This window comes from Streptomyces sp. NPDC048255, from assembly GCF_040652415.1.
In the GTDB taxonomy this organism is placed as follows: Bacteria; Actinomycetota; Actinomycetes; order Streptomycetales; family Streptomycetaceae; genus Streptomyces.
The window spans coordinates 1-55,508 of sequence record NZ_JBEZMA010000050.1; the positions used below are offsets into that span (position 1 = coordinate 1).

Sequence of the window (55,508 nt, forward strand, 5' to 3'; positions counted from 1 at the left end):
GCCACGTGTTTGACCAGGCCGAGGAGGTTGGTCCCGGTCGCTGTCAAAGGTCGGCGGGCGTCGTATTCGGACAAGCCGTCGAGTTTCCAGAGCAGAGCCTTGCGGTCCCGCCGCAGTCTGCCGTGCAGGTTGTCTTTCGCGAATTCATCGATCATGCGGCACGAGCCTGCCATGGGCTGCTCGTGGTCTCAAGATCCCGTACGTGGTCCGCAACGACTGGCAGAGCCGAGGCCTGGCCATGGCCGCCGCCCTGACCCGCTACAAGAAGCTCGCGAAACTCGCCACGTGAGACAACCTCTGAGCGGATCAACCGTCGCGACGTGCCTGCTAGAGCCAGTCGCGCTTCTTGAAGATGACGTAGAGGCTGACGCAGACCACTGCCATCAGCAGGATCGCGAAGGCGTAGCCGCCTGCCCACTTCAACTCCGGCATGTCCTCGAAGTTCATGCCGTAGATGGTGCCCACCAGGGTGGGGGCGAAGAGGATGGCGGCCCACGAGGAGATCTTCTTGAAGCCGTCACCTGCACGCCGCTGACCTGCGGAAATCGACTGTACGGGCAGGCCGACCTGTGGTGATCCGCCTTCCGACCCTTTCACCGTGTTGCTCATGACTACAGCCGATTCCCCCCAGCCGCCCCCCAACGGGGCTCCATTCCCCCCCAGATTCCCCCCAGCAGAGGCTGTTTCTGGCTCGCGGAGGCCAGCGGCGATGCTGGCGTGGCCTGCGGTGCGGAGGGTGTTGACCGCCAGGTTCCGCAGAGTGGCCATGTTCTCCGGACCGTGGCCGGTGCGGATCTTCGAGGCGTCCTCGGCGAACACGGTGTGTCCCTGACATGGTGGCTCCGGTTTTCGATCACCCATTGCGACCGAGCCAGCCGGCCGATCCGTTGAGGTGATGCCTGGCGGTGACTTTTCCGGTCTTGAGGTCGGTGCGGTGCCGCAGGATCTTCCGTCTTGTGCGGGACCCGCAGCTGGGTGACGGTGCGGCCGGTCCCGGTGACGGCGGGCAGCAGGTGCGCGGCTGCGGTGTCGTGAGTGCGCGAGCCCCGGGCGCTCTTGCCGTCGACCGCCAGACTTTCGGTTCCGGACGGGCGATGGCCAAGCAGGTCGGCCAGGCCGCCGGGGCAGACACTCAGCAGGACGCGGCGGATGGTGGAGGCGCTCGGGGCGGTGCGCACGCCCAGGGCGCCGGTGCAGCGGACATCGAGGCGGGACAGGGTGTCTTGCGGGGCGGCGCGGGCCCACTGGGCGATGGCAAGGCAGGAGCGGGCGCCGGCCAGGACCGCGCAGGCCGCGACCAGCAGTACCGAGGTCAGGGCGTGACGGCGTCCCCGCCGGGCACGGGGTCGGGAAGCGTCTGGAGGCGGTCCGCCGCCTGCGTGATTGCGCGGTGCTGACGCGAGGGTGACTTGGTCAGGCAGACGGTGGAAGACTGGCGGCACATCGAAGCTCCGGATGTTCAGGGCGACTTGCGAGGTCACCCCGAAAACCGGAGCTTCGTCGCGTGCGTGACGGCTCCGCCGCAGATCGTCATCCTGCCGTGACCAGCGACGCCACATGATCACCCGGACTGTGAATCAGCCCTGCGTGATCAACCCGGACAGATTCCGATCATGCAATGACCCTTCCCGACCAATGGCGCGGCCTGGCCACTCGATACGACAAGACCGCCACCATCTACCTCGCCGGACCCCACCTCGCCGCCATCTTCATCTGGTCCGCGAGATGATCCGACATCGGTGACGCCTTCGACCACAACCTGACCGCCGGCTCCCTCCGGCCACATACTGCACCAATACCTCGAGCGCACCCCGCAGCTGCCGCTCGGCCTCGGCTTCCACAGCGACGCCCCGCCCGAGCCGAACCACGCCCGGCTACAGCCCGGGGACCGCGTCCTCCTCTACAGCGATGGGGTCACGGAAGCCCGCTCCCCCGACGGCGGCCTCTTCGGCGAACAGCGCCTGGGCGACGCCGTCATCCGCTCGCTGGCGGCCGGGAACAACGCCCCCGAGGCCCTGCGCCGCCTGGTCCAGGACGTGCTCACCCACCAGCACCACCGGCTGAGCGGCGACGCCACCATCCTCCTCGCCGAATGGCACCCCTCCTGAGCCCTGCCGTGCGGCACGGCAGGGCCCCGGACGCCGCGGGCGGCATCGCGGGGGCGGTGCCCTCCGCGATCGGGCGGTCAGTTGCCGCCCAGGGCCCCGAGGTCGTGCGCGTAGCGGCCGGCCGCGTCGGCGATGACGTCGATGTTGACGTCGAAGGAACGCATGTCGATGTTGGCGAGGTCGTCGCCGGGCTGGTGGTGGTTCACGTCGTACGCGGTGCCCGCCTGGCCGCCGAACCTGGCCGCCTGGGCCTCGGTCTTGAGGCCGTCGGAGCCGGTGAAGGTGCCTCCCGAGGGGATGCCTGCCGCGAGGAAGGGCGCGTAGTCCGACAGGCCGATGAAGTCGGTGCCCTCGTGCGGGACGCCCTTCGCGTCGAGGAAGTCGGTGATGCCCTTCTCGAGCTGGGCGGAGCCCTCCGGGCCGGAGCCCGCGCCGACGCGGTCGGAGTCGTCCCCGTCGCTGACGAAGAACGCGCCGTTCGGCGAGGCGATCGTCTCGAAGTTGAGGTAGAGCCGGATCTGCGCGCGCTGCTCCGGCGTCAGGGCGGAGAGGTACGCCTGCGAGCCCGCGACGCCGAACTCCTGCGCCGACCACCAGGCGAACCGCACCTTGTTGCCCACCTTGTCCTGGGACTTGGCGAGTTTCAGCGCGACCTGGAGGAGCCCGGCCGAGCCGGAGCCGTTGCTGTTGATGCCGGGGGTGCCGTGCTGCGAGTCGAGGTAGGAGCCGAGGAGGACCGTGTTGGCGGCGTCCCCGCCGCGGGTCTCCGCGACCACGTTGAAGCTCCGGCGGTTCTCGCGCAGTTCGTGGATGTCGAGGGTGACCGTCACCGGCCCGGCGGCGGCTTCCGCGGTCAGCGCCGCGCCGTCCTCCTGGCTGATCCCTCCGGTGGGGATGCGGGCGAGGGTGGAGTCCCCGATGGTCCCGTTGATCTTGCCGGAGGTGTTGTTGTAGACGATCGCGCCGAGCGCGCCCGCCGCGTGGGCGTTGCCCTGCTTGACGGCGAAGGAGCAGCCGCCGCGCTTGACCAGGGCGATCCTGCCGGTGAACGCGCCCGCAGCGAAGTCGCCCGGCTCGCAGCCGTGGGTGTGGTCGGCGTCGACGGGGACCACGGCCAGCTCCCCGGTGACCCCGCCCTCGGGGCTGCGGGCGGTGAACGCCATGAGCTGGACGGTGACCTCGCGCGGGGTGGGCGAGTCGACGGTGAGGGATTCGGCGAGGTCCTCGGTGTAGACGAAGCCGAACTCCTGGCGGGAGGTCCGGTAGCCGGCGTTGCGCAGCACCCCCTCCACGTACGCGGCCGAGGCCTCGTGGCCTTTCGCACTCGCGACCCTGTTGCCTCCGTTGTAGTCCGCGGCCGACTGGAACGCCCGCAGGTGCCGGAAGGCGTCCTTGGCCGTGGACTCCCGGACGAGTTGCGCCGCCAGGGCCGCGCCGCGGTCGGCGGCGGCCCGGCCCGAGTCTTCGGCGCCCGCGGCGGCGGGGCCGGCGAGGAGCAGCGGGGAGACGAGTGCGGCGGCGGCCAGGGTGGCGGTCGCCGCGACGGTACGACGTGCGGACATGGCTGGGTGCCCTCTCACGGCAGGTCGAACGGACCGGTCGGCAGGGCCGTGGTCGGCGGTCGACGATCGGGAAGAACGTGCGTGTCGGGAGGAGATCGAGGCACGCTAACCCTGCGGCGGGCCCCTGCCAAGGAGAAGATCCGAGCCGGGCCGGGCGCCCCGGTTATTGGCCGAGATGCGGCGGGCATACGGCTGAGGACGGCTGCCGGTTTACAACTCATCTATTTTTAGCGGAAGTTGTCTGGTTCGCGCCCCTGACACCCTCACGCGTGATCCCGTATCCATTGTCGTGAGCGCCGGTGAGCCCCACCGCGTGCCGACAGGACAGTGCGCCCGAGGGCGCCGGTAGCGCGGGGGTGGCAGACCAGTGCTGGCCAGAACCGAAAGATCCTCGTCAGATCCCGTCCACGGTCCTCCGGCGGACCCCGACTTACCCGGTTGTCCCGGGCCCGCCCCAGACCTGACCGGCGGGGGCGGGCCGGCCGACGGGCCGACGTACCGGATCCTGGGGCCCCTGGAGGTCCGCCGGGGCGGGGTGCCGTGCACGCCCAGCTCCCTGAAGCGGCGCGCCCTGCTCACGCTGCTGCTGCTGCACGCCAACCGCCGCTTCCCGATCTGCTCCCTGATCGGCGAGTTGTGGGACGACCGGCCGCCGCGCTCGGCCGTGGCGACCGTGCAGATGTACGTGTCCGGGCTGCGGCGTGTGCTCGCCCCCGAGCACAGCCGCGGGGGCGGCGACCCCCGCAGGCACCCGCTGCTGCTCACCTCCGGCAACGGCTACCTGCTGCGCGTACAGCAGGGGGAGCTGGACCTCGACCGGTTCCGCACGCTGGCCGCGCGCGGCCGGGAACTGCGGGCCGCGGGCCACTGCACCACCGCGGCAGAATCGTTTCACCGGGCCCTGGCCCTCTGGCGGGGCACCCCCTTCGGGGACCTCGGACCGGCCTGCCTGCCCGCGCACTACACCGTCCGGCTCGAAGAGGAGCGGCTCGCCCTCGTCCACGACCGGATCGGCGCCGACATCTGCAGCGGCTGGGCCCGCGAGGTTGTCGGTGAGCTGGAGGAGCTGTGCGCGCGCCACCCGCTGCGCGAGGACTTCCACGAGCAGCTGATGCTCGCCCTGGCCGCCGCGGGCCGCCGCGCCGAGGCCCTGCACGCCTACACCCGGGCCCGGCGCGCCGTGGTGGAGGACACCGGAATCGAACCGGGACCGGGCCTGCGCGCGGCCCAGCAGGCCCTGCTCAGCGGGGCCCGGCCCGACAACACCCGGCACGACGGCTGCCGCCCGGCGGGCGCACTCCACCCCGCGGCGCTCGGCGGCTGAGGGCCGCACGGCCGCGCATCCGCAGGGCCACGGGTACGTACGGCTGCGGGTTCGCACGACCGTACCCGCACGCAGCCGTACACCAGCTCGCGCAGACAGCAGTACGCCGGTACGCGCGCTCCGCGTACCGGCGTACTCACCCTGCTGACCCGCCTACCCCGCTCAGCCCCCGAGGCTCCAGTCGAGCCGCCGCCGGAAGTACACGAGGGGGTCGTCCTCCGCCACCGCGCAGCCGACCACCTCGCCCACCACGATCACGTGGTCGCCGTGCGGGAGCACCGCCCCCGCACGGCACTTCGCGTACACCGGGACGCCCGCCAGCCGCGGCACCGTCCCGTCCCAGTCCCAGAGCACGTCGGCGAACTTGTCCCCGGAGCTGCCCGCGAAGGTCTTCGCCAGCGCCGCGTGGCTGCGGGCCAGCAGGTGGACGCCGAAGTACGCGTCCGGCCCCGCCGTGATCTCCCGGCAGGTCCGGGAGGTGCGCGCCAGCGCGACGAGCACCGACGGCGGGTCCGCGCTGTACGAGCAGACGGAGGAGACGAGCAGCCCCGAGGGCCGGCCGTCGCCCCGCCGGGCGGAGACCACCGCCACCCCCGTGACCAGCCGCGACATGGCCTCGGTGAACGCGGCCCCGGACACGGCCCCGCCGGTCCCGCGCTCCCGCTGCATCTCCCGCTGGCGCTCCTGCTGCTTCTCCTGCTGATGGAGGTCCATCCCGGCCCCTACGGGTGCGCCCGCTCGGCCACGCGCAGGCAGGTCTCCCGGCGGCTGCGGGCCTCTTCGTCGTCGGTGACGGCGAGGACCGCGTCGAAGTCGGCCACCGCCTGGACCAGGCTGCCCGCCGCCTCGTGGACCACGCCCCGGTTAAACCGGAACTCGGGCCGGGCCTCCAGCTCCACCGCCCGGTTGAAATCGGCCAGTGCGGCGGTCAGGTCGCCTTCCACATAGGCGAGTCCGCCCTTGATCGCCCAGGCCTCGGCCAGCTCCGGATCGTGGCGCAGGGCCGCGTCGAGGGAGTCGCGGGCCTCGGCCGTACGGCCCTCCTCCCCCCACAACCGGCCCTGGAGGCAGAGCAGATGGGGGTGCTCGGCGTCGACCAGTAGCCCGGCCTCGACATCGGCCAGGGCCGCCTTGGCCTCGCCCTGGTCGGCCAGCAGGCCCGCGCGGGCGAGGAGGGCCTCCAGGTTGCCCGGCTCCAGTTCGAGGGCCCGGTCGAAGTCGGCCAGCGCGCCGTCGAGGTCGCCGAGTTCGAGCCGGGCCTCGCCGCGGTTGTAGTGCACCTCGGGGAAGGGTGATTCCAGGGTGATGGCCCGCTCGTAGTCGGCGATGGCCTCCTCGATGCGGCCGAGCCGGCGGAGCATGCTTCCGCGGTTGAAGTAGTGGTCGGCGAAGTCGTGGTCCAGATCCATGATGGAGGCGTAGTCCTCCAGGGCATCCTCCAGCCGGCCACTCATGCCGTTGACCTGGGCGCGGTTGTAGCGCAGGCCGACTCGGTGCCAGGTGCGCTCGCCGATGCCGAGCTCTCGGTCGAGCCGCTCGATGCCCTCGTCCAGCAGCCGCAGGGCCTCGTCGGGGCGGCCGGCGCGGACCTCGACCAGGGCGAGGCCGTTGCGGTTGAACACGGAGAAGAAGGCGCGTTCCTTCAGGTCCGGCAGCAGGTCCGAGATCGCGATGGCCTGGTTGACGTACGCGCGGGCCCTGCGCTCGTCGCGCAGCTCCGGCGGGAAGTGGCGGGCGTACAGCATGCCCGTCTCGTAGGCGAGGCTCATGTGGTGCTTGGGCATGGTGGTCTGCGAGCGCGCCTCCTCCTGGACGGCGGCGGACTCCTCCGGCCGTCCGGCGGCGGCCAGGCACACGCCCGTCTCGCGGGTGAAAGGCCACCACAGGTCGGGCCGGACGTCGGGGCCTGTACGGTGGCGGCCCTCCTCGCCCATCTCGGCCGCCGCGTGATAGAGGCCCAGGTACTTGCAGCGGAGCTGGGCCCAGCGCAGGGCGTCGAGTCCGGCGCCGTCGCCGTCGCTGCCGCGCAGCAGGTGGTAGGGAAGGGTGCCCAGCCGGAGCGAGGGCTCCTCCTCGGCGCGGGCGGCGACCTCCTCGGCCCGGCGGTCGTGCAGGGCAGCGCGCTCGGGGCCGGTGAGGGCCTCGTACGCGGCGCGCAGTGCGGGCTCGTCGCTGATGCAGTCGCCGGCCACGTACCGGGCGGCGGCCTCGGCCGGGCTGCCGGACCCGGCGCCGTCGGGGGCCGGCCCGTCGGGCTCGGCGCCCGCGGGGGCCCCGGGGTGGTGGACGCGGGTGGTGCGCACGGCGAGTTCCGCGGGCAGGGACACGGAGACCATGCCCGGCGGATCTTCGAGCTCCGCGGTGTCGGTGGCGACGACCAGGGTCAGGAGCTCGGCGGGGATCCGGCGCAGGGCGGCGGCGAGGAACTCGTGGTCGGTGACGTCAGCGTGCTGCACGTTCTCCACGACGAGGGTGCGCGGGCCGTCCCCGGATCCGGGGAGGGCCGCGAGCAGGAAGTCCACGATCCCGTGCGAGACGCGCAGCGAGTGCAGCCGGGCCGGGTAGCGGCTGGCCTCGCCGGGGGCATTGGCTATCTTCTCCAGGGCGCGGATCCTCTGCGGTACGAGGGGCGCCAGTTCCGGGGTGCTCTCCTGGAGCTCGATGTAGTGGCGGGCGGCCAGTTCGGGCATGCGGCGCAGCGCCTCGGGGGCGACCTGGCGCAGCAGGGCGCCCGCCGCGGAGTAGGGGCCGCGCAGCCGCCGGTGCGCGTCGACCACGGCCAGGGGGGCGGGCAGGCCGAGTCCGGCCCGCAGACGGTCGCGTTCGCGGCGCAGGGGCGCCGCGATCCAGTAGTGGCCGGTCATCAGGACTCCTTCGTGGATACCGCGGCCTTCGGGCCGGGGAGGATACGGAGCTCCCGCGTTGCGGGACAGGGGGAGCCGGTTCGCCTGCTGGGCGGAGCGGCGTTGTCAGTGGCGGCCGGTAGCCTGCCTGTGCGCATTTGCGGTACTCGTTCCGGATCGATCCCACGCCGGGTCAGCGCATCGCGCCGGCCCGTACGTTCGGCTGCACACGGGTGGTCTACAACGACGCGCGCTGGCCGCCCGGAAGGCGGACCGGTCGAGGATCGCGGCCGGAGTCTTGGCGAAGCGGGTGGTCACCGACGCGAAGCGAATGCCCGGGCGGGCGTGGCTCGTCGAGGTGGGGGGCCGAGCCGACGGGGGGCGTCCGTCAGCCGATGACGTGGTGGGTGCGGGAGGTGCGGGCGCGCAGGCGCTCCCGGGCGGCGATCCAGATCGTGAGGGCGGTCTGCCAGAAGGCCATGATGAGGAAGGCCGAGGAGTCCAGCAGCTCGACCCAGCTGGAGCCCTCGCCGCCGAAGCGGCTGACGGCTCCGGAGACCATCTCCACGAAGACGGGGGCGAGGGCCAGCAGGAAGGTGCTGAGGCTGAAGGTGTAGCCGGCCACGATCAGCCAGGAGTACCAGCGGGCGGCCCGGCGGTCGACGGGGTGCCACAGGGATTCGTCCGCCAGCCCCTCGGTGCGCCCGCGCAGCCGCAGGAAGCGGTTGCGCAGCAGGCGTACGGACGTGGTGTGCAGGTCCACGCAGCCGAGCATGGTGGTGATCAGCACGTACACGTCGGTGCGCAGGTAGAGGAAGAACTGCCACAGCACCCGCAGCACGGCGGCGAAGGCCACCGCGAGGCAGACGCGGCTGGCGGTGGTTTCGGCACCGCCGGGGCCGCGGGCGGCGTCGGCGACGGTGATGAGGAGGGAGACGAGGACGACGTCGACGACCATCCCGGCGACGATCGGCAGGTAGCGCTTGCGGCGTTCCACGGCGACGAGCCCGTCCAGGGCCGTTTCGACCACGAGGAAGTAGAAGCGGTGCGACAGCCTGGTCTTGGAGCCGATGCCCAGACGCCGGGCGGCCAAGGCGTGGAAGGCCTCGTGGATGGCGATCAGGGGTACCGCGGCGACCAGCATGACCAGGCTGATGACGGCGTAGTACTCGCTGAACAGCATGTCTTCCGCGGCCGGTACGAGGTCCGGGGAGCGGATCATGCGCCAGAGCGCCCAGGCGCTGATCAGCCCGTAGCAGATCCAGGCGGGCGGGGAGAACAGGGCGCGGCCGAGCCGCTGCCAGCGCACCGGGCCCGTCTGCGCGGGCTCCTCGCCCTCCTCGCGGACGAAGCCGAGTTCGCGCAGGGCGCCGATGATGTCGTCGATGTCGACCTGTTCGCCGTACTCGGCGGAGTACCAGTCGGCGGCCTGCGACGGGGTGGCGCCGGCCTCGAGGCGGCGCACGAGGTGGGCGCCGTCGACCGGGAAGATCCCGTAGGAGTCCGTGTCGGGCCGCCCGATGGTGACCTCTTCGCCGTCCTCCAGGTAGACCAGCGGGTGGAACGACAGGGGCGTGTCTGCCTCACTGCGGATGCCGTGCTCCGGCATGGGGCCTCCCTCGGCTTGCGGTCCGGACCGGCTGCGGGCGGGGCCCGCCGCCCGGGAGGCGCCGTCGTGCCGACGGACGGCCCGAGTCGCCTCGGGCGGTCCGGGGCACGACGGCGCCGGGCCCCGGCCGATCAGGTGCCGGGGCTCAACTCAGCCAGGATCAGCTCGGGTTGGTGTAGACGTCGCACGCCGAGGAGGTCAGACGGACCGGACCGGCCTTGCGGACCTGGATCTTCTTCATGGGAATCTCCTTCACATCAGTGGGTGATGCGGACGTGTCCATCCTGGCGAGGGCCGCCATCGTTTCCCCAAATCTCCGCCAAACGCTTCACGGGGCGCGCACGAGGCGGCCGACCGGGAGCGGGAGCGGATCGACTCCGTGTACGGGCTCCTGGCCCGGATGCTGGGCGGGCGCCCGGACGACATCGCCCTGCCCGACAACTCCACCCACGCCTGGAACTCCGCCTTCTGGTCGCCGGCAGTGTCTCGTGGTCCCGGGCCAGACGGCGGGAGTTCATCAGCCACGCGAACGTGCGCTCTACCACCCAGCGCCTCGGCAGCACCACGAATCCCTCCATGGCGTCGGTGCGTTTGACGATCTCCAAGGTCAGGGCGAGCTTCTGACGGCACCAGTCGACGATGGGGCAGGTGTAGCCGCCGTCGGCCCAGACAAGGGTGATGTCGCGGTGCAGGCGACGCAGTCGCGAAAGCAGGCCCACGGCAGCGTCCCGGTCGCCGATGTTCGCGGCCGTGACCGCGACGGCCAGGAGCAGACCGAGCGTGTTGGTCACGATGTGCCGCTTGCGGCCCGGCATCTTTCTCCCGCCGTCGTAGCCGCGTGAGGCGGACGGCACCGAGGCCGCTGCCCATACCGACTGCGCGTCGATGATCCCCCGTGCGTAGGTGCCAGGGCAGGTGGTCTCGCCGATCGGGGGTTGATGCTGGCGAGCTGGTGAGGGTCTCGTCGGGTCGGGGACGGCGAGGCGTCACCAGGGTGCTCGACCACGTGACCAGCCGGGCGGGTTGCTTGGGTCGGGCTGCATCAGATGTGGGGAACGGCGGGTGACGGTGAAGTGGCCTGCTCCCCAGCGGAGTGGATTCCCCCCAGATTCCCCCCAGGCCCTTGGAAGTGGTCTTTTAGGTCGTTCGCGAATGTAAAGTTGATCAACGGAGTGGAGCTACTGTCTACAGCCAGTCGCGCTTCTTGAAGATTACGTACAGGCTGACGCAGACCACTGCCATCAGCAGGATCGCGAAGGGGTAGCCGGCGGCCCAGCGGAGTTCCGGCATGGTCTCGAAGTTCATGCCGTAGATGGTTCCCACGAGTGTGGGTGCGAAGAGGATGGCGGCCCAGGAGGAGATCTTCTTGAAGTCGTCACCCTCGGGGCACTGACCTGCGAGAATCGGCCGGAGAGGCGCTCTGACCTGCGACGACCCGGCTTTCCGGCCCTTTCACCGTACTGCCGATCGATGCGGTCGATCCTCCCCAGCCGCTCCCCAAGGGGCTTCATTCTCCCCAGATTCTCCCCAGCGGCTGTTGGCACTCCGGGGTGGGCACGCCCCGTGCCGTACGTTAAGTCGGACGACCCTGCGACGGTGACCTCGCACCCGCCCGCATCAGCGCCCACCCATACTCGCGTCGCACGGACGTGTGAGGGATCACGACCAGACTGGCGACCGCGCGCTCTCGGCAGGGACCCTGAGACATCACCTGCTGTACGGTGCGAGTCCCTCGTTTCCGGCGACGACCAAGGAGTCGACGAGCATCTGCCACTCGTCCAACCTGCCGAGTTCCTCGGCCGTTCTGCGCACGTCCTTGAGCCAAATGTTCGAGAGATGTGACTTCGGGACCGTCACACGTCCATCTTGAATGCACAGGTCGGAGACCCAGTGCACACCGCGGGTGGCCTGGACTTCCTCCGGGAGCCTCCGTAGGAGGCCGATGAGCGCGTCGACGGACTTGACCTCCCCTCGAGCGATCGGCAGCCAATCGTCGATCGGCTCAAGGAGGTCTTCAGCACGGACCCAATCGATGACCTGACCGACGACCTCGTTGTGCATGCCTTCCGCCCACGTACGAGGATCCGGTAGCAGGGCGGCGGCGGCCCAGTCGCCCCAGTGATGGTCGAGGTATGGGTTCGTGTCGTCGCTTAGATAGCCAACAGCGTGGCGCAGCAAGATCGGCCAGGCACCTCGGGCCGCGTCTGCAAGCCGCTCGTTCTCTGCACCTGCTGCGGCAAGACCGTGGAGGAAGTTCGACATCAGTCCTGCATCCACGCGAAGGGCGTCGAGGTGTTCGAGCAGTGATCCGGCGTCGCCGTTCTTCGCGAAGCCTTCGAGTAGGGCCCGTGCGGCGACGAGGGTGTGGATGCCGCGGTCATCCGCGGTCCAGCCCGCCTTCTCGTGTGCGAGCATGGCGCGTCGCTGGATGTCGAGGAATGAGGCCAGGAGCGCGGCTGCTTCCTCTGTGCAACAGTGGTCCCTCGACGCGGCTGCGCCGAGTCCGCGAAGGGCCGCGTCGAGAGTCGCGATGTCGACAGAGTCACCCGGGAGCACCTGAAGGCGTTTGGCAATGTCGCCGGTGATCTGTACTTCCCGCCGTTGCTGGCCTTCCTGGTCCCACGGACCGATTTCTGCGAAACGTGCGGTCTCGAGGGCCCAGTTCAAAGCGGTCCGGTGGATGCAAGGGGCGAAGTGGCACGGGACCGTCCAGACGGCATCACATCCACGCGTCAGGTGTAGCCGCGTCTCCGAGGACGCCCTGCCTGCCATCGCAAGACCGGCTTCGGAGACGACTTCAGTCGAACTACCGGCCGCTTTGAGTGGTGCTGCCAGTGCGGGCGTGAGGAACGCCGGCAGGGTCGCGGCCACGGCTCGGTCGGCACCGAGGTCGAAGTACTGGCCCTCGTGACGTTGATCCTCGGCGTCCTTGAACGACAGCGCGATGCTGATGACGAACTCAGTTGCGAAGTGAGCTTCGGGACCGAGCGCCTTCATATCCCCGGCGGCGGCTCGTGTGACGGCTGCTCGGACCACGTGGGCCACGACGTCAACAGGCCGAGTCGGCAGTTGCTCCCCATCGGACTCGAGCAAGGCACGGCCTGCTACCAGGTCTGTGGCAATCTCGTCCGACAGGGGCGGCACGTAATCCGGCTTGTGTCTGGACGAGCCCCAGTACCGATTCTGCAGCCGCAGGGCGGTCTGCACGACTTCTTGGTGAGCCGCATGCTTCTCCTGCGCGGCTTGCATCTCAGGCGGAGATTCGACCTCGATGTGGAACTCATCACCGTGGTGCTTGATTCGGTATCGCTCCGAGTCCAGGCTGGCGGCCCAGTTCTTCGTGCGCTCCCGACTGATCCCGAGCCGATCACCGTTCTCGACAAGTTGGTTGGCGACCTTCTTCAAAGCGTCGGCGCGCTTCTCCCCGCCGTGGATCATCAGCCACATGGCGACCTCACGCGGTGTCCATCGGCGACGTTCGAGGTTCGCGAGCCCTTCGGTCGTTGCACGCAGCCCTACGTACTCACTCGCGTGGCGGCCGAACTCTAGCTCCCAGACGACTGGTTCGGCGAGGAATGGGTCGAGCTCGGCGTCGACGTTCTCGATGTGGCGCACGAGCAGACCGAACAGCATCCCAGGAATCGCCAGGTTCTCGCAGCCGTCCAGGAGGGCCGCGACAACCTTCCCCGGAGGCGCACCCTGGCTCAGCCATGAGTCGGCGAGGCGTTCCATCGCCTGAAGCGCGCTCATGGCCGAGTAGGGCCCGACTGATGTGCCCCGGTACCAGCACCACACGTGACTGTCGCCGTCATACGAGCGGGCGGTGCCGTCGAGGTTCAGGACCATACCGCGGTCTCCGCCCTCTCCCTTCTTCGGCGTGCCGTCCGCTTCCTCGTCCCGGACGTCGACGGACCGAGCCAGACCTCCGGGCGAACCAAGCCGCGACAGTGTTGCCACGCGTGCCCGCGCACCGCTGTTCAGAACGCTATTGAGCACCCGCACCGAGGTCCGCAACGGCGCTGTCTGGAACAGCTGCCAGAACCCACCGAAGTAGTACTGGAAGAACGGCGGTCCGAAACTGGTCCATCGGCCTTGATGCCGCCGGACACCCTCCTGTCGGTGCCAGCTTTGGTCGTCGTCGATGTAGTAGGCCGCCATCAGCGTCGCCAACAGCTCCGGGTCCTTCTGCGCCAAGGCTCGGGCGCTCAACGGCGAGTCCGCAGCGGGAGCAAGGAACGCTGGTGCGTCGTCCGCGATGGTCCGGAGGCACGCTTCGACGGCATCGTCGATGTCCGGTCCGAGCAGCGCCAACGTTTCGACGAACTCCTCCTTGGTCAGGTGGTAGTCCAAATTGCGTTGCGAACGACGATGCTGTGACATCCGCCCGTGCAGTCGGTCCCCGCTGGCTTCGCGCCGAGGGAACGAATCCCAATAGGAGAGGAGACGGTCCCGCAAGCGAATGCGTAGCCCGTTGCCAGCCGGTACCTGCGCCAGCGACAGGGCCTGCAGCCAGTCCGCGAGCAGTTCGAACGATTGCTCCGACACGTCCCACGGTGTTTCGCTATCGAGGAGAACCCGTACCACGGGGCCCGAGATCAGGCGGTCGACCAGCCCCTTGGCTTTGTGCCTCTGCTGGACGACTCGAACCGCATCGCCGAGCGTCAGGTCGGCAGACTGATCTGTGAATGCCGATTTGAGGCACTCGTACGCGAACGGCGTCTCCAGGACCGCCTCCACCGGGACGTCGGTCCACCTGGGCCCGTGCGCTGCCGCGAACGCCTGGAATTGCGAGAGCAGTCCGATGAACTTCCGAACGGGTCGAGTGTCCGGTGCTTTCAACAGTCCCTTGCACGCAAGCGTGGCGGCCGACAGCGCCCACCGGGGCGCCTGGACCACCTCCAGCAGTTCGGTCGGGCTCTGGCCACGAACGAGAAGGATGGCGGTTGCGTACCGCCGGACTTCGTCGTGCGCGAACTCCGGCTGATCCCGATACGGGCTCGCTGGCGCGAGCAGATGGCCCCGACGCAGCATATCGACTGCTGCGGCATCCACGCCTGCGTCAGGCCGACGGCTTTCGGGCAGCTTCATCGTCGCAGCGGCCACCGCCAGCATGGTCCGTTCGCGTGCCTCCGCCGAACCGACCCCGGGACGTCCGTCGCCCCGGACAACCTTGCTCCACACCAGCTGAAGGCACTCCCACTCGCCCAGTGAGCTCTCGGGCTCCGCCCCTGTCCGGGCCAGAAGGTCCAGCACAACGGGCCTGCGGAGCAGCGAGTTCGTGGGCAGGTCCCGCAGAACCGCGCGCAGCAGCGGAAAGTGATCTGAGACGACCGAGATGTCCTCGTCGCCCAGTGGCCGCATTGTGAACGATGGAATGGGCTTCGCGAAGGCGAGCTCCAACTGCTCCCGTACGAAATCCGATGCCACGTCAGAGGTTACTGCCACGAGCCCTACGCCCGCCTCAGCCGCTGCCGACGCCAGGTCACTCAACAGGCCGGCAGACCGCTCCAGAGCAGCATCGGCCGCATCGATGACAAGGACGCGCTCAGGTGCCGACAGTTCCGCGAGCGCGTCCTCCATCGCCATCCCGAGTGCAGCACGCAGCTCCATGCTCGACTGCGGCAGGCTGCGGAAGTTCACCACCACCCCCTGAAACTGGGTGGGATCCGCGGCTTCCAACGCGGCGATCGCCGACAGCGTCAACGCGCTCTTACCGATGCCCGACTCGCCGGATACCAACAGACCCGATGCATGGCCGCCAGCCTCGCGTAGGGCCTCGGCGAGTTGCTTGCGGCGGTCGGCGAACGAGATCTTGACCGCGCCGCCGGATGACTCATCACCGATGGTGCTTCGCACTCCGGAGACGGCAAGCTTGCGTTGTTCAGCAAGCACCGACCACGCGTGTCGGCTTCTAGTTGCGGCCGAGCCCAAAACCAGGTGCATGTCACGGCGAAGTATCTTGAGGTCCACCACGGCACCGGTTGCATCGTAGCGGGTTGCCTCAACCTCGAGCCGGTCCCGGACCGCCACTCCGTCTGTGTTTGCCGACGCCACGCCGTCCAGCGAAGTCGCGACCGCCGCGCGGTCACCTTCGTCCGGGCTCTGTACTGCGAAGCCGAGGATGTGTAGCCGGCCAAGCAGCCGCCATGCCAGCCGTAGGACTTCTCCCGGTGTGGTGTCGTCGTCGACGGCCTTCTCGACCATCCTCAGGAAATGCTGCTGGCGCTCACGTACCGGCTTCGACCAGCGGCCATCGACGTCCATGGCCGCTTGGAACGACTCCGGGTCGGCGTGGGCACGCGCGACGCCGCAGAGCGTCGCGAGCTGATCCCACTGGTCGGACCGACCGGCTGCCGCGACAGCCACCCGGTGAGTGTCGATGTCGAACTTCTCGATCTCGGCGAGCAGTGACCCGACGAGTTTCACCGTGTCGGCATGGCTCTGGACGAAGTTTGGCGTTGCTCGACATGCCACGGCGAGGATGACCTCAGCGGCCCCATCGCCGCACTGAACAAGGAGGTCGTCCACCGGGTGCTCCGGCCCGGTTTGAAACGACACCCGCCGAACCGGCAGCTCAGATACCTCCGCCCGTCGTTCGCCGGTCAGTAGGCCGGCGAGATAGACGGTTGCGACACGGTGCGCGAACGAAACGCCGCCACCGCCGGTGGCGTAAGTGCTGGAACCTCGCACAGCGTCACCGGTTGCGGCCGTGGCTTCCCCGGCATGCGTCTCCGGGGGAACAGTGGCGGGTGCCGATGTCGTCTCCCCTTCGGGCCGATCGGCACTGTCTGGCGCAATGGGCTCGTTCATGCGCTCCCCGGGGGCGTCGTGCTATCAGTGGCCGCACGGCTCACCGTAGCGATTCCGGAGAACTATGTAGCGGCCGTCGCCTCATTCGTTGAGGTGGCGGCTGTGCCCGGGACAACGACCATGCTTGGCGAACTGGGCTTCCCAAGCCAGCAACTGGAACGGCGCCGGAAGATCCCTGTGCACTGTGCTCCTCCCTGTCCCGTCAGAGGCTGGTGTCTCAGCTGGTTCCCCAACGGCCTCGTCGCGCCAGCTGGCGATTCTTCGTGTTTGCGGCTTCCGCGCTGAATCCGATCACAGTGATCGCGCTGCCAGCAGTCGATCCCTTGCTGGTATCCCCCGTCTTTCGAGACAATGCTGGCAGAGGGTGCCAGGATCGCCTCCATGCACACGATAGTCAGCCGGGACGCCGCGCCCGGGTTCCCCCAGGACGCCTTCGACCGGGCGTATATCGAGGCTGCCGTGAAGCCGGCGAAGATCACCGAGCCGTCGCGTGCCCCAGATGTCCGCGCGGAGATCACTGGGGCGGCCGTCGCAGTCGTCTACCGGCACCGCAGGGCCTGGGAGGCCGGCGAGGAGTTGCTGGCGCTTGCCCGCCAGCAGCGGGACGATCGCGGGCGCGATTGGCACTACGCCGCGCAGGCCGCGCTGTTCGACTTCGTCGTCTCGCTCCACTCGGCCTTCGAGAGCAGCTTTTACGGCCTCTACTTTGTTGGTGCCCAGATCCGCCCCACAGGGTTCGCTCACGTCACCGGTGACGACACTCGAAGGAGCATCAACCCGAAGACCGTTACGACCGAGTACGCGAAGCAGTGGCCTGGCTCCGGCTTGGCTATCGAGCTAACGGCGGTGAAGGACTCGTCGTTCTACGGCGAGCTCGCACGCACCCGGAACGTGCTTGCACACCGTATCGCGCCTGGCTTCGAGCATCAGGTATCGCTGGAGGGAGAGGCCTTGGAGTCGGCGACGGAGTACGACTATGCACTCGCCTGGCGGGGGGAGAAGGTGGAGGCGCTTGTGCCGAGAATGCTTTCGGGCGCAGAAGGAATGCTGGACTCTCTGTGGACGCAGGTTGCGGCATTCTTCGAAAATGCCAAGATGTAGATACCAGCCGCGATAGCGTGCCGAAGGGGGAGCCCCGTCTTCCGCGAGACGGGGCTCGGAGATTAATCGGATAGTCGGGGTCGCTTCCTTAGCCACCAGGCGCCTGCGGTATGTGGGCTGGCAGTGGGCGCCGCGCGAGCAAATCCGCGTCGCAGGTGCTAAGAGTCAAACAGGGACGGTTGGTTCCAAGGTGCGGCAATTGGCTGTCCCTGTGCTCCAAGGAGAGCAGATAGATTTTCAGCCTCTGGGTCGGTAAGTTCGCAGAGGAGCCTGGCCGCTGTGCCGATGAGTTCATCGAGTGCGACCTGGCTCCGGGCCCCTCGTGCGCTGGCCAGAAGCTGGGTGAAGCTGCAACGCAGGACGGCTCCTGAAGGGGTGCGTGCGTCAGCCTCGAAAACAGCCTCCGACTGTCCGAGCGCTTCGCTGATGCCGACGAGCTGCTCGTCATGGACGACGTCGTCGCCAGGGCCGTCATATCCGATGCGTCTATCAGTGACCAGCATCCTGATCGACGTCAGCGGGATGGAGAAGCGATCTGCACGGGTGCGTACATCTTCCAGGCTTGGCTCGTCGAAGGTATCTGAGGTGTTGAGGTCTTTTCGCGTTTGTGCGACATAGGTGCGGAACTGTGGCGTCTGTAGCAATAGATGGCCTCGCTCAACCGCCCAGCGCCACGGTCCGATAGGCGCACTTGGTGTGGTGCCGCGCGCGATCACGCAAACGTGGCTTTGCCAACGCGCGACGGCAGATCGCATGAGGTGTTGAAGGTTATCCGGGTCGCGGATAGGCGTGCGCAAGAGGAGGGGGAGGCTGACCATAGGGAGTAGCCTCTGCCAGAAGGCTGGGTCCGGAATCTCCTCGCTACCTAGGAGGTAGGCCAGAGTCGATTCATCCAATCGGCCGGATCGCCGCAATGGGCCGGGGAAACTGGAAAGAGTCGAACCTCCGCCCTGCCACAGTGCGGCCATGAAGGCCGTCATTCGATCTGCTACTTGAGGGACCATCTGAGCCGAGACAGCCTCAACGGCAATGCGTGTGCCATTGGGGTCTCCGTCACGGGCAGCACCAACGCCGGTTGCAACTGCGTTGGTGAACTGCGTGGTTGCCAGTGCATTCATTGCGCCCCGGCCCCCCTCGATGATTGAACTGGAGATCAGCCGTGGAACGCTGGGTGTGTCGTGGGCTGGTGTCAGCTCGCCGAAGGCCGGCGTGTCTAGCAGTAGGGCTTGATGCTCAGAGGCGGTCGGCTGAAGGGCGTCGGTCGCCTGCGTGGCCTCTAGTTCACCCAGCGAGAGGATCAGCGGCCGGTCCTTCGTCTGGAGTCGTGTGATGTCCTCCCGCAGCTCCGCCGGGTTGGCCGTAGTGCGGAGATACACGTACCGATCTGTGGTGCGGGCTGCTTGAGGCCACCGGATCACCATGTCAGGGGCGTAGGTGTGGTTAAAGAAGCCAGTCGTGATGACCTCCGCCCGCGGATCCATTCTCCGCAGCTGATGACCCACGATTTCTTTGACCCTGGCGAACGGTTGGCTCTGCTCCGTCTCGTCGAGCGCAGCCATGATCGCCTGTGATGTCTCGTTCACCACTGCTCTCCCTTTCGGATCAGTTCGGCAGCCACGATGGCTTCCCAGTCCTTGAGGGGGACCAGCGTCTCCTGCTTCTCGGACAGCACGATTAGCCACAGTCGTTTCGCAACAGTCTCGACTACCTGCTGGTTGATCGCAGCCTTTGCTTCCGCGCGATCGCTCGTCCCAAAGACACGCGCATGGTGGATGAGTACCGCATCCTCGACATGCCTTGGAGAGTGCAGCTGAGTCCAGGTGTTAGCGCGGAAGGGTGACCATGTGATCCACATCAGGTGATCGCTGAGGAGATGACCCGTCTGGCAAGCCACGTAGCACTTGGCGACGAACTCATCGAACTGCGTTCCCTGGTCGCTGGGTTGTTGGTAGTTCTTCACCTCAGCGCAGAACATGTCCCCGTGGTACGGGGCCCCTCGCATCGCGCCACCCAGATCGAAGGAGAAGGTCTGTCCACCGTGGGGCCATGCCAGGGTCAGCCGCCGGGCACACGACGGCGAGTCGGTGTTCGCGTACGCGCCCGAGATCCGCATCGTGCCCTCGAGCCACATCTTCGCCCGGCGAGCCCCAGAGAATCCCTTGAGGTGGGCGTCTTCCCCCACAGCCACAGCGATCAGGGTAGGGCACAACGACAACGCCCGCCATGAGAAGGAGCATTGGGCGAGATCGGATTCTCGTCCGGTGGTGCCAACGGACTGGATGGGTCGGCGAGTGCAGGCAGTGCTAGCTTGGGCGATCCTGATCACGATGGTGGCTCGCAGCAACGTCTGGGCGCGCACTACTTCCGCATCCTCGACCCTTCAAGTCGGGCTCCCGAGGCCTCGGCGGTGCTACGAACGTGTGGTGATCTGCCGAGCTGGCGCAAGGAACGCGGCTTCGCGAAAAGCGTTGCGGATTTCCGTCAAGGGTTCCCGAGCGCGGTTGAAGCGGAGCTTGTTGGTGAGGAGGACGGCCCAGCGGCCTTGGGCCGGGCTGATCCACATGCCCGTGCCGGTGAAGCCGTAGTGGACCCAGATGTCCTCGGCCGGTTCGGTGCCGGGGGCTGGGTGCCAGAAGAGGCCGCGGGCGGGGGTGAGGGCACCGGTCTGGAGGCGGAGGGAGTCCTTGATCCAGGTCTGGCCGAAGGCTGCCTGGGTGGGGGCGAGCATGTGGCGGAGGAAGAGGGCGAGGTCGTCCAGAACGGAGAAGGTGCCGGCGATGCCGCAGACGCCGCTGAGGAGGCGGGCGGAGAAGTCGTGGGCGGTGCCCTTGAGGCGGGTGCCGGTGGCCTCGTCGTACTCGGTGGGGGCGCAGTGGGCCGCATCGGTGGTGGGAAGAGGGCCGAAGCGGGTGCGGGTCATGCTGAGGGGGTGCCAGACGCGGTCGGTGGCGAGCTGGTCCAGGGGCTGGCTCGAGAGGTATTCGGCGAGGTAGCCGAGGATCAGGGCGGCCCGGTCGGTGTACTCGACGGCCTCGCCCGGTGGGCGGTGGAGGGCTTCGTGGAGGACGCCGTCGCGGATGTCGTGGGGGTCGGTGCCGTAGAGGTTCCTCAGGTTGGCGCGCAGGGGCAGGCCTGCGGTGTGGGTCAGGAGGTGGTGGGCGGTGGCCTGGGCCAGGGGGTGGCCGGCGACCTCGTCCCAGAAGGTGCCCAGAGGGGCGTGGAGGTCGAGTTTGCCCTCTTCGGCGAGGGTGCCGATCGTGGACCAGACGGCGAGGATCTTGGTAAGGCTGGCCACGTCGAAGACGGTGTCCAGCCGCATTGGTTCGCCGGGCCGGTCGGGATCGAGGAGGCCGACGGCTCCGCTCGCGCGGATGCCGTCGGCGTCACCGACCGCCCACACCGCGCCGGGGTAGACCTCCTCGCGAACGCCGGTCTGCAGGAGGTCTTCGATTCGGGCGGTGGAGGGCGTCGTCATGGTCTCCCGATCGTCGTACGGCCGCGGGTGGTCCGTCGGTCAGGGTAGTGAGGCCGCCAGGACTGTTCCGGCTCCGCCACGGGCGGAGTCAGGCGAGCTGGTGGCGGGAGCGATCTCGGCTCGCCTCTCCCTCCGACTCTCGGTGGGGATCTGGGTGACGAATTCGGGTGCGCGAATCGGGGTCGGCGTACCGTGCTGGGGGTGACGGATACGACTCGAGAAGATGCTCTGACGGCAGTGCTGCCTAGCCTGTCCGACGCGTTCGGGCTGGGCGCGGTGAGTGATCGGCGGTTCCTTGCCCACGGCCTGATGAACCGGAACTGGCGGCTTGTGACCGCTGCTGGAGTGTTCGCGCTCAAGGAGATCACCGACGTTCCTCTGCCGAAGGTCCGCAGGAACCTTGCGGTCCTCCTGGACCTGGCTCGCGAGGGCATCCCCGTGCCGGCGCCGCTGAGCGCGGCCAACGGTGACCTCGTGGCGGAAGTCGGTGGTCACGGCTACTGCGTCCTCCCGTGGGTGGACGGCGAGCACCTCCAAGGGACGGATCTCCCGCTCGACCAGGTGCGCGATCTCGGTGCTCTGCTGGGCCGCCTCCACGAGGGCTTGCGGCGGCATGGTCCCGGCCCGGTCCCGGAGCAGGCGCCGGTGGCGAAGGTCCGCGATGTGGCCGAGGCAGACCGTGCGGCTGCTGGTCTCCTGAGCCGCTTGCCGTCCGCTCCGGTGACGGACTTCGACAAGGCCGCCGCCGAGGCCCTGCACGACCGCCGCGGCCTTCTCGCGCGGAACGCCGATGCCCGGCCGGACGGCGAGGTGCCGGCCGGGCCCTACGGGTGGACACACGGCGATTTCCAGTACCGCAACCTGCTGCGCCGCGACGGCCGGGTGGTGGCGGTCCTGGACTGGGACCGGCTCGGGGTCCGGCCGTACGGGGAGGAGGTCGCACGGACCGCGCAGGTGCAGTTCGGGGTCGGTGGTGCCTTCGACCTCGACCGTGTTGCCGCGTTCTGCTCCGGATACCGGTCCGTGATCGATCTGTCCGAGGGCGACCTCGCCGACGCGGTGAAGCGGCTGTGGTGGAAGCGGCTGACCGACTTCTGGCAGCTGGAGTTCTACCTCGACCGCCAAGACCCCGCCTTCGGCGAGATGTTCCTGACGGACGAGGCACTGCTGAACTGGTGGACCGAGCGTGGCGACGAGGTGCAGGCCGCCTACGCGGCCCGTTAGTCGGCGGCTGCTGCCGCCGGGATGAGTCCGGCGGCAGCCAGCTCGGGCAGGCACGGCCGGACCAGCGGCGCTGCCCCGGCGCGGGCGCTCGCGCCGAGGCCGGTCCGGTCCGCCGACTCGATCGCCTGCACCCAGCCGTCCACGTCGTCGGGGTGGAGGATCACTCCGCCGTCCCCGACCGCCTCGGGAATGCCGCCGCGGGACGAGCCGATCGTGGGGATGCCGTGGAGCCCGGCTTCCACGATCACCCGAGGGAAGGCGTCCTCGACCTGGGAGGGCACGAGCAGCAGGTCGTTCGCGGCGTAGATCGGGCCCATGGCGTAGGTGCGGGGCACCCAGTGCACGTTCGGGTACGCGGTTAACTCGCTGGCTGTGTCCCACCAGCCCTCGACGAGGGTGAACCGGAGGGTGGGCAACCGGCGGATTAGCTGGTGCAGGAGGGCCGCGCCCTTGGCGGGGATGGGATTGACTATCAGCACGCCGCCGGGGACTCGGCCAGCTGTGCCGCGCCCAGCGGCGAGGAGGGGCCCGGCGCCTTTGGCCGGCGCGAACGGCGGGTAGAAGACGACCGCCTTGGTGTCGGCGTGGGCTTGGGCCCGTCCCGCGACGAACTCCGACGTGGCGAGGGCGACGTGCGGTCGGCCGTGGAGGACTCCCATGCTGTTGGCCGAGACGGAGTGCAGCCATCCGGCGACCCGAGAGGACCGGCGGGCAAGTGCGGCGAGGTCGGCCGCCCGTTCCTGCGAGGTCACCACCAGATCCGGCCGGGCCTTGGTCAGGAGGCCCTTCAGGGTCGCTTCCACCCTGTCCTGCGGCACGGCCCGGCACGAGACGCCGTTCCACCGGTAGCGGAACTCCCCGCAGGCCTCCTCCCACACGGTTCCGTGGGCCCGGAGGTGGGCGCGCAGGTGGCCGATCTGGGCGGACCCGTTCCAGGGGGCCTCGTGGCTGCCGAGGTAGACGACCCGCCAGCCGGCCCCGACGAACTCTTCCGCCAGGAGCTGCTGGGAGACCTCCGCGCCCCCGACCAGCAGCGGTGGCGGGGTCCGTCGCCATACGAACACCACCGTCGGGCCGGTCACCGGACACCCGCCCAGTACGTGAAGAGGGCCTGCACGACGGCGGCCGTCTCCTGGCGGTCGCCGTCCCCGGAGGCGATGGCCAACTCCGCAGTCGCCGGGCGGCGGGCCGGGCGGCAGAAGTAGTCGCGGAAGTGCGTGAGGAAGGCGGGGTCGTGGAGGAAGTACTCCGGCTCGACCTCGTGGTGTCCGGCCGCCTTGCGCCGCAGGTGCAAGAGCTCGGGCGTCACGTCCAGGTACAGGGTGCGGTCCGGCCTCAGGTGCGACATCTCCTCGGCCCGGCGGGTCAGTTCAGGCAGGACGTTGAAGCCGTAGATCTCGTCCATGGCGTGAGCGTGGGCGAGGAGGGTGTCGACGGTCCTGTCCAGGACGACCAGCCCGCCGTGGCGGCGAGCTGCGTCCACGCGGTTGCCCTCGATCTCCATGAACGTCATGAACGCCTCCACCTGCTCGTCTGCCGACCGGGTGGAGGGGGTGGGATGTCCTCGCGGCGCGCGAACGACTTCACGTAGCAGGAGAAGAACAACGCGTCCTGCATAGCCGGCACCCGGCGCAGCCGCCCCAGGGCGGAGGTCTTGCCCCCGTACGAGGGGCCTTCCAGGCCGAGGATCATCACGACCCCCCGAGCCGGTAGAAGCGTTCCGCGAACTGGCCCCGCGGACGGCCGTCCGCGTCGGGCAGCAGGTTGGCGGCGACGGTGTGGGCGTGCCGGATCGGCCGGTACATCTTTCGCGCGGGGTGCATCTGGGAGCCGTGCATGTGCAGCAGGGTCACCTTGTCCAGGACGGTGGCTGTGATGTCCTCCAGCTCCGGTTCGAAGACGTCGCCGGCCCGCTGCTGGAACAGCTGCCGGTCGCAACCGGACAGCCCGTAGGTGGACCAGAAGGCGACGTCCTCCCAGAACCAGCGGCAGCCCAGGCGGCGGGCCGCCTCGTGGACAGCCAGGTGGTCGGGGTGGCGGGTGACACCGGCCGGGGCGAGCAGCTCGGCGTCCTCCATCCCGTCGAGTACCTCCGCGAGCTCGGCGGTGACCCGGTCCACCTGGGCGGGCTGGGGTGCCCGATAGGGCTTTTCGGCGTCCTTGTGCCCCAGGCCGACCCGGGCCGCCCCGAGGGGCAACAGGGACTGTGCGGCTTCGCGGTCGCGGAGTCCGGAGACCGTCTCCACGCTGTTGTAGGTGCTTTCGAGGGAGGGGTGGACGCTGCGGGAGCGGGTGAAGACGGTGACCACGGTCAGCGGTCGGGGACGGGCGAGGAAGGTCCCGGAGGCGGACAGGACGAAGTCGTCGTGGTGGGGCTCGATGACGACCACCGGCCGCCCGGACGGCTTGCGCGGCTCGATCCAGTGCGGCGAGAGGGTCAGCGGCGCCGTCAGCGTCATGATCTCCTTAGCCCCGGTCAGGGAGTCCATCCAGGCCCGGTGCGCGGTTAGGAGGTCGGTGGGGAAGGTGTAGATGCCGTCGGCGTCCGGCAGGGGAAGGAGGGTCACCTGGGGTTCTCCGATCATCGGACGGTGGTGGCGTACCAGTTGCGCCAGAAGCGGGGCGAGGTCAGGCCGAGGCGGACGACCACGGGGTTCTGCCACCAGAGCATCCGGGCCGTGGACCAGGCGTCGTAGCGGCGGGTGGAGGGCCGCACACGGAGGTCTTCGAGGACCGCGACCGGCCCGCCCGTGCGGCGGCCGTAGGCGGTCAGGCGGGCGAAGAACTCCATGTCCTCGCTCATGAAGTAGTCCGGCCGGTAGCCGTGTACTGCCTTGAAGGCGTCCCGGATGCAGAACTGGTTGACGCCCTGGGCGCCCCCGTGGCGGGCGCGGTGGTGGTCCCAGTAGGCACAGAGCAGGCGGGCCCCGAACCGGGCGGGGGTGTAGAGCGGCGGGATCGCCCCGCCGACGGCTCCGGCGTCCATCGCGGCCACGGCGGCGGTGATCCCTTCCAGCGGCAGGGCGACGTCGGCGTCGACGAAGAACAGCATCCGCCCTTCGGCCTCGCGGGCTCCGCTGTTCCGGGCCAGGCCGATGCTGCGGACCAGCTCCGTCACCACCCGGGCGCCGAGCTCTTTTGCGACGGTGGCGGTCTCGTCGGTAGAGGCGTTGTCCACGACGACCACTTCTCCGCGCCGGCCGGAACCTGCCTCCCAGGCGCGCAGGGACGCGAAGACCGTGGGCAGGTAGCGGGGCAGGTACTCGGCCTCGTTGTAGGCGGGGATGATCACCGACAGATCGGGGTCGGTCACAGCGCGGTCCTTCCTGAGTGTGGGGACAGGGCAAGGTGCAGGCGGGCCGCCCAGGCGTCGCGGTCGCGGCCCTCCCGGTGGGCGGCATAGGTCCAGCCGCGTACGGCCTGGAAGGTCACGTAGGCGTCCAGGAGTCGGGTGTCGACGGGCCGTCCGTAGGCAGCGGCCACGAACAACCGGTCGGACGGCTCCAGGGCGTCGCAGGCCACGAGGGTCTGGGCGAGGTCGTACTCCGGGACCTCCACGGTCGCGGCCTCGAAGTCGACGAGGTAGTCGGGGAGGCGGGGCCGGCCGTGTTCGCCGACGGTGAGGCGTCGGTCGCCTCCGCAGATCACGTTCTCCAGGTGGAGGTCTCCGTGGCACCACACGAGTCGTTCCAGGCGTGCCCCGGCCGCGATGACCTCCAAGGCGGGAGCGAGCCGGACGAAGACCTGCTTGGGGCAGTGGGCGGCCAGAGCGCTGACCTGCTGGCCGATGCCTGGCGCCAGGGGGACCCCGGCCGGCGCCTTGACGGTATGGAAGGCAGCCATCAGCAGGGCGAGCCTCAGCAGTGCCGCCGGACGCGGCATCTGCCCGGCTCGGACGGCATCCCCCAAGGTGCTCGTTCCGGCATCGGTGGTGACCAGGGCAGAGACGGTCAGGCCGGGAACCGGCCCGTACCCGATCACGGTCGGCACCCGCACCCGCCCGGCGGCGGTGACGGCGGCCAGGAGGCGGGCCTCTCGACAGCGCCGTGGGTGCCGTCGACCGCGAACAGCTTGACCACCACCGGGCGGCCGTCGGCGAGACGGACGCGGTAGACGGCCGTTTTCGGTCCGTTGCGGACGCGCACCGTCTCCGCCGGAGCCGACCCGGCCAGGTCCGTGCAGGCCCTCTCTACTGCCAGGACCGTTCCGCCAGTCACAGTGCACCTGCCCCGGTCAGGTGCCGCAGCGTGCGGTACATCTGCTGCCGGTAGGCATGCACGTCCTCCGTGCCGGGGCACGAGCGCATCCACGGCTTCTGGCCCCCGACGAAGTGCACCACGTGCCCGTCCCGGCAGGTGACCGGGCGGCGGAGGACCCGGCGGACCCAGTCCCCCCGCTGGAGGAACCGGTCCACCTCGAACCGGTTGAACACCGGCCCGACCGGGTGCGCGGTCCCGGAGGACAGCAGCCACAGGTTCAGCGCGCACTGGTCGTTGTGCTTGATGTACTGCCGCCCGCGGACCAAGGCCCGCTGGACCCCGGTCCGCATGGGGGCGAGCATCGGCGCGGGGACCCACAGCATCCCAGCGTTGAAGTAGGTGCGCCCGACCAGGTGGGGCCAGCGCTCGGCGACGCCGGGCAGTGCCGGGCACTGGCCGACGGCCGGGTTGAACTCGTCCTGCACGGCGCCGATCCGGTCCGCAGGCAGTCCGTCCAGAGGCGCGGAGACGTCGGCGCGTACGTGGACGTCGGCGTCCACGTAGATCAGGAAGGGCCGGTCGAGGAAGCCCGGGGTGAATCCGAACCTCAGGTAGGTGGCGACCGAGATATAGGCGGTGTCCGCCATGACGCTCTCGGGCGGCGGGGTCTGCCAGCGCAGGTCGAAGGAGCCGAACCCGCAGCGGCGGGCGAAGGACTGCATCACGGCGGCCTGCCCCGGAGACAGGCCGTTGGTCAGTACCCGTACCGCGCTCTCGCGGCGGTCGGCCACCGGCAAGTGGTCGGCGACCGATCCGAGCGTGACCAGGGCGGGTAGCAGGTAGCGGGCATCGACGCACATGCCGATCGCGTACACGCGGGTGCCTCCAGGGCGAGGTTCGACGGGACAGCCGGCAGGGCTGGGGCATGGTGGCCGACTCCTCGCCCGTATTTGGGGGGAGCCGACCGCCTCACCGGTGTCGGCGAGGTGCTGCAGTCACCTGCCGCGGCCGGGCAGGTGGAGGGCTTCCGGCGCCGACGCCCCAGGCAGGCCGGCGCCGGAAGCGGTTCAGACAAGCCGCAGGAGGTCCGTGTTCCGGGCGAGGTGGGCCACCGACTTGGCCAGCAGCCGCAGCGCTATCGCCGGATCGCTCCCGTAATCCCGGGCGACCTTGCGGGCGAACCGCACGGTGCCGGCCGCGATGTCCTTGTCCCGGCTCTCCGGCAGCAGGGCCGCGTACCGTTCGGCGGGCACCGCGAGGGTGTGGACGTGCTCGCGCAGCCGCTCCCGCAGCCGTACGGCCGCCTCCCCAGCCGGGTGGTGGTCGGCGAGGGTGAGGGCGGCCTCGACGTCCCCGGCGACGGCGGCAGCCGCGGAGGCGATCACGGTCTTCTGGTTGGCGGAGGTGACCGTGGGCACCTCCGCCGGGGCTGCCGCCATTTCGTGCGCGAGTACGGTCACGATCCCGCTCCCATCCGCCTGCTGCCGGTTCGGCTGTGCGGACAAGTAACCCGTGTGCAAGCCGTGTTGGACATGACGAATCCACTCGCAGCTACTCGCGTGACCACTGACGAAAAGTCCCGACCTGCGCTACCTCGGATGGCGGCCCCGCCTCTACCGTGACTGCATGGTGCGGAAGCGGAACGCGGAATTAGAGACCTGGATGAAGGAACACGGGCTCAGTGCAGGCGCTCTTGCCGAGCAGGTCAACGACGCGATGGCGGACCTCACCGGCCACCGCGGCGCCGTCACCGAACGGACGGTCTACCGGTGGCTGTCGGGAGAGAACCGCTCACCCCAGGACCGCCAGTGGCAGGCCCTGGAGGCCGTCTCCGGGCATTCTGGGACCGACCTGGGGTTCGTGCCCCGCGCCCGCCCCCGCCCCGCAACGCCCTCGGCACGACTGGAGGACCCTGTGCTTGGCCGTCGAAGCTTCATCTCCGTAGCCACCGGCGCCGCCGTCGCCGTGTCCACCGGCACCGCGACCGCAGCCACCCGACCCACGGTCGGGCACTCCGACGTCGACCGCCTGCGCGGTCTGCTGGCCAAACTGTGGCTCCTGGACGACCAGAACGGCGGCGGTCCCGTCCTGGAGAAGCGCGCCGCCGACCTCGCCGCCCGCACCATCAGCCTCCAGCAGCACGGCTCCGCAAGTCAGCGCGTCCGCTCCCGCCTCTACGCCGTCGCCGCGTCTTTCACGGCCTTCGCCATGTTCTCCGCCATCGACGCCCGTCGGCTGGGGGAGGCCCAGCGCTACCTCGAGCAGTCCGTCACCCTCGCAGGGCTTTCCGGAGACGGTCAGGTCCAGCACCAGACCTGGCGGTACGCCGCCATGCTCGCCGGACAGCGGGGCCGGTACGCCGACGCCCTCGCCGCGGCCGAAGCCTGCACCGGCACCCGGGCGCACCGCGCCGACCCCTCTACGCCTCGCTGACCACTCCCGCATCGCCCTGACCGCCGCCAGCCTTGGTGACAAGACCCGGGCACTCCGCGCCCTGGACCGGGCCCACGGTGCCTACGACCGGGCCGACCCCACCGAGGCCCGCCCGTCCTCCGTCGCCTTCTACACCCGGGGCGAACTCCACGGCCTGACCGGCATCACCCACTACCGGCTCGGCGAAGCGGAGAAGGCCGAGTTCCATGCGCACCGGTGCATCGCCGACCTCCGCGACGACCAGCACCGCAACCGCGCCTACTACCTGTCCCAGGCGGCCCTCGCGCAGGTCGCGCAAGGCGACGTGGAGCAGGCCGTGGCCACCGCCACCCGCGTCATCGCCCCGACCGGCGCTGACGCCGGCCGGGTCCCCCACCTCCTGGGCAGCTTCACCTCCGCACTCAACCAGGCGGCCCCCAAGTCCGCCGTCACCCGCCAGTGGAACGACCGCGCCCGCACTGCCTGAACCGCCACGCGACAAGGAGCACCATGCCCGCCCCGGAGATCACCCTTCACCGCTACGGCACCGACCAGCTGCCCACCATCCGCCCCACCCTGGTCGGTGTGTACGCCGAGGTGTACGAGAAGGAGATCGGCGAGGACCCGTTCTTCTCCGTCGACCGCTTCGAGGGTCGTCTCACCGGCCACTCCTCCCGCCCGTCCTGGGAGGCCGTGGTCGCCTACGACGGTGGCGAGGCCGCCGGCTACGCCTACGCCGCAGCCCTGCCCCACAACACCGGCTGGTGGGCTCACATGCTCCAGCCGCTTCCCGAGGCGGATACGACCGAGGACGGCACTCGAACCCTCGCCCTCTTCGAGATCATGGTCCGGGCTCCCTGGAGGGGCACGGGTCTGGCGCACCGGATCCACGAGGAACTGCTGGCCGGTCGCACCGAGGAGCGCGTCACGCTGCTCGTCGAGCCTGGACACCCGAAGGTGAAGGCCCTCTACGAGGGATGGGGGTACCAGCACATCGGCGACCAGCAGCCGTTCCCCGACGCCCCGGTGTACACCACCATGCTCCGCACGCTCAGGTGTGATGGCAGTACATCTGCAGGGCGATCCTAAGGCCGGGGACCGCCTTGTGGGTGGCTCGGGCGAGGAAGCTGGCGACGCCGACGGCCGACGGCCCTGGGTAGCGGAGGTGACGCGGCTTCGCACGCAGGCTGCTGCTCTTCCCTCGGCTGCGATCCGTCCTCGGTCGCTGTCTGCGGACCGGTGCCCCCTGGCTCCGGTCCGCTCCCGCCACTCCAGGGGCGGGATCGGCCGAGACGCTCTCCCCCGACGGGGAAGAGCGTCTTGGCCGATAACTTGCTCCGTCTGGGGCTTGGGTAGGCGTCGCCTGCTTGGAGGTTGTGGGGATGCGTGGCAGTGGGTTCGTCCTGTAAGAGCGTGCCTCCTGTTGGTCGGGCTGGAACGGCTTCGGCGTTGAGGGGATGGGGCGCACGAACGCCAGCTCGCCCCGCGACGGATGCGCGGGGGAACAATGTGACTTCCGGACGAGGCCTACGCGGCGTCCGCTCGGCCGCTGTCGAGTGCATCCTGGACCTGCCGGGTGATCTTGTTCTGGCGGTCCCTGCCGATGGGGAGGCCGCGAGCGCGGACAGCCGTCTCGATGTGGCGGCTTGACGCGCGTCCATCGCGTCCGAGGGGGGCGGTGAGGGCGATGGTGAAGAGCTCGTCGTCGGTGGCGGCGGGCTTGCGACCGGTGCGCTTCTTCGGCGGGACGTGGGCTTCCGCCACTTGGTCGGTCTCTTCCGCCACATCGACTGATGCGCCCTGTACGGCGTCAGCCGGAGTGGGGCGGTCCCCTCCCGGCCCTCGGGCCGTTCCGGGTCCGGGAGCGGCGCTGTGGCGGAGTGCGCGCAGGGACGATCCAGGTCCGCGGGATGCACTGCGGTCTCTCCTGCCGGTAGGCAATGGTGGCGGGAGTCGTCGGAGGCGACGTGGCGGTGGATCTGCCGCATGAGGACGCCGAAGGCGAAGAGCGCGGCTGCTGGTGGGACAGCGGCGACGACGTAGTCGAGGGCCGGGGTCGGGGCGCCGTCGGTCCTGCGGACGCCGGCGACGTTCAGGGCGATCGAGCCCAGCGATCCGGCAGCGGTGAGGGCGATCGCCCACCCGTCGGTTTCCCGGCGGAGGCTGGCGCGGAGCATGAGCACTTCGCCGGCGACGATGAAGGCATCGAGCGTGGCGGGCCATGCCCACTGGCGGGTGGGTGAAGCCCCGAGCCCGTGCCGCCCTGCGACTTCGGCGAGGTGGGCGTAGGAGAGCCAGAAGCCCGCGGCGGTGAGAGCGACGATGACGCATCCGGCGATGGCCAGGGCGTACCGCTCGGCCGTGTACGTGCGGTGGGAGGTGGTGGTCAAGCGGGTGGTGCTCCAAAGGGTGGGCGCGTTCAAGCGGCAGGGGAGGTGCGACGACGGTCGGCGCCGTCGAGGACGACCCGGTGGGTCATCTCGGAGAGGCGGGAAGCGACGCGGTCGCCGAGGGCGGTGCGGAGCTCGGGGATGGGGAGGTTGGTCGTGAGCAGGGTGGGGCGCAGGTACTCGTACCGGTGGTTGATCAGCCGGTAGGTCAGCTCCTCCGTCCACTCGCTGCCCTTGGCGGCGCCGAGGTCATCCAGGAGCAACAGCGGGCAGCGGGCCAAGGTGTGCAGCTCACGTTCCGCGTCGAGCCCTGGGCGCGGCCTCAGGCGGGCGTACAGGTCGGCGGCGGTGACCGCCTCCCAGCGCAGGCGGACGCCGGCAGCGAGCAGTGCGCGGACGGCCCCGTAGGCCTGGTGCGTCTTGCCGGTGCCCGTGGGACCAGCGATGAGGAGCGACGGGCCCTCTGCTATGCCCCGCGTCCCGCTCGGGCCGGGGCGTCCGGCACACACAATCTCGTCCACCCAGGCGGTGACTTGGGGGTGATCGGCGCGGGCGTGCCGGTATCGCGGGGGGATCCGGGCGTCGGCCAGTTCCAGTGCGCTGACAGGCTCGGGCGTGGGCTCCGGTTCCTCCGAGCCGATGACGGGGTCCATGCCCCGGCGGGCCAGGATGCCCGCCACGGCCCGGACGGCCTGACCGGAGGGCTGGGGCAGGGTGGTGGCGGTCAGAGCGCACCCCCGTAGGCAGCGGCGACGTCGGTGGGGTTGGTCCAGGGACGGTGGGTGACGGCGGTCGTGGGCGTCCCCGCGTTCATGACCTCGTGCACGACACTGGCCAGGGTCTTCGGGTGAAGGCCCTTGGCACGGTGGCGGTCCAGACCGGCTCGTACGTGGGCGGGGTCGATGCCCTCGGCCAGGAGCTTCGCGGCTTCCCGTCCGAGTTGACCGAGCACGCTCGCGGGCGGACGGTGTTCGCAGGCCGCGGCGTACTCGGTGACGATGTCCTTCGCCGAGACGGTCTGGGGCGCGGGGGCGCTCTCGCCCCCCAACGGGGTAGTTCCTAGTTCCCTGTTCCTAGGTCCTAGATCCGGACGCTGAGGGTTCACCGCGGCCTTTACGAGCCCTCCCTGAGCACGCGCTGACGACTCACTGAATCGCCCCTGACCTGCAGAGTCTCGGCTCATGGTGGGCTCCGTGTCTTCTCCCGGACCTTTCACGGAAGCCTCAGCGACTGCTCCGCGCATAGGCAGTGAGGTCTCACGGGGAAGGCCGAGGTCGTGGTGCGGGCAGTCCGAGATCCTGCTGGCGCTGGGGCGGTTGATCTTCTGGTGGCGGCCGAAGGCGACGATGTGCAGGTACTGCCTTCCGTCCTCGCCCTCGTAGCGGCAGATCAGGCCGGCAGCGTCGAGCTGCGTCAGGTCGTCCTCGACCTCCACCGGGCCGTGCTCGCGGCGCAGCGACCACAGCTGTCCGGCGATGACGGCGGCCTGGTCGCGGATGCGGCCTTTGTCGTCGGCTTGGGTGAGCAGGCCGAAGAAGGTCCGCTCGGCTGTCAGGGACACGGCCGCCAGGGACTCGGAGGCGAATGCCTCGGGCTTGATGGTGCGGATACGGGCGATGAGGACCGACCTCCTTTCGGAATTGGGGGCGTGGAGACAGTGGGGCAGTGGTGCGTGGACAACACAGCCACACCCCTGCCCCGGAAGTCCAGAGCTGGTTCTAGGACTCCTGAAAGATTTTCCGGCTGCAGGGTAGACCTGAAATCCCGGTCGCCGAAATCTCCCCTGAAATCTGCTGGCATCGCTCACGGCAGACAGGAAAGCCTTCCGAAGGCTCGGGCGCGCAAGCTACAACACAGCAATGCCGCCACGCCCCCTTGAAATCGGACCCGCCGGACGGGCCGCCGCCCACGCCATCGAACGCACCCGCGTCGCCCGTGGCTACTCCCAGCGCCAGCTCGCTGCCCGCGTCACCGCACTCGGTCGCCCCATGACCTTCACCGCGCTCTCACGTATCGAACGCACGGTCCGGCGCTGCGACATCGACGACCTCGTCGCCATCGCTGCCGCCCTCGGAACCCCTCCGCAGATCTTGCTGGCGACGGTGCCGATCCACCCGGCTCCCGTCGGGGTGGGCGGAATATAGCCGACGATCCCCGGTTTCCGAAACCGGGGATTCTCCGGACCATTCGTGGTCCTGTACGTCTTCGCCGCCCATGGCGGCGGGGCGCTTTCATTCCCTTCGTCTGCCTTAAGGATTCTCGCTTGTCTCCTGTCGATCCGGTCTCCTCCGTCAGTGCTGCATAATTCTGTCACCGTCCGCCCATCAGTCGCGCGTTTCTCGGGGTGCAGGACGCGGCTGAATATCTCGGTATTTCGCCCAAGACGCTCTACGTATGGCGTCACCGGCGCCAGGGTCCGCCGAGTTTCCGCATGGGTGCCCGCGGGCGAGTGACGTACCGGATCGATGCGCTCGATGCCTGGATACGGGAGCAGGAGCAGGCGGATTCCCGATCCAACCCCGCCCTCAACCCGGTGAGCGCCGCACCGCAGCGGCGCGCCGCCTACTTGGCAACCGTCTGACGCCTCCCGGCCGCCCCTCCCAACCCCTACCCGCAAGGAAACACTTGGCCGGCTATATCGAAGACCGCTGGATCAGCAAGAAGAAGGACCCCGTCACCGGCAAGCGCGAGCGCACCGCCCGGTACGGCAAGGGCAGCCGGTACCGGGTCGCGGGCATCCCGGGCGTCCGGGGCATGTCGTTCGAGACCTTGGAGGACGCCAAGGCGTGGCTCCGGCGGGCCGGTACCGACAGCGAGCGGGGCGAGTTCGTCGATCCGCGCGACGGCTCCATCACCATCGCCGACTACGTCACGCACCATTGGCAGGCGGGCGTCCGTGGAGCACCGGGCACGGTCAAGCGGGTCGACGAGCGCGTGCGCCTCCACGTCCTTCCGCACATCGGCGAGGTGGCGCTGCGGGACGTCTCCGCGGCCGTCCTGCGCGGCTACATCGCCACGCTCGAAGGCGAGTGCGCACCGCGCTACGCCCGGCAGATCCTCACCACCCTCTCGAACGTCTTCGAGACGGCGATCGACGACAAGCGTCTGGTCCGCAACCCGATGCGCGCCAAGTCGGTGCGCTGGCCCAAGGCTCCCGAGGACCAGCGGGAGGTGTGGCTGCTGGAGACCGCGCAGCGGGTGCGGGACGTCATCAACCAGCGGTACCGGATCGCCGTTGTCGTTGCCCTCGGGTGCGGGCTGCGCCAGGGGGAGGTCTTCGGGCTGTCGCCGGCGGACGTCGACTTCGAGCGCGGCCTGATCCGCGTCCGTCGACAGGTCCAGCTCCTGTACGGGCGCCTGTACTTCACCCTTCCCAAGGGTGGGAAGACCCGGGTCGTCGACATGCCACCATCGGTCGCCACCGAGCTGCGCGCACACTTCCTGCAACACCCGGCTGTTGAGGTCGAGCTGCCCTGGGGCGGCCCGGAACCGGATCGGGAGAGACGAGCCTTTCCGCTGGTCCTGACCACGACCTACGGCAACGCCATCCGCGCCAACATCTTCAACGACGAGGTGTGGAAGCCCGCCCTCGCGAAGGCCGACGTGATCCCCGTGCGGGAGAAGGGCCAGCGCTGGAAGGCGTCCCGCAAGGACGGCTTCCATGTCCTCCGGCACACCTACGCCTCGGTCATCCTCGAGGCGGGCGAGTCCGTGGTCACCCTCGCCCGGTGGCTCGGCCACTCCAGCCCAACCATCACTCTCGACCACTACGCCCACTTCATGCCCGAGGCCGGAGGCAAGGGGCGTGCGGCTGTCGACGCGCTGCTCGGAGTGACCCCTCAGTACGTCCCGGAAGACCTTGCCCTTGCCTGAGAACGGGTGGCACAGCACATGCTGTGCCACCCGTTCTCGTTGGCGGGTCACGCGCTGAGTCTTATGCCGCTCGACGCCACGGCAGGCGCGCGCGTCTTGCGGGCAGGCCGAGGAGTTCGTGCAACGCCTTGCCCTCGTGGGCCCAGTGGTTCAGTCGGTCGCGGTCCACCCACCGCACGCCGTGACGGTCGCCCCACGCCATGGCGTCGCGGGTGAATGCGCCGTTGGTGACGACGAGCGCGTGGTCCGCCCTGTGTGCGGGACCCGCCGTTCCGTTCACCTGGTACATCACCGACGAGCCGACCTTGCCGCCGACGCGGGTGTGCTTCGCCTGCACCACGATCCGCCCGAGGGGTATCCGGACGCCGATGACGTCCGCGGCTTGGTCTCCGCCGCCGCCCACCCTCCTGGCCGCCCAGCCGTCGCGGACGAGGAGGTCGCGCAGCGCGTACTCGAACTGCTGGTCGTCCATCGCGTCCAACTCGGACAAGGTGATGCGCAGACGGGCCAGTCTCTCGCTGTCCGCGCGATGCCGACGGGAGCCCCGTACCCGGAGGCAGGCCAAGCCGACGGCGAGGGCGAGACCGGTCAGGACCAGCAGCGGCCAGGCCGCGGCGGCCCTCGTCAGGAGGCGCGATGCGGCCTGTGCCATGGCGACCGTGAGCGCGAGGGCAACGGCTGCCGCACCCAGTAGGTCTGCGGTGCTGCGCGGTCGCCACCGGATGCCTCGCCGCCGGGCCGTCACTGCCCGGCCGCTGGCGCGGAGACGGCGGGCTTCGGCGCGGGCTGCTGCTCGGCGGAGCTGTCGCCGAACCCGAAGACCTGGCCCCAGAGCCACACCACCGCGCACAGGCCAGCCACGGCCCAGACGCTCAGGCCCTTGGCGGACTTCGGACCCGGCTTGCGGCGGAGGTGGCTTCGTACGCGCACGTATCCGTCCGGAACCTTCGGCATGCTGATTCCCTCCCCATCGGTCCGCGCCATGCGGACCTCCAGATCGGTTGTAGCTGCGGCTACTGACAGAACCTGATACACCGTCATGATCGTGTGGGCGGCAAGGGTGCAAATCGGCCATGTCTTCGTGAGTCCCTGGCTGACTGCATGGCCCGCTGGCCTGCGAGTGGGCTTTCCGGTTGCGTGTCACGTACTGGAAATGCAGGGCAGACCGAATGGCCAGTTCCTGCGGAGCGCGGCAGGCGACGACTGCGCCGGGCGCCGCCCCCGTTGAGGCGGCGACGCTGAGGGTGGTCGACCCTCTGCCGCGCATTCTCCCCAGCCGCGTCTGCCAGGGTGGGCAGATTAGAGCTGGCCAAGTCCGATCCAGATGTCGGGATGGTTGCGGCCGAGGCCGCGATGCACGTGCTGACTCGGTCACGCGAACCCGTTCGGCTGTCGGTAGGGTGATCACCTCCAGGATCCTGGCCGATCGGAGGACGGTGCAGTGCCCCAACTCGCCCTCTCTGCCTCCTTCTGGGAGGAGTACGAGCAACTGGAGAAGCCCGTACGGGCCGGCGTGCGGAAGGCCATGGCTAAGTTCCAGAAGCTCACCGCTGCCGAGCTGCACGCGGACAAGGGACTACATCTGGAGTCCGTGGAAAACGCGAGGGACCCCCGGATGCGGACCATTCGCATCACCGCTTACTGGCGGGGTGTCGTGCTCGCACCCGATGACGGCGGGAGCACCTTCCTGCTGGTGAACGTGGTGCAGCACGACAGGGCCTACGGATGGGCCGCGAAGCGCCTGTTCAGTGTGAACTCCGCCACCCGGGGGCTGGAGGTGCGCAACGTCGAGGCGATCGAACAAATCGTTCCGCTCCTGGAGCAGGTGGCCGAGCAGGCCCCGCGCCGGCTGTTCGACGAGCACTCCGACACCGTTCTGCGCCACCTGGGCATCGATGACGCGCTGCTGCCCGCCGTACGGTCGCTGACGGACAAGGCACAGCTCGAGGCATTCATCCCGGTCTTTCCCGAGGATCAGTGCGAAGTCCTGCTGTACCTGGCCGAAGGAGCGACTCCGGAGGAGGTGTGGACCGTCATAGTCTCGCAGCGCCGACCAGCGGACCACGCTCCCCTGGACCCCCGCGACGTCTCGACGGCCATCGCCAATACCACGAGCCGGATTGTCGTCGTGTCCCGGCCCGACGATCTCGAGCGCATGCTGACGGAGCCGTTCGCGGCGTGGCGTGTCTTCCTGCACCCGAGCCAGCGCCGGATCGCCTACCGCGAGTCCTACAGCGGCCCCGTCCAGGTCACCGGCGGACCCGGCACGGGCAAGACCGTCGTCGCACTGCACCGGGTCAAGCACCTGCTCGCCTCTGTGGAGCAGGCCAGCAGTCCGCCGGTTCTGCTCACCACCTACACCACTGCCCTGGCCAGCATCCTGCGTGAGAACCTCGCCGTGCTGCTGGACGACCCTGCCGCGCTTGCCCAGGTGCAGGTCGGCACCGTCAACTCTCTTGCCGCCAAGGTGCTGCGGGACCATGCGGGGCGTGTGCCGGCAGCGATCGACGACTACGACGAGCGGGCGCGCTGGCGGGGGATCGCCGAGCAGCTGAGCCTGCCGTGGACTGGCGAGTTCCTGATGCAGGAGTACCGGCACGTCATCCTCGCTCAGGACATCCGGACCGAAGCGGAGTACGTCGCCGCTGACCGGCGCGGCAGGGGCAGCACGCTGCCCCCAGCCAAGCGGCCTTTTGTGTGGCGGGCGGTATCGGACTTCGTCCGGCAGCTCGACGCGGAGGGGCGCAGCACACACCTGCGCCTGTGTGCCGAGGCAGCCCGCGTCCTGCGGGAACGGAGCCAGGGGCCCGGTCTTTACCGGCACCTCGTTGTGGACGAGGCACAGGACCTCCACCCGGCCCAGTGGCGTCTGCTGCGGGCCGCGGTACCCGAAGGGCCGGACGACATCTTCCTCACGGGCGATCCCCACCAGCGGATCTATGATTCCCGGGTGTCCTTCGCCGCGCTCGGCATCGCCGTGGTGGGGCGCAGCTTCCGACTGCGCGTCAACTACCGCAATACGGAGGAGATCCTGCGGTGGTCCGGAGGAGTGCTGTCGGGGCAGACGGTTGAGGACCTTTCGGGGGACGGTGCGGACGGCGGACTGGCTGGGTACGTGTCGCTGCTGCACGGAGCCCGCCCTGGCGTCCTCGGCCACCTGTCCGAAGAGGCTGAACTCACCGGGCTTGTCGAGTGCGTGCGCCAGTGGCTCGCCATGGACGTCTCCGCCGGGGAGATCGCGGTATGCACCCGCTTCCACCAGCTCGGAGCCAAGGCGCGGAGCCGGCTCCGGGCGGCGGGGATCGAGGCGGTGTTGCTCAAGGACGGCCCGGGTCCCGATGCCCCGGGGGTGCGGATCGCCACAATGCACGCGATGAAAGGCCTGGAGTTCCGCTGCGTGGCGGTCCTGGGCGCGGCCCGGAGCGCCTTGCCGCTACTGACCGCGGTGACCCCGGCAGCCGCCGACCCGGTGCAGCACGCGGCCGACATGCTCGCCGAGCGCTGCCTGCTGTTCGTGGCCTGCACCCGGGCGCGCGAAGGACTGTCCGTGAGCTGGAGCGGCGCCCCGAGCCCGTTCCTGGCGGGCCTGAACGGCTCGTAGCTGGAGCGGACTCCAGCTAGGAGCCGCCGACCGCGATGTGCTGGGCCGTCCCGTTCACACTGACCGCAGGATCGGTCAGGACGGCTTGCCCGGGGACCGCCGTGACGGAGGGCGCAGCGGTTTCCCGGGCCTTGCCTGCCGAGGGTTGCGCGGGCTCGGCGAAGGGACGCACCGTGTGCGCGAGCAGGCGTGTGAGCTGCTCCTGGAGGCCGTCCTGCAGCGGCGTGCCGTCCGGGCCGAAGGAGTCGATCTCCCGTTCGGCGAGTACCTTGCCGGTGGCCGCATGGGTGGCGGTGAAACGCAGGATGCCGCTTTCGTTGTAGCGGAACCGGACCTCGATCCGGTTGCGCGTGGGGTCGTGCTCCGCCGTGGGCAGCGGCACCTCGATGGTGGCCAGCGGGAATGCCCGGTCACTGTCGGCGGCGTGCCCGTACTCGCCTTCGATGACGGAGACGCGCACGGAGGTGGCAGCCGGCTTGTCGGGCTGGAAGGTGGACGTCCCCTCGGCGGGGAGAGTGGCGTTGCGGCGGATGATCTGACGGAAACCGCGCTGCTTTCCCGCGCTCACGGCGGTGCCCAGGTCGTAACTGGTGACCAGCGAGAAGTCACCGCCGCCGTCCTGGTCGCCGAGGGCGCCGTCCAGCGAGGCCGCGTAGATGGCTGCCCCGCGGGCCACCGCGGTCATGGGACGGCACAGCCCTGGGTCGACGATGCGGTCATGACCCATGACCGCCCCGAGGGCGTGGCGGACCTGCGGGATCTGTGAGGTGCCGCCGATCAGCAGGACGGAGTCGATGTCCTCAGGGCTGATATTCAGGTCCTTCAGGGCCTGCTCCACCGGCTGCATGGCCTGGCTGATCAGAGGTGCGACGGCCTGCGCGTATTCCTCGGTCGTGACGGGGACGGCCCGCGCCGCCCTGCCGGAGCCCGGCCCGGGCTCGAAGAGGATCTGGCCGTCCGGCGGTACGTGGGACAGCGCGATCTTGGTCAGCTCGACGTGTCTCCGCCAGTGCCGACGCTCCGCCTTGGTCAGGGACTCCGGGGCCTTGCCCATCTTGCGCAGCACCAGCTTGGCGAGTTCGCTGTCGAACTCCAGGCCTCCAAGCGCCGTGATGCCGCGTGACGTCTGCTCTTCGAAGAGCCCGTCGGCGTACTCGAGGACGGTGACGTCGATGGTCCCTCCGCCCCAGTCGAACACCAGGAACCGGCCGGGGACCGGAACATCGTGGGCGTACGAGATTGCTGCGGCCGTCGGCTCGTTGAGCAGCGCCCTGACCTTGATCCCGCTCAGCGCGGCGGCAGCGCGGGTCCGGTAGCGCGCTCCTCCAGTCGCGTTCGCCGGCACCGTGACCACTGCCTCGGTGAGCTCGAGGAGCTGCTCGGCGGCGCCCTCGCGCATGCGGCTGAACAGCGAGGCGGCCGCGGCCGTGCTGTGGAAGGGCTCGCCGCCGATCCACACGTGGTGCTCCTCCAGCTGGGGGAGCACTTCCAGTTCGTCGGATCCGTCCGGCCGATCGGCCCCGGACCGCGTGCCCAGCATGCGCTTCACCGCGTCGAGCGGTTCGTTCGTGGCGGTCTTGGCGGCCCACCCGAAGCAGAGCGTCCGCTGGAGGTCGCGCACTGACACGACGGAGGGGAAGATCTGGTCGAACTCCGGCTGCCGCCACAGCGCCGGGAGGTTGCCGCCGTCGATCGGGACCACCTCGGCGGTGTGACCGTTCCACCGGGCCACGACGGAATTGCTCGTACCGAAATCGATGCCGAAGCTCATCGGTAGCCCCCTGCCATGCGCTTGCTGGCTGACGCGTGCAAGGCCGCCCGCCATGTCTTCCGAGGCGGTGCGGCAGGCTCGGGGGAGGCTTCGGGGCCTGCGGGAGGGGCCGGGTGCTGTGCGGGCGCCTCGGTGGCACCAGCCGGGCCGGAGCCTTCCTTGGCGTCCGGGCTGGGCCCGGGCCCAGCGTCAACGTCTGCCGCTTCGGTACGCGGATCCGTTGCGGGCGCAGGCTGCTGGCCGGGCGGGGTGCCATCGGCGTGCGCCACGCCCGGCACCCGCCCGGAGAACGGCTGCGTGGAAAGCTGCTCCGGCGCCGGGCTCTGCTTCATGGGCCGCTCCTTGTGCTGCCGTCGCTTCTGGCCCGGGGTCAGGGTGCTGGCGGCCGCGGGCGGGGCCGGGGGTTCATAGGCGACGCTGAGCCAGCCCCGTTCCACCGGCTTGCCCGATTCACGGTCGGTGTAGGCGGGGGCGACGACGGAGTAGACGGGAGGTTCGTCGGCTCCCTGACGGAGGGCGTCGGCGTCGACCAGGTTGAACAGGGAGAGGTCTCCCGGTTCCGTCACGCGAACCAGTCCGGCCCGGCTGATCTCGCCGTCGATCCGGGCACACAGAGCCCTCAGGCTGTCTGCCTGGTGGGCGGTCCGGTCGATGACCGCGAGCTGGGCCAGGTGCATCTGCCGGGTCCGGATGCCCTCGACGACTGCCCCGCGCACCGCCTCGGTGAACTGGGGGAGAACACGCTTGAGCAGCTCCGCACGCAACACGTTGGCTGCGTCGGGGCCTTGGGCATCCCCGAGAACGGTCGCCAGGCTGTCAGCCATTTCGGAGAGACGCTGCTCCAGTACCGGGCGCAAGGCGTCTGTCACGGCCCCCAGGAGGGTGGCCGCGTCCAGCGTTCCGGGAGCGATCTGGGGTGTCCTGCTGTCCGCGGTCCACTGGGACCGCTGGGATCCGCTGGAACGGATCTGCCCATCGGTGGAGTTGCGCCGCTTCGGTGCGGCAGTGCTCCCGTTTGCGCGGCGGCCGGTGCGCCGCGCCTTCTTGCCGCTGCCTTCCGGATGGACGGAGTGCTTGTTCACAGTGCACTGCTCTCTGGATCGCGAGGGTCTACGGGATGCTCGGCAGCCTGGGGGAGTCGGCTGGTCGCCAGGGTGATTATTTCGCGGGCCGCCGCCGCTCGCGCCCACTCCCGCTCAGATTCCGACGGGGGCTCGGTCGCGCGCTCCACTGGTTCGGCTGGCAGGCCGAGCCGGTGGCTCACCGCGGTGGGAGCGGCCCAGCGGTGCGGAGCCAGCGGTATCACGAGCCGCTCGGCGTCCCGGTCTTCGCGCTGGGCGGATTCGATCGCGTCCTTGGCCTGGTTGATCCGGACGCACCCGGATTCATCGAGTTCGCGGCGCAGCGCGCGCCACGCAGGCTTCCACTCCGCCGAACCGTCCTCAACGCCCAGGACGAGGTAGGGGTTCACCAGCCGGTCACGGTCGGAGGACCGGTGTCTTTCGAGGAAGGAGCGGTTGCCCAGGAGCCGGCTGACAGCCGTGTCACCGAGCTCGTGCTGCCTCGGCGGGTGCGACTCCGAGTCGTGGGCAAGACACCGGGCGGCTCCGGCAGGGTCATACCCAGCACTCAGATAGGCGCGGGCGTTCTGGGCCTCCCAGCGGACGGCCTGGGAAGCGAACGCGAGGTGCCCGGTGAGGCCCCAGGCCGCCTGTCGCTGAGCCTCGGCGAGTTCCTGGTCTCCGCGGATCTCTGCCCGGTGCAGGTGGCGAAGGGCGCGGAGTACCCTCCGGACCGCGAGCCAGCCGTAGAACTCCTTGGACTCACTGCGTGCTTCGGGCGCGAGGCGCTCGAGCAGGGGCCACAGGGCCTGGTCTTCGGCGAGGTGACGGGAGACCCGGCCGGTTTCGCGTACGGTCCGCAGCTCGTTGAGCAGCCCGCGGACGGCACGCGGAAGCACCGGCCAGTCCTCGTCGACGGCCTGGGCGTCACCCTGCTGCAGCCTCAGCAGCAAGCGCCAGGAGTCCGGCCAGTCAGGTCCGGGCTCACTGCCGGGCCCGGCCTCCCGCCGCTGCCGCTCCAGGCGCCAGTTGAGCAGACTCAGCTCCGCGTCGCTGAGCGCCTCGGGCACGAGCCGGGCACGAAGGTAGGCCGTCCGCGGTGAGCCGTCCGGTTCCGGGGCGGCGGTGATCCACTCTTCGTCGATGAAGTCGTCGAGCACCGGGATCGGCAGCACCGACAGGAGCGGCTTCTGGCGGGCGGCCGGGAGCTGGAATTCCTGCAGGCGCCGTTCGTCCTGGTAGACCTGCCAGGACGTCTCCGGCTCCCCGGGCAAGGGCAGCGGATCATCCTTCAGCAGGGCCCTGGCCCGCGCTGTGGCTACGGGATCCGCGACGGGCAGACCGTGGTCCGCGGCCTCAACGAGCAGCGCCACCGCCTCGAACGACTCCAGCCGTGCGGCAGCCTCGAGCACTTCCGACGCCAGCCGGTGGGCCGGCATCTCGCCCAGTCCCGGCGACCCGGGTGCGGGCGCCGGGAGGACCCGGCGGGCGAAGGTGAGGGCCCGGTCCCAGGACTCCTGCCCAGCGAACCCTTCGGGGACCAGCAGGGCAGCGGCCGTCGCCCGGGCAGGGGCGCCCCCGTCCGACCCTGCGGCATGGGATCGGGCAGCACCCTCCGCTGCCCGGGCAGGGGCGGAGCGCATGACGGCCGGACGCTCCCCGCGGGCGCGCGCGGCCTGCAGCGCGATGCGGCGCGCGAGCTCGCGCTGCTTCAGGGCCTCCAGGGCCTCCAGGGCCTCAGCCGGGTCCGGACCGTGGCTGAAGCTGATTCCCGTGCTCATCAGAAGTCCTCCGCGAACCGGCGGACCTGATCGATCACAGCGGCGGGGGTCCGGTCGAGGCAGTACGCGTCGACGAACGCGATCCTCTCGGCGAGTCCGGCGGACAGCACGTCCCGTCTCAGCTGCTGGAGCCGCTCCGCCTGGACCTCCTCCGCCGCGGCTTCCAGCGGGTGCTTCACGGCGACGGCGACCGGCTCCCCACTGAAATCGGACGTGTACAGGCAGACCATGCCGGAGGGCGTGTCGACCGGCCGTACGGCTGCGTCCTCTTTCGCCCACCCGCGCAGCAGCTCCGCGTGCCGGCCCAGGTCGAGCCGCAGTTCCCGTCCGCGCAGGGCGTCTAGGAGGTCACGGGAGAGGCGCCAGTCGAGGAGTGGGTGCAGCCGCATGTTCGAGTAGTCACGCAGACAGGCGTAGCAGGAACTGCTGCAGTTCTCGGTATGCCGCCGGTCCGCCCCGAGCTGGCTCAGATAAGTGTCCACGGCTCCGAGGAATCCGTCGATGTGCGCGGCCGACCCGAGGTGCGTGCTGAAGCCGGCCCCGTTGTCGAGGCTGTCGGCCAGGTACGCCATCACGGGCGCCGCGACCGGGGCGTCCGAGCCGTGGATGCCGCTGAGCAGTTCCTCGGGCTGGACGTCGAGGTGGGGTGCGGCGGCGCGGCGCAGCAGCGCCGCCAGCGAGTACCAGGCCGCTCGGCGCCCGTGGTACGCGTCGGCGAAACCGCTGGGCTGCCCGGATCTGGAGATGTCGAAGCGCAGTCCCCGGTCCACGTCCAGTGCGGCCTTCGCGCCGACGAAGAACATGTCGGTGTGCTGGGTCGCACCGATGGCGGTCTCCAGGTCCGCGTCCGCCGTCTGGCTCTCCAGGTGCCAGTAGCCCTTCCAGGGGGCCTTCCCCTTGCGGAAGCGGAAGAGCTTGCCGCCGTTGGTGTTGACGATGTACCGGTACCCGCTGCCGCTGTGGGCGACAAGCCAGTCGTCGGACGCCCGCACCACACGAGGCGCGGTTCTCTCCAGGTCGGCAGCCGTACGGGTGCTGGTCGTGCCGCCTCCCCAGTCGCGCGTGCCGTCGTAGTCCCGGGGTGTCCCCGAGGCGCAGAAGCCCGCCGGTTCGCGGAAGGGGACGAGGCGGTAGTTCTTGCCCTCCGCTCCGCAGGCCGGGCAGTTCCCCACCTTGTCCGGGGCTTCGGGAGCTGGATCGACGTGAGCGCAGATGCGGCACATGGCCACCAGCTGCTCCGGACCGAACGGCTCCTCGGCGGCATACACGCTGCGGGCACCGGGCGACAGGGCGACCACACCGTTGGACCGCAGCAGCCGCCCGTCCTGCGGTGTTTCGCTGCCGGGCGCGAACTTGCTGAGAGCCACCGCCAGGTCGCGGTTGACCGAGTCGGCCGGCGGCCAGGGGAAGGTCTTCGTGGGCACGCTGCGGAACAGCAGCCGGGCGCGTGTCGGGAAGCCGAACATCGGCAGGAGCCCGGCCTCGGCCAGCCGCTGGCTGAGCTCTGCGTGCCCGACACTCCTGGCGGCCACGTCTTCAATCTCTTCGAGGAGTTCGGCGATGCAGGCGACCGGGTCGGCGGAGGCAACCGGCTCGGGCGTGTGCGACTGGAGCGCGGCAGCCGCCGCCCAGATCCGGTCCGGGTGGTCCAGGATCCAGCGCCTGACCGCCCCCTGATGCGACGGCCAGTCCGCGGACAGGCCGAACTGGCCGTGCACGTTACTGGTCAGCGGGGGCGCGTCCCGGGTGCTGGACTGCGGGACCGCGTCGAAGGCCTGGCGCAGCACCTCGCCTAGGAGCACGCGCCGGAAGACGGACGGCATGCCCAGTGCCAGGTAGGGCGGCGGGGTCGGGTCGTTGGTGATGGCCTCGGGACGGGCGAAGTAGTGCTCGTCGTGGCTGCGCCCGCGGCAGACCGTGAGCGCGATCGCCACCGGGGTCGTACGCCGGCCCGCCCGGCCCACGCGCTGCTGGTAGTTGAAGCGGGTGGGAGGCATGTTCGCCATGAGGACGGTGTTGAGGGGGCCGACGTCCACACCGGCCTCCATGGTTGTGGTCACGGAAAGCAGTTCGAGCCCGTCAGCGGCGGGGACGTCGTCCTCGCCGAGGAAGACGTCCTGGAAGACGCTCTGGCGGCGCTGGGCCTCCAGCCGGTCGGTCTGTCCGGTGAGTTCGGCCGTGCGCAGGGCGAAGTCACCCGTGCCGTGGGCCGCCTTCCACGCGTAGTAGTCGTCCTCAAGCGCTCCGGTGAACTCCTGGCCGACTGGCAGCGGAGTGCAGCACTTCGTGCACAGGCCCACGCCCGGGTGCAGGTGCGGGCGTCGGCAGCTGGTGCAGGTCCACACCCTGCCGCCGCCCGTGCGGAGGGCCACCTTCTCGGGGTTGACCAGGTATTCCACGACGGCGTCCTTCCAGACGCCGAGAACGCGGTCCTTGACGCTCTCCAGATCCGTGCCCTCGCGTTCAGCGACTTGCTTCCAGAAGCGCTTCAGCGGGGCCGGAGGGTTCTGCAGCGCCGACCTCACCCGGTGGAAGCGGCGCATCTGGCCGAGGATGCGCAGGCTCGCGCGGGCAATCGCCTCATTGCTCCCGGTCGGTACCTCGACGGGTGACCGGTCGTCCTGGAGACAGAGCCAGCCCAGGCCGAGGGACTCGAAGTCGCGGCCCGCACTGGAGAACAGGCTGGAGAGGAACTCGGTCCGCAGCCGCTCGCGCACCTTTTCCAGCAGCTCCTGCTGGGCCTGGGTCACGGCGACGGACTCGCGGTCCCGGTTCCAGTTGTACAGCGCGGTCCAGTTCTGCCCGGTGGAGGTCTGCTGGAGGGAGGCGGAAGGGCCGCCTGGGTTCGTCCCGTACTGGAGCAGCAGGCCCTCCAGATCTCCGGAGAGGGTGTCGAGAGACGGCAGCGCGGCGAACCGGCTCTCGAGTTCCGGCAGCAGGTCCGGTTCGGCATCGAGGTCGTCGGTGAGGATGGCCTTCAACTTGCCGAAATCAGCCGGCCCGCGCTCGCGCAGCCGGATCATTGCCGCTCGTGCCTCCTCCCTGTCCACGGTCTCGTGTGCGTAGTAGGCCTTCACCAGCTGGAGGTCGGCGTAGGGGTCGCCCTGCTCCCGGACCGCCTTGGCGCTGAGCAGGCGCAACAGGTCCTGGTAGTGCCTCAGGGCCAGTCCGCTGGCGAGCTCCGAGGCGTCGTCGCGGCTGTCGGAGAAGGCGATCGCCTTACGCTGCCCGGGCGGCAGGTGGCCCAGGACCTCCGTAGCCAGCACCTGGTTGATCTTGTCGAAACCGGTCCGCATACGGCGGACCGGGGCGCTGCGCAGCCTGGCCGACGACTCCAGGGGGACGTGGCGCCCGTCCCGGTCCCGCCTGATTTCCCAGTCGTCACCGCAGGCCGGGCAGCGGGTGGGGAACGGACGCAGCCGTGCGGGATCAAGGACCGGCTGCTTGGTCTCCTTGTCCTCGGGAACCGAGATGTGGAAGGACCAGCCCGTGTGGTTCACGTCCTTGTTGCTGAGGCGTCCGGTGGTGGGCTGGTACTCGCTGCGGCGGAACTCGAAGCTCACGCTGGGCCCGCCGTTGGACAGGGATGCGGTCCAGCCGGGGTCGTCCAGTCCCAGCCCCTTCGTCCGGGGCCAGTAGACGACGTAGTTCGCCGCCGTGGGCACGCCGCTGACCTCGTCCGGCAACAGGTCGAGCTCGGGGAAGTCGGTGTGGAGCGCGCCGGTGAACTTCCGGCCCCGGGTGTCGTCCGGGCTGGCGTAGCCGCCCAGCATCAGGTCGCCGCAGGTCTGGCAGTACAGGAGTTCCAGCACCCGCGCCCCGCATCCGCAACGGGATGAAGGCTCGGCGAAGAGACGGCCGACCCGGCGCTGGGGACCAGCGTCCGCCGGCACCTCCGGGCACTTCGGGTCCGAGCAGGCCCAGATGCCGCCGATGTTGCGGAAGAAGAGGTGCGCACGGAGCTTCGGCAGGTCTGGGTCCTCGGCCGTGCCCAGGACGCGCAGGGCGCCGTGCAGCGCGGCCTCCCCCTCTTCGGGTGTGGTGCTCCCGGGGAACAGCTGCCGGGCCAGCGCGGAGGTGGACAGCGCCCGGGGCACTCCGCCCGGGGACAGGGTGTGCGGGATCGCCGCGCCGAGCCCCGTGGCATCGGCAAGACCACGGGCCTGTTCGCGGGACAGCTCCTGCCCGGCGGCAGCGGCGAGCACGGGCACGTGCGGGCTCAGATCGGTGCTGCCGCGCTTCGGAAGCAGTGCCGTACCCGGGATGATCACGCGACGGGAACGGGGGAGCGCGAAGAACTCCTCGAGGAAGGCGTCGTCGCGGCCGTCCTCCAGTGATGCGGAAGCGGCCAGGACGCGGAACTTCTCCGGAGTATGGTCCAGACCGAGCCGGTGCCGCAGGTTGCGCAGCAGGTAGGCCACCTCGGTCCCGGCGGTGCCGCGGTACATGTGGAGCTCGTCGAGGATCAGTGTGAAGCGGGCCCCGGGCGTGCTCTCCAGCCATCTGCGGGTGGCGTTGAACAGCGCCTTCTCCTGAGGGCGCAGCAGCATGATGTTCAGCATGGAGTAGTTGGTGACCATGATGTCCGGTGCCGCCGCCTGCATGTCCCAGCGGCTGTGCATCTCGGCCCCGCCGAGGCGCGGGATGAACGCCTGGACCCGCGCGTCGGCGCGTTCCTGGCGCTGGTGCACCGTACACAGGTATTCGCGCAGCCTGGCCAGTCCCGGCTTGGATTCGTTGCTGCCCGCTACCGGCGTGGCCCCCGTGTAGCGACCGAAGTAGAAACGGTGGCCCTTGCGGTGGTCATCTAGCCACTTGCGGGGTCCGTCACCGTCCAGTGCCCGGCGCAGGCGAACGAGCTGGTCGTCCGCCAGGGCGTTGGTCGGGTACAGGACCAGGGCGCGCATCGCGGCGGGATGCCCGTCCTCCCGGGCCCGGCTGTGCTCGTAGCCGCCGTCGCCCTGCCACCAGGTGCTCGGTTCGGACCTGGTGCCGGTCCACGTCGCCGACTCGGCCACCAGATCAGCGAGGACCGGGAGCAGGAACGCCTCGGTCTTGCCGGATCCGGTGCCGGCGGTGACGACGAAGTCCTTGCCGTCGCGGCAGGCCGCGAGCAGGGCATCGTGCTGGTGCCGGTACAGGCTGTCCACCCCGTCGGGCAGGGCGAACTGCGAGAAGGCTGCCGCGTCCGGGTGCGTGCCGGCCGCGGCGAACGACTCCTCGACGCTCATCCCGCTGGACGCGTACTGGGGCCGCAGTTCGATCAGGGGTTCGCGCCAGGTGCCGTTGTCGCGGTCCAGGAGCATTCGCCTCTCCGCCATGACGGAGGCGTCGTCCACACCGAAGGGCGTGTCGTAGTAGCGGAAGAGTGCCCGGCGCAGGTCGTTGAAGGTCCCGATGATGTCATGGGGGCCGGCTGCGCCTGCGGCTGCGGAGTCCCGGTTTTCGGCGTTCACTTGGCCCTCCCAGTGGCAGCGGCCGCGGGCTGCGGCAGGACTTCGAGGTTCTGCAGCAGCGAGGTGGCGATCGCCTCGGCCAGGACGCGCGGAACGTTGTCGTAGGCCAGGGTCTCCCCATGGACTCCGGTCCGTGGCGGAAGCCCGGTGCACAGCACGGCCGCCCTCTGGTGCAGCGGCGGCATCGGGGCGCCGCGGTCGACGAAGAGACGTCCGCAGGCGGACCGGCCAGCAGCCGGTTCCGCGCGCCAGCGCACCGCGTTCTGGCGGTGGCGCGCGAGCTCCAGATATACGCCGGTCTCCCGCTCCGTCCTATAGAAGACGCCGTTCCGGCGGGCCCGCACCAAGCGTGCGTTATCGGCACCCCGCCAGCGGTACAGGCCGTCCTCACGCGCTGCGGCGACCGGTTCGAAGCGCCGTTTGCCGATGTCGTACCGCTCCAGGGAGTTCATCCCGGAGCCGCCCGGCGGCGCGGCCTCCGGCCCGACTGTGGTGCGGGGCAGGAGCTCCGCGAGCTGCCGCGCCGCACAGGGGACGAAGCGGGCGCCGAGGCGCTGGGCCAACTCCGGAAGGAGGTCCGGGTCGTCGTACTGGACCAGCAGGGTGTCGGGCAGTGGTATCGCACCGTCGCGCGGCTCGTCAGGGACGGTGAGGAGTTCGAGCCAGTCCTCCGCGGCGCGCTGCAGTTGGCCGCTGGCCGCTGCCGTGCGTGCACCCGTGATGAGAGCGAGCCCGTCCGCGTGCGGCAGGCGAGTGAGCACCAGCGGGGCAGCGGACCACCGGTCCGCCCGCAGGTCGAGATCGAGGAAGCCCAGGGCGGAGGCCGTGCGCATCCAGTCCCAGTGGGCGTATTCCCTCAGCCTGAGCCCGTACGACTGGGCCGTTCCGCGGATGCCCTGACGCAGCTCGGCCGCCTTCCCGCCGCCGCGCTCAGCTGCCCAGCGCAGCAGTACGCCGCCGACTCCCGCGGTGTTCACCGTTCCAGCTCCTTCGCCGCCCGTACGTAAGCGGTCCAGAGCGGATCCGCCGATGCCTCCTGCGCGGTCAGTACGGCCGAGGCCCAGATACGGGCCCGGGCGGAAGAGCCGGGCTGCGGCAGCCCGGGGCTGACCGGGTGCGCGCGCCACCGCCCGGCGCGGCGTTCCAGCAGCCAGCCGTCCACATCGAGGAAGTTCACCTCGAAGAAGAGCGGGGCGGCGACACCCGGCAGCCGCTCGGCCCACCAGGCGGGAGGTTCTGGGCAGCTGATGCTCCACAGCCGACCGTCGGACGCCGCGAACAGGCGCTCGTCGGAGCCGCGCCGACACAGCACCGTGCTGGGCAGGGCGGAACCGTCCTGAGCTGTGATGTCCGCGCCCACTACGGCCGGGGCGCCCTCGGCCAGCACGGCCGGGTAGGCCGGAGCCATACCGTCCGCCGCGACCGCGAAGCCGCACACCTGGGGCGCGGCCGGGGGAATCGGCGCCGACTCGGCCGTGGTGAAGCTGACTTCGGAGCAGTCGACACCGATCGTGTGCTGGCCGGGCATCAGCCCCAGCCCGGCCAGCGGGACAGGAAGGCCGAGCGCGGCGGGCTCCCGGAGCTCAGGGCGGTCCGCGCCGTTCAGCAGCAGATTCCCCTCCGCAGCGTCGGGAATGACCACGGAGGGTTCGGCCCCGGTGAGGAAGAGCTGCGAGTCCAGACCGGGGGCGAGCCGCAGCCCGCCCTCGAACCGCAGCTTGAACTGGGGGCTGGGGTGCAGCGATCCCACCGTCCCCTGGACCTCGTGCACGGCCTTGCGCAGGGTCAGGGCATCGTCGAAGACCACCGGGCGGTGCAGGGACCAGCCCTCCGGCATCCACGCGAGCCGGGACCCCTCCTGACGGCGGCCCGCCGAGGCGGCACGGTCGAGCAGGCGCTGTACGTCCGAGCGTGCTTCGGGCGCAGCGAGCACCACGTGCTGCTCACCCGGGATGAACCCGTCCGTGCTGACACAGACGCCCAGCACGTCATTGCGCGCGAGCACGAGCACCGAAGCCGGCGGGCGGCTGAGTACGAGGTCCTGCCCGCGGAGCCGTACGCCCTCCCTCAGGCCGCTGGCGCTAGGAGCGCGCAGCCCGCCGACGGAGTAGTAGGCGGTATCACCAAGGCGGTTGAGTACGACGTCGTCCGGCAGGACGATACGGGCGGCATCAGCGCTGGAGCTCCGGGCCACCCAGCTGAGCCGCCCGGCGTCGAGCTGCACCAGGAGTTCGGCACGGGGCAGCCCGGTCGGAACGAGTTCCGCTGATCCGTCCCACGTCGCGGCGTAGTTGCCGAGCAGTCGTGCAATGAGAGGACGGAACTCCTCCTCGGCGGCGGCCCGCCGGAAGCCGGAGGAGAAGCGCTGCTCCCAGTGACGGATCTCCAAGGCGCCCAGCAGGGCGTCACCAGGCAGCGGCCAGATGTCCCCGTTGTAGTTGCGCAGCGCGGTGAAGACGTCCGGCAGCTGGCTGCGGTCCCTGCCGCTGAGCAGCGCCTGGGACAGCGCGAAGCCGATCCTGCTGCGGTTAGGCGGAAGGTCGCGCGGAGAGGGGATCGTGCACAGGCCTCGGGCCCCGCCCTGGCTGTGCTGCCAGGAAGCAAGCGTCTGCCACATCCGGGAAACCGGCTCGTAGTTGGAGCTGCGCAGCAGGCTAGTGTTGCCGGTCAGCAGCTCCGAGAAGCGGGCGTGGTACGCGCTGGCCCGGTGGTGCTGGTCGTGCGCCATCCTTGTGGCGGCCAGGACGGAGCAGGCCAGAAGGGGCAGGAAGGCGGGAACGCCGTCGCGGTCCTGGCGGCGCACGCGCCACCGGTGGTTCTCGATCTCGGCGTAGGGGTCGGGGTCCGCCGCCCGTATGGCCAGGCCCACCGACTCGGCCAGCGGCACTTCGATGCCGCCGCGGCGCATGAGCTCCTGTTCCACATCGCCGTCGATATAGAGCAGGGTCGGGTGACCAGCGTGCTGCGGTCCGAAGAACTCGTCTGCGAGCACCCGCTGCCACGCCTGGTAGGAGAGATCCACTCTGTTCCCATGGAGAAGTCGCTGCCTGAAGAGGACGTCACGGCATCACGCGAAGAGCAGCGGAGGGCGAAGGATCCAGCGTCGCCCTGGCATGGGCTCGGGGATCCCTCGGCGTGTTCGCGGTGGTGGACCGCCGGGTTCGCACGCCTGGTTGGCTTTGTGTTGAGCCGTCGCCCGGCCGACCGAAAGACACGCTCGTGGCGCCGTCCGTTCACAAGGTACTCATGTTGCCGTTAAGCAGTATGACCATACACGCCCCTGCAAGGTGCCAGAGCCCTTAGAACAGGGCGCCGTTCGCTTGGATCCGGTGATGGGTGAGGAGGCCTCGTTCCGGACCGCGCGAGGTCCGCGGACGAATTCCGCGACAGCGGTCCCGCCTGTGATCACGCTCGGCGTCGGTCAAGGAGAGGGTGGAGCTGATGAACGGGGCGTGGTAGCGGCAGGTGTCGAAGAGCGCGCCCTGCCCGGCGGGCAGGCTGCCGGGATTGGGACGCTTGCCCCGCCACACGATCAGGCGGTCGGTGACCTGGTTCTTCTTCAGCTTGGAGGTGAGAGCCGTGTAGCCGATCTCGGCTATCTCCGCGTCTGATTTCTACCACTGGCCCTCCTCGTCCCACACCGCTTTGGGGTACTTGATCGCCGTCCAGCGCCCTCGTCGATGCGCGCGATCGTCGCCTTGGCGGAGGTTTTCATCCGCACCGTGGGTTGAGAAGCGGGTGCTCAAAGCCCAGCGGACGCCCACGACGTTGGCGCCGTAGAACGCGGACTCGGCCCACACTGCCCGCAGGCGCGGGCGGTGCGAATGGTCCACGCTCTGCTGTGGGTGCCGGACTGCCGCGGCGAGGGAAGCCACCGTCACGCGAAGGAAGCTAGTGCCACCGCCTGTGACTCGCTCGGCGAGGCGCTGGAAGGCAGAGAGATCGTCCTGTTGATCTATCCGCCGAAGACGTAGGCACCGATAGGGGTGAGGAAATAAACACCCTCGGGTAGGGCGCCAGTGCCATCCTGTACTGGTGGACGCACTCCTGCCCAACCAACTGGGCGCAGTCGAACGAGAGTCCTGTTCCGCAGTGCCAGCGGTGATCCGAAAGTCGAGTATCTCCCGGCCTCCTGCACACATCACGGGACAATAGGGTGTGGCCTTTATTCCGGTGACCCGTACGCAATGGAAGTCAGTGTTGAGGGACGCCGACCTACCCGGGCTTCAGGGGGAGACCGACGAGACGGTCTGAACGTGCGCGAAGCCGCCGGTTACCTGGGGCTGTCGCCCGCCACCCTTTACATGTGGCGGCACCGTCGCCAAGGTCTGCCGAGTTTTCGGATGGGGCGGAGCGGACGTGTGATGTACCGGATCGAAACGCTTGACGAGTGGATTCGGGAACAGGAGCAGGCGGGCGCCCGCATTCGTATTTCCCTAAGAATGTCTAACGCAATGAGGTGGAGCGTCCCAGTGGCCGTGTCCGGTATGGCCGGTCGGCGTTGTCTAGGCCATGGGGGCTTCGCCGTGGGTTGTGTCGGATGACTTGTGGGAGCGGATCGAGCCGCTGCTGCCGAAGAAGGAGCGGCGGTTCAGGTACCCAGGCCGCAGGCCGGTCCCGGACCGGCAGGTGCTGTGCGGGATCCTCTTCGTCCTGCACACCGGCATCCAGTGGGAACACTTGCTTCAGAACCCCTCGGCTTCGGCTCGGGTATGACGTGCTGGAGGCGGCTGCGGGACTGGCACGAGGCCGGAGTCTGGCAGCGTCTTCACGAAGTGCTGCTGGCCGAACTGAACGCCGCGTCCCGGCTCGACTGGTCGCGGGCGGCCGTCGACTCCAGCCACGTCAGGGCGCTAAAAGGGGGCTCCAGACGGGCTCGTCCCCAGTCGACCTGGGACGGGCCGGCTCCAAGCATCACCTGATCACCGACGGACACGGCACACCCCTCGCGGTCATCTTCACCGGCGGCAGCCGCAACGACGTCACCCGGCTCGTGCCGCTCCTTGACGCCATGCCGCCCGTCCGGGGCAGGCCGGGCCGGCCACGCCGCAAGCCCCAGTCCGTCTTCGCCGACCGCGGCTATGACCACGACATCTACCGTGACCAGGTTCGGGCCCGCCGGATCATCCCTGCCATCGCCCGACGCAGTACACCCCATGGCAGCGGCCTGGGCGTCTACCGATGGGTCGTCGAGCGCACGTTCGCCTGGCTCCACGGCTTCAAACGAATCCGCATCCGATGGGAACGACACTTACGCCCCGTCGTCACCCTCGCCCGATGGCTCGGTCACTCAAGTCCGACCATCACCCTCGACCACTATGCCCACTTCATGCCCGAGGGCGGCGGCCAGCGTCGCGCGGCCATCGACGCACTGCTCGGCACGGTGCCCGAGTACGTACCTGAGGCCTTGGTGTCCTCTCACGGCCGCATCTGAGATCTCGTGCCGACGGAGGTCGCCTGCGCCCGGCAATGTTCCAGTCCGGCTGCCACCTCTGCCTGGTCCGGGCCGTCCTCGGTCGCCAGTAGTTCCCCGGCCGTAACCATGGCCGCCCAGAACTCGGGAGGTGAGCCCCGCCCGTCCCGGAACCGCGTTTTTGCGAAGAACAGGAAGATCTTTGTGAGTTCCCCGCTACGAAACCATGCGAGAAGGCCGCCGTGGAAGCCCCCGCGGGCGCAGGCCGCGGTCCCCAACAGGTCGCGGATCCGCTCATGGTGAGCGTCCAGCACCCGGTCCACGACGAACACGTGCCCAAAGGCTAGAACCGAGGCAACGAGGTCCTCCTCGCCCACCATGAACTCCTCGAAGAGGGGCCGAGCTTCGCGGATTCGGGCTTCGGCGTCCGTCCGGGGCACTCCGAGGGCCAGACACACGGCCAAGGCGGAGGCGCCCCAGTCGTTGGTGCGCGAGGCCAGTGCGGCGAAGACCTCCTCCTCGTCCCGTCCGGCGGCCAGCATGTCGCGGGCATCCAGGACCAGATTGCCCTCGCCTTCCCCATGGCTCATGGCCAGAGGTTACAGCGGTGCTCGAATGAGGCAGGGCGGCGTGGGGGACTTGAGTGGACGCCCGCGATGCCCCTGCCTTGGGGACCGTGCCGAAACGGCGAGTTCGGTGGTGATCACTTGCGTGCGATCGAGGATCTTTCCAGTGATCCCGGCCGGTCGTGCAGGTGACGGTGCTGGGTTCAGCGGCAGAGCTCCATGATGGTGTCGTCGAAGTCGGGGAACTCCTGGGCCGCCAGGTCGATCACGGCAGCGGCTGACCGGCGCTGGTTCGGTGCGAATGCTTCGGCGATGGCTGCCAACTCCGGGTTGGGGTGCGCCTTCCAGTCGGGCTCGTACGAGGTGGCGGCTTCCCAGGGGCCGAAGCCGTCGGCCAGTAGCCACAGGAAGTCGCCCAGGTCGCGTGCTACGACACCGGTCTCGCCCTCGGAGCCGAGGAAGACGATGGGCTGCTCGGCCAGAGGGCGGCTCGGGCGGATGAGCCAGATCGCCGCGTACCCGCCCGTGCCGTCCTGTCCGAACACGCGGAAGTCGTTGCCGTCCAGTTCGCTGTTCCCGGTCCATGCCTGAAACCAGTCGGTGGTCTCGGCAGCGGACAGGAAGGCCGGGAAGGGTTCGAAGTCGACCCCGGTCTTCCCGTCGGCGTAGTCGAATCGAACGGCCATCGCGGTGGCGAGCGCGGCGGGGAACTGGCGGTCATCAGTGGGCTTCACGGAGACAGGCTAGACAGGGGGTCGGACATCGACGTCCCACGGGCAAGGTCGTTGGACGACTGCCGGCTTGTAGTCGTCGGGGGAGACAGGACAGGCCTGGTCGCGACAACGACCTTGCCCGTGGGACGTCGATGTCCGACCCCCTGTCTAGCCTGTCTCCGTGAAGCCCACTGATGACCGCCAGTTCCCCGCCGC

45 protein-coding genes and 5 pseudogenes are annotated in these 55,508 nt (G+C 69.7%); 14 read left to right on the forward strand and 36 right to left on the reverse strand.

Translation table 11 applies throughout. The features are described 5' to 3' along the window. From AB0D94_RS29110 to AB0D94_RS29120, 3 genes and pseudogenes are all read right to left on the reverse strand, one after another. Nucleotides 1-155: DUF664 domain-containing protein (locus tag AB0D94_RS29110; RefSeq protein ID WP_362057630.1), on the reverse strand; the 155-nt coding region annotated here is incomplete at its 3' end. Between the two features lie 172 nt (nucleotides 156-327). Continuing rightward, nucleotides 328-510 (reverse strand): annotated as a pseudogene (locus AB0D94_RS29115) (CorA family divalent cation transporter); the annotation flags it as partial. Between the two features lie 101 nt (nucleotides 511-611). Further along, complete coding sequence (locus AB0D94_RS29120; protein WP_362057633.1) at nucleotides 612-1,559, reverse strand: transposase family protein; 948 nt, start codon at nucleotides 1,557-1,559, stop codon at nucleotides 612-614. 258 nt (nucleotides 1,560-1,817) lie between these two features. On the opposite strand from AB0D94_RS29120, the gene AB0D94_RS29125 reads away from it, so the two are divergent. After that, entirely contained in the window at nucleotides 1,818-2,108 is a 291-nt protein-coding gene (locus AB0D94_RS29125; protein ID WP_362057636.1) for a PP2C family protein-serine/threonine phosphatase, read from the forward strand. Between the two features lie 77 nt (nucleotides 2,109-2,185). Here the strand turns inward: AB0D94_RS29125 and AB0D94_RS29130 are convergent, their stop codons facing one another. Next, complete coding sequence (locus AB0D94_RS29130; RefSeq protein WP_362057517.1) at nucleotides 2,186-3,670, reverse strand: M28 family peptidase; 1,485 nt, start codon at nucleotides 3,668-3,670, stop codon at nucleotides 2,186-2,188. A 535-nt stretch (nucleotides 3,671-4,205) separates the two neighbouring features. Between AB0D94_RS29130 and AB0D94_RS29135 the strand changes: the two genes are divergently transcribed. After that, nucleotides 4,206-4,994 carry an AfsR/SARP family transcriptional regulator gene (locus AB0D94_RS29135; protein WP_362057520.1) on the forward strand — a complete coding sequence of 263 codons (789 nt, stop codon included), beginning with the start codon at nucleotides 4,206-4,208 and terminating at the stop codon, nucleotides 4,992-4,994. A gap of 162 nt (nucleotides 4,995-5,156) precedes the next feature. Here AB0D94_RS29135 and AB0D94_RS29140 read toward each other — a convergent pair whose 3' ends face one another. Further along, a complete protein-coding gene (locus AB0D94_RS29140; RefSeq protein ID WP_362057523.1) occupies nucleotides 5,157-5,708 on the reverse strand; it encodes a flavin reductase family protein in 552 nt (183 codons plus the stop codon). A gap of 8 nt (nucleotides 5,709-5,716) precedes the next feature. Next, complete coding sequence (locus tag AB0D94_RS29145; protein WP_362057526.1) at nucleotides 5,717-7,858, reverse strand: tetratricopeptide repeat protein; 2,142 nt, start codon at nucleotides 7,856-7,858, stop codon at nucleotides 5,717-5,719. A 137-nt stretch (nucleotides 7,859-7,995) separates the two neighbouring features. Here AB0D94_RS29145 and AB0D94_RS29150 point away from each other — a divergent pair. After that, a pseudogene (locus tag AB0D94_RS29150) lies at nucleotides 7,996-8,076 on the forward strand (helix-turn-helix domain-containing protein); the annotation flags it as partial. A 149-nt stretch (nucleotides 8,077-8,225) separates the two neighbouring features. Here AB0D94_RS29150 and AB0D94_RS29155 read toward each other — a convergent pair. From AB0D94_RS29155 to AB0D94_RS29170, 4 genes and pseudogenes are all read right to left on the reverse strand, one after another. Continuing rightward, nucleotides 8,226-9,446 carry a hypothetical protein gene (locus tag AB0D94_RS29155; RefSeq protein ID WP_362057529.1) on the reverse strand — a complete coding sequence of 407 codons (1,221 nt, stop codon included), beginning with the start codon at nucleotides 9,444-9,446 and terminating at the stop codon, nucleotides 8,226-8,228. A 257-nt stretch (nucleotides 9,447-9,703) separates the two neighbouring features. Further along, complete coding sequence (locus AB0D94_RS29160) at nucleotides 9,704-10,300, reverse strand: transposase (protein ID WP_362057532.1); 597 nt, start codon at nucleotides 10,298-10,300, stop codon at nucleotides 9,704-9,706. 331 nt (nucleotides 10,301-10,631) lie between these two features. After that, nucleotides 10,632-10,823 (reverse strand): annotated as a pseudogene (locus AB0D94_RS29165) (CorA family divalent cation transporter); the annotation flags it as partial. A 330-nt stretch (nucleotides 10,824-11,153) separates the two neighbouring features. Further along, the gene (locus AB0D94_RS29170; RefSeq protein WP_362057535.1) at nucleotides 11,154-16,256 is read right to left on the reverse strand and encodes a hypothetical protein; all 5,103 of its coding nucleotides are present in this window, start codon (nucleotides 16,254-16,256) and stop codon (nucleotides 11,154-11,156) included. 381 nt (nucleotides 16,257-16,637) lie between these two features. Between AB0D94_RS29170 and AB0D94_RS29175 the strand changes: the two genes are divergently transcribed. After that, nucleotides 16,638-17,357, forward strand: coding sequence for a hypothetical protein (locus AB0D94_RS29175; protein WP_362057538.1), 720 nt, complete (start codon nucleotides 16,638-16,640; stop codon nucleotides 17,355-17,357). Between the two features lie 158 nt (nucleotides 17,358-17,515). Here the strand turns inward: AB0D94_RS29175 and AB0D94_RS29180 are convergent, their stop codons facing one another. The 3 genes from AB0D94_RS29180 to AB0D94_RS29190 form a co-directional block, all read right to left on the reverse strand. After that, a complete protein-coding gene (locus AB0D94_RS29180; RefSeq protein ID WP_362057541.1) occupies nucleotides 17,516-18,940 on the reverse strand; it encodes a hypothetical protein in 1,425 nt (474 codons plus the stop codon). Continuing rightward, nucleotides 18,937-19,545, reverse strand: a complete 609-nt coding sequence (locus tag AB0D94_RS29185; RefSeq protein ID WP_362057544.1) for a hypothetical protein — start codon at nucleotides 19,543-19,545, stop codon at nucleotides 18,937-18,939. The genes AB0D94_RS29180 and AB0D94_RS29185 overlap by 4 nt, the downstream gene beginning before the upstream one ends. A 222-nt stretch (nucleotides 19,546-19,767) precedes the next feature. Beyond that, nucleotides 19,768-20,832, reverse strand: coding sequence for a serine hydrolase domain-containing protein (locus tag AB0D94_RS29190; protein WP_362057547.1), 1,065 nt, complete (start codon nucleotides 20,830-20,832; stop codon nucleotides 19,768-19,770). A 276-nt stretch (nucleotides 20,833-21,108) separates the two neighbouring features. Here AB0D94_RS29190 and AB0D94_RS29195 point away from each other — a divergent pair, with 276 nt between their 5' ends. Beyond that, the gene (locus tag AB0D94_RS29195; RefSeq protein ID WP_362057639.1) at nucleotides 21,109-22,056 is read left to right on the forward strand and encodes a phosphotransferase; all 948 of its coding nucleotides are present in this window, start codon (nucleotides 21,109-21,111) and stop codon (nucleotides 22,054-22,056) included. Here the strand turns inward: AB0D94_RS29195 and AB0D94_RS29200 are convergent. The 7 genes from AB0D94_RS29200 to AB0D94_RS29230 form a co-directional block, all read right to left on the reverse strand. Next, nucleotides 22,053-23,138, reverse strand: coding sequence for a glycosyltransferase (locus AB0D94_RS29200; protein WP_362057550.1), 1,086 nt, complete (start codon nucleotides 23,136-23,138; stop codon nucleotides 22,053-22,055). The genes AB0D94_RS29195 and AB0D94_RS29200 overlap by 4 nt on opposite strands. Beyond that, a complete protein-coding gene (locus AB0D94_RS29205) occupies nucleotides 23,135-23,569 on the reverse strand; it encodes a hypothetical protein (protein WP_362057553.1) in 435 nt (144 codons plus the stop codon). Before AB0D94_RS29205 ends, AB0D94_RS29200 begins: the two co-directional genes overlap by 4 nt. A gap of 178 nt (nucleotides 23,570-23,747) precedes the next feature. Continuing rightward, a complete protein-coding gene (locus AB0D94_RS29210; RefSeq protein ID WP_362057556.1) occupies nucleotides 23,748-24,641 on the reverse strand; it encodes a PIG-L family deacetylase in 894 nt (297 codons plus the stop codon). Beyond that, nucleotides 24,638-25,369: a glycosyltransferase gene (locus tag AB0D94_RS29215; RefSeq protein ID WP_362057559.1), complete on the reverse strand. Its 732-nt coding sequence runs from the start codon at nucleotides 25,367-25,369 to the stop codon at nucleotides 24,638-24,640. The genes AB0D94_RS29210 and AB0D94_RS29215 overlap by 4 nt, the downstream gene beginning before the upstream one ends. Continuing rightward, nucleotides 25,366-26,280 carry a phosphotransferase gene (locus AB0D94_RS29220; protein WP_362057562.1) on the reverse strand — a complete coding sequence of 305 codons (915 nt, stop codon included), beginning with the start codon at nucleotides 26,278-26,280 and terminating at the stop codon, nucleotides 25,366-25,368. Before AB0D94_RS29220 ends, AB0D94_RS29215 begins: the two co-directional genes overlap by 4 nt. Beyond that, on the reverse strand, nucleotides 26,270-27,130 hold the full coding sequence (locus AB0D94_RS29225; protein ID WP_362057565.1) for a glycosyltransferase: 861 nt from the start codon (nucleotides 27,128-27,130) through the stop codon (nucleotides 26,270-26,272). The genes AB0D94_RS29220 and AB0D94_RS29225 overlap by 11 nt, the downstream gene beginning before the upstream one ends. 192 nt (nucleotides 27,131-27,322) lie before the next feature. Continuing rightward, on the reverse strand, nucleotides 27,323-27,715 hold the full coding sequence (locus tag AB0D94_RS29230) for a hypothetical protein (RefSeq protein WP_362057568.1): 393 nt from the start codon (nucleotides 27,713-27,715) through the stop codon (nucleotides 27,323-27,325). Nucleotides 27,716-27,881: 166 nt separating this feature from the next. Here AB0D94_RS29230 and AB0D94_RS29235 point away from each other — a divergent pair, with 166 nt between their 5' ends. After that, nucleotides 27,882-28,688, forward strand: coding sequence for a hypothetical protein (locus AB0D94_RS29235; protein ID WP_362057571.1), 807 nt, complete (start codon nucleotides 27,882-27,884; stop codon nucleotides 28,686-28,688). Here AB0D94_RS29235 and AB0D94_RS29240 read toward each other — a convergent pair. Further along, a complete protein-coding gene (locus AB0D94_RS29240) occupies nucleotides 28,675-28,986 on the reverse strand; it encodes a hypothetical protein (RefSeq protein WP_362057574.1) in 312 nt (103 codons plus the stop codon). The two genes, AB0D94_RS29235 and AB0D94_RS29240, sit on opposite strands and share 14 nt — an antisense overlap. A gap of 18 nt (nucleotides 28,987-29,004) precedes the next feature. Here AB0D94_RS29240 and AB0D94_RS29245 point away from each other — a divergent pair, with 18 nt between their 5' ends. Together AB0D94_RS29245 and AB0D94_RS29250 are read left to right on the forward strand one after the other, a co-directional pair. Beyond that, nucleotides 29,005-29,154 carry a hypothetical protein gene (locus AB0D94_RS29245; protein WP_362057577.1) on the forward strand — a complete coding sequence of 50 codons (150 nt, stop codon included), beginning with the start codon at nucleotides 29,005-29,007 and terminating at the stop codon, nucleotides 29,152-29,154. Between the two features lie 23 nt (nucleotides 29,155-29,177). After that, nucleotides 29,178-29,756: a GNAT family N-acetyltransferase gene (locus AB0D94_RS29250; protein WP_362057580.1), complete on the forward strand. Its 579-nt coding sequence runs from the start codon at nucleotides 29,178-29,180 to the stop codon at nucleotides 29,754-29,756. A 438-nt stretch (nucleotides 29,757-30,194) separates the two neighbouring features. On the opposite strand, the gene AB0D94_RS29255 is transcribed toward AB0D94_RS29250, so the two are convergent. The 4 genes and pseudogenes from AB0D94_RS29255 to AB0D94_RS29270 all read right to left on the reverse strand — a co-directional run bounded on the left by AB0D94_RS29255 (nucleotide 30,195) and on the right by AB0D94_RS29270 (nucleotide 32,675). Further along, a complete protein-coding gene (locus AB0D94_RS29255; protein ID WP_362057646.1) occupies nucleotides 30,195-30,452 on the reverse strand; it encodes a hypothetical protein in 258 nt (85 codons plus the stop codon). 179 nt (nucleotides 30,453-30,631) lie between these two features. Further along, nucleotides 30,632-31,057: pseudogene (locus AB0D94_RS29260) on the reverse strand (DUF2637 domain-containing protein); the annotation flags it as partial. A gap of 29 nt (nucleotides 31,058-31,086) precedes the next feature. Then, a complete protein-coding gene (locus AB0D94_RS29265) occupies nucleotides 31,087-31,710 on the reverse strand; it encodes an ATP-binding protein (protein WP_124290791.1) in 624 nt (207 codons plus the stop codon). A gap of 71 nt (nucleotides 31,711-31,781) precedes the next feature. Then, nucleotides 31,782-32,675: a hypothetical protein gene (locus tag AB0D94_RS29270; protein WP_362057643.1), complete on the reverse strand. Its 894-nt coding sequence runs from the start codon at nucleotides 32,673-32,675 to the stop codon at nucleotides 31,782-31,784. 241 nt (nucleotides 32,676-32,916) lie between these two features. On the opposite strand from AB0D94_RS29270, the gene AB0D94_RS29275 reads away from it, so the two are divergent. The 3 genes from AB0D94_RS29275 (at nucleotide 32,917) to AB0D94_RS29285 (ending at nucleotide 34,930) form a co-directional block, all read left to right on the forward strand. Beyond that, entirely contained in the window at nucleotides 32,917-33,201 is a 285-nt protein-coding gene (locus AB0D94_RS29275; protein ID WP_362057583.1) for a helix-turn-helix transcriptional regulator, read from the forward strand. Nucleotides 33,202-33,401: 200 nt separating this feature from the next. Continuing rightward, complete coding sequence (locus AB0D94_RS29280; RefSeq protein ID WP_362057586.1) at nucleotides 33,402-33,638, forward strand: helix-turn-helix domain-containing protein; 237 nt, start codon at nucleotides 33,402-33,404, stop codon at nucleotides 33,636-33,638. A 44-nt stretch (nucleotides 33,639-33,682) separates the two neighbouring features. Further along, nucleotides 33,683-34,930: a site-specific integrase gene (locus AB0D94_RS29285; protein WP_362057589.1), complete on the forward strand. Its 1,248-nt coding sequence runs from the start codon at nucleotides 33,683-33,685 to the stop codon at nucleotides 34,928-34,930. Between the two features lie 61 nt (nucleotides 34,931-34,991). On the opposite strand, the gene AB0D94_RS29290 is transcribed toward AB0D94_RS29285, so the two are convergent. Both AB0D94_RS29290 and AB0D94_RS29295 read right to left on the reverse strand, forming a co-directional pair. After that, complete coding sequence (locus tag AB0D94_RS29290; RefSeq protein ID WP_362057592.1) at nucleotides 34,992-35,582, reverse strand: restriction endonuclease; 591 nt, start codon at nucleotides 35,580-35,582, stop codon at nucleotides 34,992-34,994. Between the two features lie 89 nt (nucleotides 35,583-35,671). Continuing rightward, complete coding sequence (locus AB0D94_RS29295) at nucleotides 35,672-35,884, reverse strand: hypothetical protein (protein ID WP_362057595.1); 213 nt, start codon at nucleotides 35,882-35,884, stop codon at nucleotides 35,672-35,674. A gap of 487 nt (nucleotides 35,885-36,371) precedes the next feature. Between AB0D94_RS29295 and AB0D94_RS29300 the strand changes: the two genes are divergently transcribed. Then, a complete protein-coding gene (locus AB0D94_RS29300; protein ID WP_362057598.1) occupies nucleotides 36,372-38,531 on the forward strand; it encodes a UvrD-helicase domain-containing protein in 2,160 nt (719 codons plus the stop codon). A 16-nt stretch (nucleotides 38,532-38,547) separates the two neighbouring features. Here the strand turns inward: AB0D94_RS29300 and AB0D94_RS29305 are convergent, their stop codons facing one another. The 7 genes from AB0D94_RS29305 to AB0D94_RS29335 form a co-directional block, all read right to left on the reverse strand. Beyond that, a complete protein-coding gene (locus AB0D94_RS29305) occupies nucleotides 38,548-40,302 on the reverse strand; it encodes an Hsp70 family protein (protein WP_362057601.1) in 1,755 nt (584 codons plus the stop codon). Further along, nucleotides 40,299-41,384 carry a hypothetical protein gene (locus AB0D94_RS29310; protein WP_362057604.1) on the reverse strand — a complete coding sequence of 362 codons (1,086 nt, stop codon included), beginning with the start codon at nucleotides 41,382-41,384 and terminating at the stop codon, nucleotides 40,299-40,301. Before AB0D94_RS29310 ends, AB0D94_RS29305 begins: the two co-directional genes overlap by 4 nt. Continuing rightward, complete coding sequence (locus tag AB0D94_RS29315) at nucleotides 41,381-43,144, reverse strand: hypothetical protein (RefSeq protein WP_362057606.1); 1,764 nt, start codon at nucleotides 43,142-43,144, stop codon at nucleotides 41,381-41,383. The genes AB0D94_RS29310 and AB0D94_RS29315 overlap by 4 nt, the downstream gene beginning before the upstream one ends. After that, nucleotides 43,144-48,600: a DEAD/DEAH box helicase gene (locus AB0D94_RS29320; protein WP_362057609.1), complete on the reverse strand. Its 5,457-nt coding sequence runs from the start codon at nucleotides 48,598-48,600 to the stop codon at nucleotides 43,144-43,146. Before AB0D94_RS29320 ends, AB0D94_RS29315 begins: the two co-directional genes overlap by 1 nt. Beyond that, on the reverse strand, nucleotides 48,597-49,577 hold the full coding sequence (locus tag AB0D94_RS29325) for a hypothetical protein (protein ID WP_362057612.1): 981 nt from the start codon (nucleotides 49,575-49,577) through the stop codon (nucleotides 48,597-48,599). The genes AB0D94_RS29320 and AB0D94_RS29325 overlap by 4 nt, the downstream gene beginning before the upstream one ends. Then, nucleotides 49,574-51,622 carry a hypothetical protein gene (locus AB0D94_RS29330; RefSeq protein ID WP_362057615.1) on the reverse strand — a complete coding sequence of 683 codons (2,049 nt, stop codon included), beginning with the start codon at nucleotides 51,620-51,622 and terminating at the stop codon, nucleotides 49,574-49,576. The genes AB0D94_RS29325 and AB0D94_RS29330 overlap by 4 nt, the downstream gene beginning before the upstream one ends. A 592-nt stretch (nucleotides 51,623-52,214) precedes the next feature. Then, complete coding sequence (locus AB0D94_RS29335; RefSeq protein WP_362057618.1) at nucleotides 52,215-52,481, reverse strand: hypothetical protein; 267 nt, start codon at nucleotides 52,479-52,481, stop codon at nucleotides 52,215-52,217. Between the two features lie 306 nt (nucleotides 52,482-52,787). Here AB0D94_RS29335 and AB0D94_RS29340 point away from each other — a divergent pair, with 306 nt between their 5' ends. Together AB0D94_RS29340 and AB0D94_RS29345 are read left to right on the forward strand one after the other, a co-directional pair. Continuing rightward, entirely contained in the window at nucleotides 52,788-53,144 is a 357-nt protein-coding gene (locus AB0D94_RS29340) for a helix-turn-helix domain-containing protein (protein ID WP_362057621.1), read from the forward strand. Further along, a pseudogene (locus tag AB0D94_RS29345) lies at nucleotides 53,113-53,848 on the forward strand (IS5 family transposase); the annotation flags it as partial. The gene AB0D94_RS29340 and the pseudogene AB0D94_RS29345, both read left to right, overlap by 32 nt. Before the next feature lie 170 nt (nucleotides 53,849-54,018). On the opposite strand, the gene AB0D94_RS29350 reads toward AB0D94_RS29345, so the two are convergent. After that, on the reverse strand, nucleotides 54,019-54,603 hold the full coding sequence (locus AB0D94_RS29350; RefSeq protein ID WP_362057624.1) for a hypothetical protein: 585 nt from the start codon (nucleotides 54,601-54,603) through the stop codon (nucleotides 54,019-54,021). A 179-nt stretch (nucleotides 54,604-54,782) separates the two neighbouring features. Further along, nucleotides 54,783-55,313: an SMI1/KNR4 family protein gene (locus AB0D94_RS29355; protein WP_362057627.1), complete on the reverse strand. Its 531-nt coding sequence runs from the start codon at nucleotides 55,311-55,313 to the stop codon at nucleotides 54,783-54,785. Nucleotides 55,314-55,508 lie beyond the last annotated feature (195 nt).

Excerpts from the sequence above, each read along its gene's own strand:
- AB0D94_RS29120 (WP_362057633.1), bottom strand. The coding sequence starts at position 1,559 with ATGTGGCGTCGCTGGTCACGGCAGGATGACGATCTGCGGCGGAGCCGT.
- AB0D94_RS29130 (WP_362057517.1), bottom strand. The coding sequence starts at position 3,670 with ATGTCCGCACGTCGTACCGTCGCGGCGACCGCCACCCTGGCCGCCGCC.
- AB0D94_RS29140 (WP_362057523.1), bottom strand. The coding sequence starts at position 5,708 with ATGGACCTCCATCAGCAGGAGAAGCAGCAGGAGCGCCAGCGGGAGATG.
- AB0D94_RS29145 (WP_362057526.1), bottom strand. The coding sequence starts at position 7,858 with ATGACCGGCCACTACTGGATCGCGGCGCCCCTGCGCCGCGAACGCGAC.
- AB0D94_RS29155 (WP_362057529.1), bottom strand. The coding sequence starts at position 9,446 with ATGCCGGAGCACGGCATCCGCAGTGAGGCAGACACGCCCCTGTCGTTC.
- AB0D94_RS29170 (WP_362057535.1), bottom strand. The coding sequence starts at position 16,256 with ATGAACGAGCCCATTGCGCCAGACAGTGCCGATCGGCCCGAAGGGGAG.
- AB0D94_RS29175 (WP_362057538.1), top strand. The coding sequence starts at position 16,638 with ATGCACACGATAGTCAGCCGGGACGCCGCGCCCGGGTTCCCCCAGGAC.
- AB0D94_RS29190 (WP_362057547.1), bottom strand. The coding sequence starts at position 20,832 with ATGACGACGCCCTCCACCGCCCGAATCGAAGACCTCCTGCAGACCGGC.
- AB0D94_RS29205 (WP_362057553.1), bottom strand. The coding sequence starts at position 23,569 with ATGACGTTCATGGAGATCGAGGGCAACCGCGTGGACGCAGCTCGCCGC.
- AB0D94_RS29210 (WP_362057556.1), bottom strand. The coding sequence starts at position 24,641 with ATGATCGGAGAACCCCAGGTGACCCTCCTTCCCCTGCCGGACGCCGAC.
- AB0D94_RS29235 (WP_362057571.1), top strand. The coding sequence starts at position 27,882 with ATGGTGCGGAAGCGGAACGCGGAATTAGAGACCTGGATGAAGGAACAC.
- AB0D94_RS29250 (WP_362057580.1), top strand. The coding sequence starts at position 29,178 with ATGCCCGCCCCGGAGATCACCCTTCACCGCTACGGCACCGACCAGCTG.
- AB0D94_RS29265 (WP_124290791.1), bottom strand. The coding sequence starts at position 31,710 with ATGGACCCCGTCATCGGCTCGGAGGAACCGGAGCCCACGCCCGAGCCT.
- AB0D94_RS29275 (WP_362057583.1), top strand. The coding sequence starts at position 32,917 with ATGCCGCCACGCCCCCTTGAAATCGGACCCGCCGGACGGGCCGCCGCC.
- AB0D94_RS29290 (WP_362057592.1), bottom strand. The coding sequence starts at position 35,582 with ATGGCACAGGCCGCATCGCGCCTCCTGACGAGGGCCGCCGCGGCCTGG.
- AB0D94_RS29295 (WP_362057595.1), bottom strand. The coding sequence starts at position 35,884 with ATGCCGAAGGTTCCGGACGGATACGTGCGCGTACGAAGCCACCTCCGC.
- AB0D94_RS29305 (WP_362057601.1), bottom strand. The coding sequence starts at position 40,302 with ATGAGCTTCGGCATCGATTTCGGTACGAGCAATTCCGTCGTGGCCCGG.
- AB0D94_RS29315 (WP_362057606.1), bottom strand. The coding sequence starts at position 43,144 with ATGAGCACGGGAATCAGCTTCAGCCACGGTCCGGACCCGGCTGAGGCC.
- AB0D94_RS29340 (WP_362057621.1), top strand. The coding sequence starts at position 52,788 with ATGGAAGTCAGTGTTGAGGGACGCCGACCTACCCGGGCTTCAGGGGGA.
- AB0D94_RS29350 (WP_362057624.1), bottom strand. The coding sequence starts at position 54,603 with ATGAGCCATGGGGAAGGCGAGGGCAATCTGGTCCTGGATGCCCGCGAC.